The following is a 56,322-nucleotide window of genomic DNA, read 5'->3' on the forward strand; positions in this document are numbered from 1 at the left end:
TCATCGTCCTCCTACCGCGCCGGCGTACGCGCTAGGCCTGCTCGGGCAGCGCGGCCGGGTTCCGGGCGAGCAGCCCGCCGTCCACCCGATGCTCGGCCCCGGTGATGAACGACGAGCGCGGCCCGGCCAGGAACGCCACCAGCTCCGCCACCTCCTCCGGCCTGCCCACCCGGCCGAGGGGGTGCGCCCGGCCCCACTCCGCCACCTGCTCCTCCTGCGACAGTTCGCCGCGCCACAGGTCGGCGGCCCAGCGCAGCATCGGGGTGTCGACCGAGCCGGGACAGACCACGTTCGCCCGGATGCCGTCGGCCGCGTGGTCTAGCGCCATCGCCCTGGTCAGGCCGTTCAGCGCGGCCTTGCTGGCGGTGTAGGCGGCCACCTGCGCCTGCGACGCGAACGCCTGCACCGACGACATCACCACGATCGAGCCACCGCCGCGCGCCCGCATCCTGGGGATGGCGGCCTTGCACGCCAGGTAGACGCCCTTGAGGTTGATGTCGAGCACCTCGTCCCAGACGTCCTCCGGCGTGTCCTCGACCGTGCCGTAACGCTGCACGCCCGCGCACGTCACCACGATGTCGAGCCCGCCGTACCTGACCACGGCCAGGTCGACCAGGTCCCGCATGTCGCCCGCCCGCCGTACGTCCGCGACCCGACCGGTCACGTGCTCGCTGTCGAGCTCCGCTTCCTTGTCGGCCCCGCAGAACACCACGGACGCCCCGCCGTCGGCCAGCCGGTCGACCACCGCCCGCCCGATGCCCATCGAACCGCCCGTCACCAGGGCGACCTTGCCCTCGAACTCGCTCATGCCAGCACCTCCGCGCGCAACCTCAACACCTTCGTCTCGTGCGGGCCCAGGGTGAGCGCCGTGCCGTTCGCCACCGCCTCGGCCAGCCCGTTGGTGGGCATGCTGGAGAACGGTTCGAGCCCGACCGTGTAAGCCCGCCCCCACCAGGGATAGTCGGTGGTCGCACCGACCTCCTGCCACATCCACAGGTACGGCAGGAGCGTCGCATCCCACTCCACCCGCATACCTACATCCCCGGAAATTTCGTACCAGCCCTCGGTAAATCCGGTTATGTAGACGATCTCGCTCGGCGACCCGGGCTCCGGCACCACGCTCAGATCCGTCTCGCCGCCGCCGTCGGCGGGCACCACGGGCCACTTCCACGGGCCGCCCGCCTTGACCCGGCGGCCGTGGGGGTTGATGGCGCTCTCGTGCGGGATGACCGTCACGCCGGCTGGCAGCCGTACGCGGGCGCCCGGCTTCAGGAACGGCCGGCCGTACACGATGTGCTGCCCCCACATGGCGTGCAGCTCGACGCCGGACTCGTTGGTCGCGCGCCCCTCGATCTCCAGCGCGGCCGTCCCCGCCGCCAGCCGGAACGTCTTCTCGATCCGGTACGGCAGGCGCCGGGTGCGCACGCTGAGCCGTACCGCGACCTCCTGCTCGGAGTCGGCCACGACCTCGGCCTGCCACGGCAGCCCGGCGACCTCCCCGTGCTGCGCCAGCCGCGCGCCGCGGTATTCGCTGGGCGCGCCGCCGCTGGGGAAGATCTCCTGCCAGCCGCCCTCGTAGTGGTCGATGAACTGGGCGACGTCGTCGGCGGCGCCCTGGATGTGGTCGTGCGGGTCGCGCAGCCCCTGCGGCGAGAGCCAGACGAAGTCCGTGTCGGTTGGCTTGTGCAGAAATTCGATGACATCGCCGCCCTTGTCGGGCACGACGGTCACGCGGAGCCGTTCGTTCTCCAGCACGACCGCCCGCAGCCCGTCGATCACGACGTGCCGCAGGCGAGCCGCCCAGTTCCGTGTGCTCACCCGAAAGTCACGTCGATGAAGCGCGGCCGGTAGATCGAGGAGTCCCGGTAGTGGTCGGTGTTGACGAAGCTGTTGACGTTGTAGGAGACGACGAGTCCGTTGCCCGCCACGTCGGGGTGCGCGTGGGCGTTGTAGGTGAAGATGTTCCCGTTGGTCTCGGGGGTGGTGTAGACGGCCTGCTTACCGGTGAACGGGCCGAACGGCGAGCACGAGGTGTAGGCCACGATGTGCGAGCTCAGGACCTCGGTCGTGTCATGGGTGATCAGTACGTAGCCGTTACCCACCTTGGTGACGCTGTACTCGTTGGCCACACCGCTCATGATCCGGGCCGAGTCGGCCTCGTTGCTCGACCAGGTGCCGTCGGCCTTGAGGTACTGCCACTGTCCGAGCAGGCTCTGGCCCGGCACTCTCGCGATGTGCATGTACTTGGGCGAGCCGAGATCCTCCACCCCGTAAACGTAGGTGTAGCCGCCGTCCTTGAGGATCCCGGAGGCCCAGGACACGCCGGCCGACGACGGCAGGTCGGTCACGCTGATCGGCTGGTCGAGCCGGCTCTGCGCGAACCTGGCCACCACGTTCCGGTGCCAGCGCCAGTCCCACGCGCCCGTGCCGTACCGCTCGTACTCCTGGTAGGTCACCTCCACGATGCCGCCCGCCAGAGTGGCGTCGCCGGCCCAATACCAGTGGTTCTGGTCGCGCGGCGGCATCACCGCGGTCGGCTTCTCGGTGGTGCCGGCGTGGATCGTGGAGAGCCGGCCGTCGCGCTCCACGGCGAAGGAGTTGTTCAGGAAGACGGTCGTGCCGCCCTCTTCGACCACCGGCGGGCGGCTGCCGTCAGAGTTGATCTTGCCCAGGAAGGTGTCGGAGAAGACCCATACCTCTTTCCCGCTGGGCAGCTTCAGGGAGTACGTGCCGTCGGCGCCCGTCCAGTCGTCCAGGCGGCTGTTGTCGTTGCCGTACGCGGTGAACAGGCTGGTCAGCCGCGCGTCCACGGACGCGCCCCGCACCGTCGGCCCGCACGCCGCACGGGTGGTCGCCTGCTGCGTCGTGGCGGCGGAGACGGACGGCACCGGCTTGGGCGGTGCGGCCAGCGCCTGCTGGGGCACGGCCGCGAGGCTCAGCAATCCGATGGCGAGGGGGATGAGGGCGGACCGGAATCGCGTCATCACACGTCCTAAGGGAGGGGGGTTCCCTACAGTTCTAGTCATTTGATCACTTCATGTCCAGAGCCTCACAGCGAGCTGATCCAAATGTTGTGGAGAGGCGTGGTTTCCGGGGTTTCGTAGCCTTCTTGTGGCTTTTTCCTTGCATGACGCGAGGATGATCGGGTAACCCGCTCCCATGTCCTTTGCGCGCTACGAGGGATGGCTGCTGGCCGGGCGCTACCGGTTGCTGTCCGAGCTGGGCCGGGGCGGCATGGGCAGGGTCTGGCGGGCTCATGACGAGCTCCTGGATCGCCAGGTCGCGGTCAAAGAGGTCACCATCGTCGGCCCGCAGCACGAGGAGCTGATCGGCCGGACGATGCGGGAGGCCCGTATCGCCGCCCGGCTGAGCCATCCGCACATAGCGGCCATCTACGACGTGGCGCTGGTCGACGAGCGCCCGTGGATCGTCATGCAGCTCATCCCCGCCCGCAGCCTCGCCCAGGTGATCGCCGAGCAGGGCCCCCTCCCCGTGGCCACCGTCACCCGCATCGGCCTGGAACTCCTGGACGCCCTGCGCGCCGCGCACGGCGCCGGCGTCCTGCATCGCGACATCAAGCCCGCCAACATCCTGCTCACCGACGACGAGCACGCGGTCCTGACCGACTTCGGCCTGGCCACCACCGTGGACGACGAGTCCCAGGTCAGCCGGACGAGCATGGTCGTCGGCACACCCGCCTACATCGCTCCCGAACGAGCCGGCGGCGACCCGTCCACCGCGCAGGCCGACCTGTGGTCGCTGGGCGCCACCCTGTACACGGCCGTCGAGGGCCACTCACCCTTCGGCCGCAGCACCGAGACGGCCACGCTGACCGCGATACTGACCAGCACCGCCTACCCGTTCAACCTGGCCGGCCCGCTCGCTCCGGCCATCGCCGGCCTGCTGGACAAGGACCCCGACCGGCGCAGCGACGTGGCCCGCGCCCACGCCCAACTCCTGCGAGTGGCCGCTTGGAGCAAGCCGGACCCGGCGGTGTCGCCGTACTTCGCGGGCCGCGATGCGTACGCGCCGGATGAGCCCCACCACGCGGACCCGGCCCCGCACCAGCATCTGGGCCCGGCCCCGCACCCTGCCCTGGACCCGGACCGGGGGTTGCACCAGCACCTGGGCCCGGACCCACATCTGGACCTGCGCCCGGATCGGCGCTCGAACCCCCACCCCCGCCTCCATCCACGCCTGGGCCCGCGCTCGCTGAAAACGGCGCGAGGGCTGGTGCGATGGTCGGGGTCACGTTTAGGGACGATGCCACGATCAGGGACGATGTCACTGTCAGGCTCGACGCCAGGGTGGGTGGCGATGCCGCAGTCGGGCGTGATGTGGCGGTCCGGCATGGTACGGCGGTCAGGCGTGGTCCGACAGTCGGAAGCAGCGCGGCGCTCGGCGGCGCTGCGACGGTCGGAGGCGGTGCGGCGGCTGATCACCGAACGCTGGCGCGAGACGGCCTTGATCGCCGCCTTGATCGTCGCCGTGATCGCCACCGGCTCCTGGTGGAACACCGTCCCCAGCAGCCCCGCTCAAAGCACGCCAGCCGACATCGCACCCGACGTCGCACCCGCCCTGGCCCTCGACCTGACCAGCATCCCGCAGGTCCACGCCGTGTCCCGCCAGCGACTCACGGACACGTCCGACGGCCGCGAACGAGCCGACATCCGCCCCAACCCGGCCCCGGCCACCTCCTCCAGCAAGACCGCCACCGCGCTGAAGAAGGCGGAGAAGGCAGCCAAGAAAGCAGCTCAAAAGGCGGCGAAGAAGGCAGCCAAGCAGGCGGCCAAGCTCGGTAAGACCCACGGCAACAAGCATTAACCGGCCTGACTCCCGATCCACGCCGATGTCGGCATGGGCTTCCAACTGCCCTGAGGACAGCATCATGTCGATCTGGTCGCGGCCTTGCATCCATCTCATGGGCGGTCCTCTTCCTGGATCAGGGGATGAAGGGGCCTGCCCCGCAGGGATGCCATGAACGGGTCGGGCGTGTTGCTGATCCATGACGCCGATGAGAGCCGGGTGATGTTCACTTCACGACCGAGGATCCGCTCGGCTGTCCGTGCCGCGTCATAGAGCTCGTCCTCATCCGCTGACCCCACGATGAGGACATCGACGTCTTGGGGCGGTGGTCCCGGCTGGTTCGCGTGTCGAGCGGCCCAGGAGCCGTAGATGTACGCCTCGTCGATACCGGAGATGGGCCGGAGCAGTGGGGGCAGTACGGCGGCCGGACCGAAGGTCACGATCAGCAGATCGGTGAGGGGTTTCGCGATGATCGTGTCCGTGTCGGCGCGGATGAGGCGAAGGTTGCCATGCCGCCTTTCCGAGGCAATAGCAAGGGCGGGATTGGCCTCATAGATGCATAGTACTATGCATCTATAGCAATTCATCACTCTATGTGATTATCCCATCTCATAACGTCACCGCCGAAGAACCTGGACGTCCCGCGCGAAGCGCCGCCGGGCCGGGGGAGTAAAAGGAGGTGCTGTTCGGAGCTCTCGGTAGGTACCCTGCGCGGGGGAATTGCGAAGGGAATCACCGTGGCGCACGTCGAAGTAGGACATCTGACATACGTACTGCCCGACGGGCGGCCGTTGCTCAATGACGTGTCCTTCCGGATCGGCGAAGGCGTCAAGGCCGCGCTGGTCGGGCCCAACGGGGCGGGCAAGACCACGTTAATGCGGCTCGTGGCCGGGGATCTGCAGCCGGTGGCGGGGAGTGTGGCCAGTTCCGGTGGGCTGGGCGTGATGCGGCAGTTCATCGGCAGCGTGCGTGACGGGAGTACGGTGCACGACCTGCTGCTCAGCGTCGCTCCGCCGGCCGTGCGGCAGGCGGCCGAGCGGCTGGAGCGGGCCGAGCTCGTGATGATGGAGCGCGACGACGAGAAGGCGCAGATGCGCTACGCGCAGGCCATCACCGACTACACCGACGCCGGTGGCTACGACATCGAGGTGCTCTGGGACACGTGTACGGTGGCCGCGCTCGGCGTGCCGTACGACAACGTGAAATATCGGGATGTGTCGACGTTGTCGGGCGGCGAGCAGAAGCGGCTCGTGCTCGAGGCGCTGCTCCGCGGGCCGGACCAGACGCTGCTGCTCGACGAGCCCGACAACTACCTCGACGTGCCGGGCAAGGAATGGCTGGAGCAGGCGCTCAGGGAGACCCCCAAGACGGTCCTGCTGGTCAGCCACGATCGGCAGTTGCTGGCCAACGCGGCCGACCGGATCGTCACCGTCGAGTCCGGAAATATCTGGATCCATGGTGGTGGGTTCGCCACGTACGCGGAGGCCCGCAAGGCCCGCAACGAGCGCCTCGACGAGCTGCGCAGGCGCTGGGACGAGGAGCACGCCAAGCTCAAGGCCCTGGTCAACATGTTGAAGAACAAGGCCAGGTACAACGACGGCATGGCCGCTCCCTACCACGCGGCGCAGACGCGGCTGCGCAGGTTCGAGGAGGCGGGCCCGCCCGAAGAGACGCCCAGCGACCAGAACATCAGCATGCGCCTCAAAGGCGGCCGCACCGGCAAGCGCGCGGTCATCTGCGAGGGGCTGGAGCTGACCGGCCTGATGCGGCCGTTCGACCTGGAGGTCTGGTACGCCGAGCGCATCGCGGTGCTCGGCTCCAACGGCTCGGGCAAGTCCCATTTCCTGCGGCTGCTCGCGGGCGAGCAGATCGGCCACTCCGGCGTCGCCAGGCTCGGCGCCCGCGTGGTCCCCGGCCACTTCGCCCAGACGCACGCCCGGCCCGACCTGCTGGGCCGCTCGCCGGTGGAGATCGTCATGGCCGAGCACGCCAGGCTGAAGAACGAGGCCATGAAGGCCCTGGCCCGCTACGAGCTGGCCGGGCAGATCGCGGAGCAGCGGTTCGACACGCTCTCGGGCGGTCAGCAGGCGCGGCTGCAGATCCTGCTGCTGGAGCTGTCCGGGGCGACGCTGCTGCTGCTCGACGAGCCGACCGACAACCTCGACCTGGCCAGCGCCGAAGCGCTCCAAGCGGGGCTGGACGCGTTCGCGGGCACGGTGGTGGCGGTCACGCACGACCGCTGGTTCGCGGCGGATTTCGATCGCTTCGTGGTGTTCGGCGCGGATGGGACCGTTTACGAGTCTTCCGAACCGGTCTGGGATGAGGCCAGGGTCGTCCGCCCTCGCTGAAGGCGTTAAAGAGCTCCATAAAGAGTTGGTACGGCAGGCGCGTGTCCCGCCCCTGCCGTGCCCATAGACCAGCTATCACGGCAAAGTGATCCCGCGTAGCCGAACCGTCAGCCTCCTCGCACTCGGGGCGATCTGCCTAGCCGGGTGCTCCAGCGAGGCACCGTCCCAACAGCAGCTCAAGCCCCTCGTCCTCAAGGAGCAGGTGTCGAACGTCGTCAAGTCGTCCGACGGCTACGCCGTGAACTGGGCAGGAATCCTCACCAACGCCAACCCGTGGCACTTCGGCGAGCACGTGGTGGCGACGGTCGTCGGGCGTGACGCCGCCGGCACCGAGGTGGTCCGGATGGACCAGTCGCTCGACGCCGTGCCGCCGGGCGGCTCGCTGGCCTTCACCGGCCAGGTCAACGCGCCCCAGAAGCCGGCCAAGGTGACCATCGACTATCGCCCGGCCCAGTGGCGGCCCGCCGCCCGCATCGCGTCGGCGTTCAAGGAATTTCCCGTTTCGCGGGTCCAGACGCTCCGGCAAAAGGATCGTTCTTATCTCATCACCGGCTATGTCGACAATCCCTATCAGCTTCCCGCCAGCAGTCTGGTGGTGAACGTGTTGCTGCGCGACAAGGCGGGCAAACTGCTCGGCGGCGGCAGTACGTTCGTCGACGACGTGAAGGCGGGCAGCCCACCGCGTTTCATCCTGACCGTGAGCGGCCTGCCCGCGGGCAGCGTGGTGGCCAAGACCGATGTGACCGCCCGGACCTGGGGTTCGACCGGCCGGCCCTTCGAGGACCTGGCGCTGGGCGGTGCGGTGCCGCTGCACACGATCAAGCCGACCACCGAGCCGTTCGCGATAGACCGCGGCAGTCAGGCCATGACCGAGCACCAGCAGTGAATTGCTCATCAAATATCAATCAAATAAGCCGATAAATCGGGCGGAGCGGCCATTCGCTGCGAACCAGGCCAAGCGCAACAAGTTTCTCCAGCGGCGAGCTCTTCATTCCCACAGAAGCAGTGGAACTACTAGTTACTAATCCATTACCTTCTGTCATATGAATGACCACGCTCTGGTCGAGTCACTCCGCGCCCGTGACCCGGGTGCCCTCGCCGCGCTCTACGACGCCTACGCCGAGGGCATCCACAGATACTGCTGGTCCCTTCTCCTCAGCTCCGACGGCGCCCAGGTGGCGCTCCGCGACACGATGATCGCGGCGGAGGCCCACGCCGGCTCCCTGGCCGATCCCGGCCGCCTGCGCCCATGGCTGTACGCCCTGGCCCGCGCCGAATGCCTGCGACGGCGGATGGCCGAACCGCCGAACGCCGACGAGGCACTGGCCCAGGCCCCGCCCCCGGACAATCCGGCCGACGCCGACCTGCGCGTGGTGGCCTGGAACGCGATCCAGAGCCTGTCCCACGACGACCGCGAGGTGCTGGAGCTGTCGGCCAGGCACGAACTGCCCACCCCGGAGCTCGCGGCGGTGCTGGGGGTCGCGGCGCGCCACGTAGAGGCGTCCCAGGAGGAGGCGCGCGAACGACTGCGCGACGCGATCACGGCCGAGCTCCTGGCCAGGAAGAGCCCCTACGACTGCCCGGCACGGGCCGGCATCCTGACCGGCTTCTCCGGCAGGCTGACGTCCGAGACGCGCGCGCGGCTGGTCGGGCACCTCTCGGGGTGTCTGACCTGCTCGCCCCACCGCACGCGTCAGGTGTCGGCGGCCAAGGTCTTCGAGCTGCTGCCCCGGATCCCGCTGCCGGAGTCGCTCGCGGTCAGGGTGATGAGCTGCTTCGCCGACCCCGAACTCCAGCCCTACCGCCGCTACGTGGCCCGGCGCTCGGGGGCGCTGGACGCCGCCGGGTTTCCCGTTGCCTCGCGGAAGAACCCTCGAAGGTGGCCTCAGGCGCTGGCTGGCGCGATGGCGGCGGTCGCGACCGTGGTGGCGATAGTGATGATCTTCCAGCAGTTCGACCGGGTCGAGGGCGGGGTGCCGGGCATCGCCTCCGCCGCCTTCCCCGCACCGGGCGAGCCGCCCGGCATCAGGCTGCCCTGGCAGCCCGATCCCCAGGACCCGCGGATCAGCGTCGAGCCCATCCTGGACAGCACGGCCACCGTGCCCCTGGGCGCCCTGCCCCCGACGACGCCGTCAACGGCCACCGTGCTCACCGTCGGCTCCGCCACGAGCCCCGCCCCGTCCAACGCCCCCGAGACGCCCAAGCCCCAGTCCGACCAGGTCACCCCCACCCCCGACCACCAGTCCGCCGAGCCCGCGCAAGAGCCGGACGCGCACCCGGGCAGGGAGCCGGACAAACAGCCCGGCAAGCACCCGCACAAGCACCCCCGCACGCCCCACCCCGCCGACATCCCGACGCCCGCCGTGACACCGACCCAGACACCGGTCGTCCCGCCGATCGTCACACCGGCTCAGACGCCGGCCCAGACACCCGGCCAGACGCCGGTGCCGACGCCGACCGCGACGCCGCCCGCCACCGTCCCGGCCGGCTGAGGCCACTGCATGGAGGCGTACCAGCTGCGCGAGGACCCTCAACTGGGCTGCCGGGTCTGTCCCCTGCCGGTCAGCGAGGAGCGGGCCGAGCTGATGGCCAGGAGTCATCACGTCGCCTGGCCCACCTGGCTCGACCAGGGCCCCCGCATGCTCCGGGACGTCCTCGAACTGTGCCGCCTGCGCACCGCCCGCGGCCTGGCCGTCCTGTCCTGGCTCTCCGGGAGCGAGCCGCCCGGCGGCCCGCCCGCCGAACTCGGCTGGCTCTGGTCCTCGCGCCGCCTGACCGGTCAACGCCAGGAGCGCCTGTACGCGGCCGCCGCCGCGGTGCCGGAGCCCGTGCTCGGCCTCGTGCTCGCCAACTGGACCTGGGCGCTCGGCACCTGCCACGGCGGCCGGGTCGCCGCCCCCTACCTGGCGGGCACCGCCTACCCCGGCGACGGGTCGGTGGCCGCCGCCGCCACGATGACCCTCTACCAGACCTTCGACCGCCATCCGGAGTCCCGTCCGGCCATCGCGGCGGCCTGGGCCGCGGCTCGGGCGGGCGCCGACTGGTGCCGGGCGGCCGAACTGCACGCCGCCTACGGGACGCAGACCCCGGTCTTCACCTATCCCCGTGGCACCAGCCCGGTCCCGCCGGGCGTCCGGCCGTGGATAGAGCGCCTGTTCCGCCTGCGTTGACGATGTTACGAAAGTGGCCAGGATTACACAGAGTGACGGGCGGGAACTGTGTGCACTATGCACGCCATCAGAGCCGGACTCATGGCCGTCTGCCTGGTCGTCACCCTGTGCCCGCCGGCCGACGCGGCTCCCGGGCCGTCCCGCCGGAAGGTGGTGCAGGCCCGGCACGCCGTACGGGATCGCACGCGGCAACTGGGCACCGCGAGCGCGCGCCTCGCCGAGGCCCAGTCACGGCTCGACGGCCTGGCGGCCGGGGCGGAGCGGCTGGTGGAGGCGTACAACGGGGAGCTGGTCCACCTCGAACGCGCCAGGCGGGCCCGCGACCAGGCGCAGGCCCGGCTGACGCTGGCCGACGCCGAGGTGGACAAGGCCCGCGCGCCCGTCGCGCTGCTGGCGGCGCAGGGCTACAGCGGGCTCGAGATGATCACGCCGATGCTCGGCATGTTGATCGACACCGGCGACACCGACGGCTTCCTGCACCGGGCGAGCGTCCTGGAGCAGCTCGGTGGCGAGCAGGGCGCGGTGCTCCACCGGATGCGCGACGCCCAGGAGGTCGCCGCCATTCTGCGGAGCGCGGCGGCCGACGCGTACGCCGAGCACGAGGCCGTGTCCGAGCGCGCCAGACAGGCGAAGATCGCCGCGGAGGCGGCCGTCGCCGCGCAGAAGCGTGAGACCAGAGGGCTGGAGGCCGAGCGCGTCGCGTGGCAGCGGCGGGTCGACGCCGCGCGCACCCACGCGCACCTGCTGGCCAGGCGGCGGGAGGCGGCGCTGGCGCAGGCGCGCCTCAGCCAAGGACAGCTCGGATCCGGGTCGCTCATGGGCGACGTCGCGGCCAACTGGGCGCTGACCCAGCTCGGCAAGCCGTACGTGTGGGCGGCCGACGGCCCGGACAGCTTCGACTGCTCGGGCCTGACCATGCGGGCCTGGGAACAGGCGGGCGTCGGCATGGACCACTGGACCGGCACGCAGTGGACCTCGGGCCCACACGTGCCGCTCGACCAGTTGCGCCGCGGCGACCTGCTGTTCTTCGGCTACGTCACCAGCGACCCGAGCACGATCCACCACGTCGGCATGTACGTGGGCAACGGGCTGATGGTGCACGCGCCACAGACCGGCGACGTGGTGCGGGTCGCCTCCATGTGGCGAGGGGACCTGGTGGGTGCTACCCGTCCTCAGTGACCTTCGTCCTTGGCGCGCTGGAAGGAGCGCTTGATCTCGACCTCGGCCTCCATCCGGCCCACCCAGTTGGCGCCCTCGACGGACTTGCCGGGCTCCAGGTCCTTGTAGACCTCGAAGAAGTGCTGGATCTCCAGCCGGTCGAACTCCGGCACGTGATGAATGTCGCGAATGTGCTCCATCCGCGGGTCGGTGGCCGGGACGCACAGGACCTTGTCGTCGCCGCCCTTCTCGTCCGTCATCCGGAACATCCCCACCGCGCGGCAGCTGATGTAACAGCCGGGGAAGGTCGGCTCCTGGAGCAGCACCAGCGCGTCGAGCGGGTCGCCGTCCTCGCCGAGGGTGTGCTCGATGAAGCCGTAGTCGGCGGGGTACTGCGTAGAGGTGAACAGCAGCCGGTCAAGCCTGATGCGACCGGTTTCATGGTCCACTTCATACTTGTTCCGTTGTCCCTTGGGAATCTCAACGACAACGTCGAACTCCACCGCGGTTCCTCCGCTCACGCCGAGTGGGCGTTAATGTCTCGTAGGCGAACACCAGGAGAGAGGTCAGGCGACGTGGCACGGCACGAGCGGTGGGTAATGCTGACCACTCTCGCCATGCTCCAGGTGCTGACCATCGTCATCGGCCTCTATGCGATGACCAACGACTTCAGCCTGGGCGCGCTGACGAGGGGATCGTCACCGACCGAGCCGACACCGTCTCCTCAAGGGTCTCCCCCCGTCTCCGTGGTCACCGCGGGGCCGGTGCTGGCCCAACTCCAGGTGAGGGCCGGAGACGGACCTCTCACTACTAAGCGTACTTTGACCCGGCAGCTCACCCGCGCCCTGGGTGACGAAGCGCTGGGCGATCGGGTGGGCGCGGTGGTCATCGACGCCGCCACCGGCGAGCAGGTATTCGCCGCCAATCCCGACATCGGCATCACTCCCGCCTCCACCACAAAGTTGGTCACCTGCACGGCCGCGCTGGCCGCGCTCGGCCCCGACACCCGTCTGTCCACCCGAGTGACGCAGGGCCAGTCGGCCAACTCGATCGTGCTGGTGGGCGGCGGAGATCCGACGCTCGCCGGGCCGTCGGCCAAGTCCCTGGACTATCCCAAGCAGGCGTCGCTCGCCACGCTCGCCTCACGCACCGCCGCCGCGCTCAAGGCCAAGGGCATCACCAAGGTCACGCTCTCCTACGACGCCTCCCTGTTCACCGGTTCTGTGCTGGCGCCCGGATGGAAGCCGGGCTACGTGCCCGACGGCGAGGTGGCGCCGGTCTACGCGCTGGCGATCGACGAGGGGCGGCGCGACCCCGCCGCGAGGCAGCCGCGCGTGTCCAACCCGCCGCAGTACGCCGCCGCCGCGTTCGCCCGGCTCCTGACCAAGTACGGCGTGGGCGTCGCCAAGTCCATACGACCGGGCAAGGCGCCCGCGGGGGCCGCCGAGCTCGGCCGGGTCGACTCGGCACCGCTCTACGCGCTGGTCGAGCACACGCTGACGCTCAGCGACAACGACCTGGCCGAGGCGCTGGCCAGGCACGTCGCCATCAAGGAAGGGCAACCGGCGTCCTTCGAGGGTGTGAGCAAGGCCGTGGTCGGGGTGCTGCAGCGGATCGGCGCGGCCAAGGGCGTACAGGTCTTCGACGGCAGCGGCCTGTCCGCGCGCAACCGCATCAGCGCCGACGCGATGGCCCGGGTCATCGCGGTCGCCTCCGCCGCGGCCCACCCCGACCTGCACCCGATCGCCTCCGGCATGCCGATCGCCGGGTTCTCCGGCACCCTGGGCAACGGCAAGCGCTTCATCAGCGGCGACAGCAAGGGCCAGGTCGGCCTCGTACGCGCCAAGACCGGCACCCTCAACAACGTCAACACCCTGGCCGGCATGGCCACCACCAAGGAAGGGCGCCTGGTCACCTTCGCCTTCCTGGCCGACCGCGTCCCATCCACCGCCGAACCAGTACTGGACCGACTCGCCGCAATCGTCGCGAGGTCATGAGGATGCTTCTTCGCGGGTCAGACAAGAACCACGTACGGTGGACGGTATGCAGGTGATCGACTGGGATCTGGCCGTCACGACCGGCACGCGCCTGGTGCGCCCCGGTCCTCAGGTGAGCCGGGAGGAGGCCAGGCAGGCCGTCACCGAGCTCCGCGCGCTGTCACGTGAGGCCGAGGGGCACGTACGCGAGTTCACCAAGATTCACACGGAGACCGCGCCGCAGGCGGCGACCATCGTCGACCGTCCCGGCTGGATCAAGGCCAACGTCGAGGGCTTCCGCGTGGTGCTCGAACCGCTCACCGAGCGGGTCGCCGCCGGAGCCAACCCGCCGCCGGCGATCGTCACGGCCGTGGGCTCCCGCATCACCGGCGTCGAGGTGGGCGCGGTGCTCGCCTTCCTCGCCTCGCGGGTGCTCGGCCAATATGAGCTGTTCCTGCCGCCGGACCCGACGGGCCGCGAGCCGGCGGGGCGTCTGACACTCGTCGCGCCCAACATCGTGCACGCCGAGCGCGAGATGAACGTCGACCCGCACGACTTCCGCCTCTGGGTGTGCCTGCACGAGGAGACGCACCGCGTGCAGTTCACCGGGGTGCCGTGGCTGCGCGAATACATCCGCTCGCAGATGACCGAGTTCCTGCTGGCCTCCGACCTCGACCTGGGCACGCTGCTGGAGCGGCTGCGCACCGCCGCCGACACGGTGGCCGACGTGGTGCGCGGCGGCGAGGGCAACCTCATCGACGCCATCCAGTCGCCCGGCCAGAAGGAGATCCTCGACCGGCTCACGGCCGTGATGACGCTGGTCGAAGGGCACGGCGACTACGTCATGGACGCCGTCGGCCCCTCGGTGGTGCCCACGGTGGCCGACATCCGCGCCAAGTTCGCCCATCGCCGCGAGGGCGGCTCGCGTCTCGACCGCACGGTCCGGCGGCTGCTGGGCATCGAGGTCAAGATGAAGCAGTACGCCGAGGGCTCGGCCTTCGTCCGCGCGGTCGTGGACCAGGCCGGCATGGACGGCTTCAACCGCGTCTGGACCTCGCCCGAGACCCTGCCGACGACACCCGAGATCACCGACCCCAGCGCCTGGGTACGCCGCGTCATCGGCAGCAACGCCCTGCCCGCCTGACTCGTCATGGGCCCGCACCCGGCCGTCGCGGACGTCCGAAGGGCCGTCCGGGAGGCGCTGGCCGACGTCGGTGACGGCGCGCTCGTGCTGGCGGCGTGCAGCGGGGGAGCCGACTCCCTCGCGCTCGCCGCCGCGCTCGGCTTCGTCGCGCCGCGCGCGGGCCTGAAGGCCGGACTCTTGACGGTGGACCACCAGCTCCAGGAGGGCTCCGCCGCCCGCGCCGAGACGGTGGCCGCGCTGGCCCCGGCCCTGGGCCTCGACCAGGCCGAGATCCTCACCGTGGATGTCGGTACGTCCGGCGGCCCGGAGGCGGCGGCCAGAGACGCCCGCTACGCCGCGCTCGCCGAGGCGGCCGACCGGCTCCAGGCCGCGACCGTGCTGCTCGGACACACCAGGGACGACCAGGCCGAGACCGTGCTGCTCGGCCTGGCCAGGGGGAGCGGGCCCAGATCGCTGTCCGGCATGGCTCCGGTGACCGGCCGCTACCGCAGGCCGCTGCTGTCCCTCTCCCGTGCCACCACCGTCGCCGCGTGCGCGGCGCTCGGCCTCAGCCCTTGGGACGATCCGCACAACGAGGACCCCCGCTACACCCGTGTCCGGGTACGGACCAGGGTGCTCCCGGTGCTGGAGTCGGAGTTGGGGCCCGGCGTGGCCGAGGCGCTCGCCAGGACCGCCGATCTCGCCCGGGACGACGCCGACGCCCTTGACGAATGGGCCGACACGGCTTATCAGAATTGCGCTCTAAGCGATATCACCGGTTCGGTGACGCTGTCCGTACCCGAGCTGGAACGCCTCCCAGGCGCCGTCAGGCGGCGGGTCCTGCGCCGGGCGGCCATCGCGGCGGGAACGCCGTCCGGAGCCCTCTCCGCGACCCACGTGCGTGCCGTCGACCGGCTCATCACGGCCTGGCGCGGGCAGAAGGCCGTGGATCTACCCGGGGGTCTGGCCGCTGTGCGGCGGTATGACACCCTGATACTCGCCATCAGTCCCATCCCGTAAGGAACCACAGGTGGACGCTGCCGATATGGGCAAGGACCTCGAGAAAGTCCTGATTCCCCAGGACGAGCTCCAGGCCAAGGTGAAAGAGCTTGCCGGGCGGATCGACGCCGACTACGCGGGCACGGAGCTCCTGCTCGTGGGCGTGTTGAAGGGCGCGGTCATGGTGATGGCCGACCTGGCCAGGGCCTTGCACGTGCCCGTCCAGATGGACTGGATGGCCGTGTCGTCCTATGGGGCGGGCACCAAATCGTCCGGTGTCGTGCGGGTGCTGAAGGACCTCGACACCGACATCATGGGCCGCCACGTGCTGATCGTCGAGGACATCATCGACTCGGGGCTGACCCTCCACTGGCTGCTGGAGAACCTCAAGTCGCGCAACCCGGCCTCGCTGGAGATCTGCGCCGCACTGCGCAAGCCCGACGCGGTCAAGGTGCCGATCGACGTCAAGTACGTCGGCTTCGACATCCCCAACGAGTTCGTCATCGGTTACGGGCTCGACTACGCGGAGCGTTACCGCAATCTCCCCTTCATCGGCACCTTGGCTCCCCATGTTTACAAGTAGCCGCCGGGAACACCGCGCCACCTGACGTACGTTGGTAGGGCAAGACCGGTGTAGCGGGCGGTCCCTCCGCTCGCTTACCCGGTGTACCTTCTGACTCCGGGAGGGTGACCAAGCGTCCCCTTCGGGTAGTCAGAAGTCGCGGCGTCGGATGCCGCGGCCCCGGGAATTCCCGGGGTTCCAGGCCATGGTCAGGAAGGGACGGGCCCGCAAGGGGTTCCGCATCGGATGGATCTCAAGCGATTTACACGTGGGCCACTGCTGTGGATCCTGGGCATCGTCGTGCTGCTCCTGCTCGTCACCCAGCTCTGGAGCGGCGGCGGCAACTTCAAGCAGGCCGACACGTCCACAGTCCTCCAGCAGATTCGCACCGGCAATGTAAGCAACGCAAAGATTGTCGACAAGGATCAGCGCATCGAGCTGACGCTGATCAAGCCGATCACGGTCAGGCCGGGTGACACGCCGACCAACATGATCCAGTCTGACTGGGTCGCCGGCTACGGGCCGAAGCTGACCGAAGAGCTGCAGGCGCAGGTTCAGGCCAAGACGACCAAGAGCTTCACCACCGAGGTGCCCCAGGAGAACTTCCTGGTCAGCATCCTGGTGAGCTTCCTGCCGATCGTCTTCATCGTCCTCATCTTCCTGTTCATCATGAACCAGATGCAGGGCGGCGGCTCCCGGGTCATGAGCTTCGGCAAGTCCAAGGCGAAGCTGATCACCAAGGACACCCCCAAGACCACCTTCTCCGACGTCGCGGGCGCCGACGAGGCCATCGAGGAGCTCCAGGAGATCAAGGAGTTCCTTCAGGCCCCGGCCAAGTTCCAGGCGATCGGGGCGAAGATTCCCAAGGGCGTGCTGCTGTACGGCCCGCCCGGCACCGGCAAGACGCTGCTCGCCCGCGCGGTCGCGGGTGAGGCCGGCGTGCCGTTCTACTCGATCTCCGGTTCCGACTTCGTCGAGATGTTCGTCGGCGTCGGCGCCTCGCGAGTCCGCGACCTGTTCGAGCAGGCCAAGGCCAACGCACCGGCGATCATCTTCATCGACGAGATCGACGCCGTCGGCCGGCACCGCGGCGCGGGCCTGGGCGGCGGCCACGACGAGCGCGAGCAGACGCTCAACCAGCTGCTCGTCGAGATGGACGGCTTCGACGTCAAGGGCGGCGTGATCCTCATCGCCGCGACCAACCGGCCCGACATCCTCGACCCGGCGCTGCTGCGTCCGGGCCGATTCGACCGGCAGGTCACCGTCGACCGTCCCGACCTGGAGGGCCGCAAGGGCATCCTCAGGGTCCACGGTCGCGGCAAGCCGTTCGAGCCGGCGGTCGACCTCGACGTCATCGCCCGTCGCACGCCCGGCTTCACCGGCGCCGACCTGGCCAACGTGATCAACGAGGCGGCGCTGCTCACCGCGCGCGCCGACAAGAAGCTGATCTCGATGGACATCCTCGAGGAGTCGATCGACCGTGTCATGGCAGGACCCGAGCGCAAGTCGCGGGTCATGTCCGACAAGGAAAAGAAGATGATCGCCTACCACGAGGGCGGTCACGCGCTGGTGGCGCACGCGCTGCCCAACTCCGACCCGGTCCACAAGATCACGATCCTGTCCCGTGGCCGCGCCCTGGGTTACACCATGACGCTGCCGATGGAGGACAAGTTCCTGGCCACCAGGTCCGAGATGATGGACCAGCTCGCGATGCTGATCGGCGGTCGTGCGGCGGAGGAGCTCGTCTTCCACGAGCCCACCACCGGCGCCTCCAACGACATCGAGAAGGCCACGGCGGTCGCCCGCCGCATGGTGACCGAATACGGCATGAGCGAGCAGCTCGGCGCCCGTAAGTTCGGCTCCGGCCAGGCCGAGGTCTTCCTGGGCCGCGAGATGGGTCACGAGCGCGACTGCTCCGAGAAGATCGCTTCGACGATCGACGAGGAGGTCCGCCGGATGATCGAGACGGCGCACGACCAGGCGTGGGACATCCTGGTCGAATACCGCGACGTGCTCGACAACCTGGTGCTGCAGCTCATGGAGAAGGAGACGCTCTCCCGCGACCAGGTGCTGGAGGTCTTCGCCTCGGTCGTGGTCAAGGAGCACCGCCCGTCCTACGCGGGCTACGGCAAGCGGCTCCCCTCGGACCGCCCGCCGATCCTGACCCCGAAGGAGCAGTCGGCCAACGGCTCGCTCGCCGCCGCCAGCCACCAGGACGCGCTGCCCTCTGGAGACAGTGCGTGAGTTCGCAAGACGTAGACCTGGGCCGGATCGAGAAGGCCGTCCGCGAGATCCTCTACGCCATCGGCGAGGATCCCGACCGTGACGGCCTGCTCGACACACCCTCGCGGGTGGCCCGGGCCTACGCCGAGCAGTTCTCCGGCCTCGGACAGACGCCGGAGGACGTGCTCAACAAGGTCTTCGACGTCGACCACGACGAGATGGTGCTCGTCAGGGACATCGAGGTCTACTCCACCTGCGAGCACCACCTGGTGCCCTTCCACGGGGTGGCCCACGTGGGCTACATCCCCAACGAGCGCGGCCAGGTGACCGGGCTGTCCAAGCTGGCCCGCCTGGTGGACGTCTTCGCCCGCCGCCCGCAGGTGCAGGAGCGGATGACCTCGCAGATCGCCGACGCGCTGATGCGCGTGCTGGAGCCGCGCGGGGTGATCGTGGTGGTGGAGTGCGAGCACCTCTGCATGACCATGCGCGGCGTACGCAAGCCGGGCGCGAAGACGGTGACCTCCGCGGTGCGCGGAGATTTCCGTACGAGCGACAAGACCCGCGCCGAGGCGATGGCGCTGATCTTGCACCGATAAGCACCAGCCAGTGTGCCGATGGCGCTGATCCTGCACCGATAAGCACCAGTCGGCGAGCCTATGGCACTGATCGGATTGTTATTTGCGTGTGGGCACCCTCCACAGACCCCATCAACCATGACCGCCTAGGCTTGGGGCATGGTTGTCGGAGCAGAGGCGCGGTGCCTCGTCATGGGCGTGGTCAACGTCACTCCGGACTCGTTCTCCGACGGGGGCCTGTGGTTCGACGAGGCGGCCGCGATCCGGCACGGACTGGAACTGGTCGGTGAGGGGGCCGACATCGTCGACGTGGGCGGTGAGTCCACCCGCCCCGGCGCCGCCAGAGTGCCGCTCGACGAGGAGCTGGCCCGCGTCGTGCCGGTGATCAGGGCGCTCAGCGCCGAGGGAGTGGCGGTCAGCGTCGACACCATGCGGGCCGAGGTCGCCAGGGCGGCGGTGGAGGCGGGGGCGAGGCTGGTCAACGACGTGAGCGGCGGCCTGGCCGATCCCGAGATGCCGCGCGTGGTGGCCGACACCGGCGTCGACTACGTGGTGATGCACTGGCGCGGCCACAGCCATGACATGGACCGCCGGGCCGTCTACGACGACGTCGTGACCGAGGTGCGCGAGGAGCTCGCCAAGCGGGTCGGCCTGGTGCTGGCCGAAGGCGTGTCCGAGGAGCAGATCGTGCTCGACCCCGGGCTGGGCTTCGCGAAGAACCCCGCGCACAACTGGGAGCTGCTCGCCGGAATGGGGGAGCTGGCCGAGCTCGGCTATCCGCTGCTGATCGGGGCCTCGCGCAAGCGGTTCCTGGGGCGGCTGCTGGCCGACGCCGACGGCACGCCGCGCCCGTTCAGCGGCAGTGACGACGCCACGGTGGCCGTGACGGCGCTGGCCGCGCACGCCGGTGCCTGGTGCGTACGAGTGCACGAAGTAGGTCCCAATGCCGATGCCGTGCGCGTGGCCGCCGCATGGAAGAGACCCGGAGCCAACACATGAGTGTCGACACCGCCGCGATCGAGACGGTCAACCAGGACTTCTATCTCGCGATCGAGGACGCCAACCTCGACAAGATGACCGAGATCTGGGCCGAGGACTCCGCCGACGAGCAGGTCAGCTGCGTACACCCGGGCTGGACCTTGCTCTCGGGGCGCTCCGAGGTGCTGCGCTCCTGGGCGCTCATCATGGCCAACACCACCTACATCCAGTTCGTGCTGACCGACGTCAACACCACCGTGCTGGGTGACGTGGCCGTGCTCACCTGCGTCGAGAACATCCTCACCGCCGGCGAGGAGGGCGAGTCCAGCTTCGCCGCCGGCAAGGTGGTGGCCAGTAACGTCTACGTGCGCACGGCGCAGGGCTGGCGGCTGTGGATGCATCACGGTTCGCCGGTGCTCCAGGGTGACGACGACGAGGAGGAAGGCGAGCTTGAGGTCTGATCGCATCGCGCTGAAGGGCTTGCGGGCGCGGGGCCGGCACGGCGTGCTGGCGGCCGAGCGTGAGCTGGGGCAGGAGTTCGTGGTCGACGCGACGCTGTTCCTCGACACCGCCCCCGCCGCCGCCTCCGACGACCTCGGCAAGACGGTCCACTACGGCGAGCTCGCCCAGGCGCTGGTCGCCGTCGTGGAAGGCGAGCCGGTCGAGCTGATCGAGACGCTCGCGCAGCGCCTCGCCGACGTGTGCCTGGCCGCCGGCCTGGTGGAGTCGGTCGAGGTGAGTGTGCACAAGCCCGCGGCACCGATCCCGCTGCCGTTCGACGACGTGGTCGTCACCATCCAACGGAGTCGCGAATGAACGTGAGCGAGGGGAGGAGCAGGTGAACGTCGTACTGTCTCTCGGTAGCAATCTCGGGCGGCGCTTCCAGACGTTGCAGGACGCCATCGACACGCTGTTCGACGCGCCAGGGCTGGAGTTCGTCGCGAGCTCGCCCGTCTATGAGACCGACCCGGTCGGCGGTCCCGCCGGGCAGCGCCCCTACCTCAACGCGATCGTCATCGCCGAGACCACGCTCCAACCGCAGGCGCTGCTGGAGCGGGCGCAGGGCGTCGAGAACGCCTTCGGCCGGGAGCGCAAGGAACGCTGGGGTCCGCGTACGCTCGACATCGACCTGATCGTCGTGGGTGACACGGTCTCCGACGACCCCGACCTGACGCTGCCGCACCCGCTCGCGCACGAGCGGGCCTTCGTCCTGGTCCCGTGGGCGGACGTGGACCCCGACGGCGTGCTGCCCGGCCAGGGCCAGGTCGCCGACCTGCTCACGGACCTCGACCAGAGCGGTGTACGGCTGCGTGCGGACCTCAAGCTCCAGAGTCCGGATTGAGGCCTACTCGCCCCGGCCTGCTGGTCGGCATCGTTGTCATCGTGGCGTTGATCGCCTGGATGGTGGTCAGGGAGTTCTACGCCGACCTGCCCATCGTGCCGTGGACCGCCATCCCCACGGTCCTGCTGCTGGCCCTCGGGGAGGCCTACAGCGGGTGGGTGACGAAGGCCCGGATCGACCGCAAACCTGACACCAAGCCGGTCGAGCCGCTGGCGGTGGCCCGGCTGGCCGCCTTGGGCAAGGCGTCGGCTTACGTGGGTGCGGTGTTCGCGGGCATCTTCGGTGGATTCGTCCTGCACACGGTCCAGCTGTTCACCAGGGAGACGCCGCGGTTCGAGTTCTTCATCGCGGTGGGCTCGCTGCTGGCGTTCGTGGTGCTGATCTGCGCCGCCCTCTTCCTGGAGCACGCCTGCCGCATCCCGAAGGACCCGGAGGATCAGCGGCCGAGGTAGAGCGTGACCGCATGCTCAACTTCGGCCATTTCGTCGCGGCCCAGGTAGTAGAGGGGCTCGCCTTGGATGAAGGTGGTGTCGACGGTGCGGATCTGGTCGACGAGCAGCCTGGTGCGCTGCCCGCCGAACTCCACCTCAGGGCGGAAGAGGGTGGCCTGCGCGCTGGTGGAGGTGGGGATCACCGTTGCCACGCTCCAGGCCATGTCGGTGGGACTGAGCACGAGACCATAGCGGCGACCACGCTGCTCGTGCCCCCTCTTCGCCTCGCCCAGGTCCACACGGTAGATGGCGCCGCGAATCACCAGGCGTCCTCTTCCTGGGACAGGTCCTCGTCGGCCAGTCGCTTGGCGTCGGCGCGGGCCTGCTTGAGCCAGACTTCCCGTTCGAGCAAGCGGAGCGCGCGCCGGATCACGTCACTAGTCCGCTCGCCCTCCTGCATGGCGGCCTGGATGATGCGCTCATCCTCAGGGGTGGCGCGGAACCCGATGTTTGCCATCATGTTCCCAGGCTAGCGGCACGTTCAACTTCTGTCATGCATTTGTTCGGCAGAGGCTCGCTTGCGGCCGAAGAGGTAGATGACCGGGAGGGTGCAGATCAGCGGGCCCAGGATGGCGAGCGGGCGTTCCAGCCACCATCTGAGGTCCGGTGGCACCTCGCCGCCGAGCGTGCCGAAGAACCACCACAGCAGCCCCAGCGCGATCGCCATGCCGGTGGTGTGGAAGAGGAACAGCGGCAGGGCGTAGCGGTTGATGGTGCCGTTGACCCGGCGCCACCCGGGCTTCTCCAGGACGCGTTCCATCGACGGCCGCAGCACCTCCACCAGGCCGATCTGGAAGAGCAGCAGCGCCACGATGACGAAGGTGGGCGGCGCCATGTTCGACCACTTGTCGCCGGGCACCCCGACCATCGAGCCGGGGTAGATGCCTGAGTAGACCAGGCCGAACAGGGCGAACAGCCCGGTCCACAGGACTCCTATGTCATAGCGCCTGGGCAGGATGACGATCCGGTCGTAGAAGAAGCCGGCCTGGTGGGCCAGCCCCCAGACGACGATCATGTTCAGCCAGCCGACCCACTCGACGCCGTACCGGAAGCGGAGCACGTCGATCACCAGGGCGGCGCCGCCCAGCCAGATGAGCGCCAGCACGTCGTAGTGGCGGTGCAGCCACAACGCCACGGGCAGCAGCGCGATCAGCACCAGGTAGACGCCGAGGAACCAGAGCGGGCTGAGCACGAGCAGCACCACCCGCCACATCCACTCGACGTGGAACACCCAGGTCACTACCGCGCCGATGGTGACCCACACGCCCACCAGCACGAGCGCGGGGGCGGCCAGCGCGCGGATGCGCCGCCAGACGAACCGGCCGATGCCGGTGCCGCGGGCCTGGGCGCGGCTCCACGACAGCAGGTGGACGTGGCCGCCGACGTAGAAGAAGAGCGGCAGCACCTGGAGCAGCCAGGTGAGTATCCACAGCCCCGAGGTGAAGCCGAGCGGGCTGGTCGGTTCGGGACCCTCGGGCTTCCACTGCAGGATGGTGAACGCCCAGTGCCACACCACCACCACGATCAGACTGAGAGCGCGCAGCCAGTCGACATATTTGTCCCGCTGCGGAGTCGCGACGCCGGTCACTTGTCGATGTCACCCACGACGAAGAACATCGAGCCGAGGATCGCCACCATGTCGGCCACCAGGTGCCCCGGCAGCATCTCCCGGAGCACCTGGATGTTGCTGTACGACGCGGAGCGCAGCTTGAGCCGCCATGGAGTCTTGTCTCCCTTGGACACGAGGTAGTAGCCGTTGATGCCGAGCGGGTTCTCGGTCCAGGCGTACGTGTGGCCCTCCGGCACCTTGAGCACCTTGGGCAGGCGCTGGTTGATGGGGCCAGGCGGCAGCGAGCGCAGCCGGTCGACGCACGCGTCGGCCAGGTCGAGCGAGACCTTGAGCTGGTCGAGCAGGATCTCGAAGCGGGCGTGGCAGTCGCCCGCGCCACGCGTGACCACCTTCACCGGCAACTCGGGATAGGCCAGGTACGGCTGATCGCGCCGCAGGTCGAGGTCGACACCGGAGGCGCGGGCGATGGGGCCGCTCACGCCGTACTGCAGGATCTGCTCGCGGGTCAGGACGCCGACGCCCTTGGTACGGGCCAGGAAGATCTCGTTGTTCAGGATGAGATTCTCGATGTCGGGCACGCGGCGCCGGGTCTCGGCGACGGTCTCAGAAACCCGGTCCAGCCAGCCGTACGGCAGGTCCTCCTTCAGCCCGCCGACCCGGTTGAACATGTAGTGCATCCGGCCGCCGGAGATCTCCTCCATGACGGCCTGGATGCGCTCGCGCTCGTTGAAGGCGTAGAAGATGGGGGTGATCGCGCCCAGCTCCAGCGGGTACGAGCCGAGGAACATCAGGTGGCTCAGCACCCGGTTCAGCTCGGCCAGCAGCGTGCGCGCCCACACGGCCCGGACCGGCACCTCCATGCCCAGCATGCGCTCGGCGGCCAGCACCACGCCCAGCTCGTTGGCGAACCCCGCCAGCCAGTCGTGCCTGTTGGCCAGCATGATGATCTGCCGGTAGTCGCGGACCTCGAACAGCTTCTCCGCGCCCCGGTGCATGTAGCCGATGATCGGCTCGGCCGTGGCGATGCGCTCGCCGTCGAGGGTGAGCCGCAGCCTGAGCACCCCGTGCGTCGACGGGTGCTGTGGGCCGATGTTGAGGATCATGTCCTCGGTGGCCAGCTCTTTCGCCCCGACGCCGATCCCGACCACGCGTTCCGTCATATGGCAATGCTGCCACCGGCAGTCGTGGTGATCCAGCACAGGAAGAGGTCAAGGAACCCTATAACGGTGCATTCCGCCCACTGGACAGGGGAGGAACATCGGGAACGGGGGGAGAAAACCGTGCAAAGAATTCTTTTCGATCTTGCTGCCCTGATCTCACGGGTGGCGATCGGTGTGATCTTCGTGACCCACGGGTGGCAGAAGATGCAGATCGGGGTGCCGGTCACGGCTGCCGCCTTCAACCAGATGGGGATACCGCTGCCGCAGCTGTCGGCCGGGTTCGCCATCCTCGTCGAGACCATCGGAGGGGTCCTGCTCATCATCGGCCTGCTGGTGCGGCTGGCGGCCCTCGGGCTGGTGGTCGACATGCTGGGCGCGATCATCTTCGTCCACGGCGCCCATGGCGTCCTGATCCAGAACGGCGGCTGGGAGCTCGCCGGTGCGCTGGCCGTGGCCTGCCTGCTGCTCGTGGCGGTGGGCGGTGGCCGGATCGGCATCGACGGCATCCTGCACGGCGGCTACCGGCGGCGCGCCGAGCGTCGCGCGGCCGAGCAGGATCTCGCGGGCCACGCTCCGCCCACCTCCATCAGGCCGGAGGCCGCTCCGGAGGCGGACACCGCCCCCAGACCGGTGCAACCGACCGCCCGGGACGGTGACATGAGGAGCATGGATGACGTCGTAGCCGACGAGCCGTCACGCGGCCGTTCGCCGAGCGCGTGACCTCAGCGTGTCGCGCGGACGTTCGCCGCGTCCGTGACCTCAGCGGGCGGCGAGGTCGCGGAGGGCGTCGACGAGGCGGTCCACGTGCTCCTCCGTGGTGCCGATGCCGATCGAGGCGCGGACCGCGGAGGCCGTGTCGTCCTCACAGCCGCCGTCGGCGGTGCCGAGCAGGTGCCGGACGAAGGGGTGCGCGCAGAACTTGCCGTCACGCACGCCGATCCCGTACTCGCCCGACAGCACCTCGGCCACCTCGCGCGCCGAGTGCCCGTCCACGACGAACGAGACGATGCCCACGCGTGGCTGGTCCGGCCCCCAGAGCGACAGCTCGCGCACGCCCTCGATCGCCGCCAGACCGGACCGGAGGCGGGTGATGAGCCGCTCCTCCTCGCGCACCAGCGCGGTCCAGCCGGTGGCGCTGAGCGCGTCGCAGGCGGCGGCCACGGCGATGGCGCCCAGGACGTTCGGGGTGCCCGCCTCGTGACGCGGCTCGGCGTCCTCGTGCCACTCGATGTCCTCGTCGACGGAGCGCACGGCGCCGCCGCCCTTGAGGTACGGCTCGCCGGAGGAGAGCCAGTCACGGCGGCCGACCAGCACCCCGGCCCCGAAGGGCGCGTAGAGCTTGTGCCCGGAGAAGGCGACGTAGTCGAGGTCGAGCGCGGTCAGGTTGAGCCGCCGGTGCGGCACCAGCTGGGCGGCGTCCACCAGGATCCGGGCTCCGTGGCGGTGCGCGATGTGCGCCAGGGCGGCGATGGGCCAGAGCTCGCCGGTGACGTTGGAGGCGGCGGTGACCACGAGCAGCTTGGGGCCGTCGATCCCGGCCAGCGCCTCGTCGGCGGCGCGGACGGCCTCGCCGGGGAAGGCGGGCGGCGCCAGCCGTACGGACTGCTTCCAGGGCAGCAGCGAGGCGTGGTGCTCGGTGTCGAAGACGACCGCGGTCGTGCCCTCGGGCAGGCAGCGGGCCAGCAGGTTCGTCGCGTCGGTGGTGTTGCGGGTGAAGATCACCGCGTCGTCGGGGCGGGCGCCGACGAACGCCCTGACCGTGTGGCGGGCCTGCTCGTAGCGGGCGGTGGTGAGCTGGGAGGCGTAGCCCGCGCCGCGGTGGACGCTGGAGTAGGCCGGGAGCGCGGCGGTGACGGCGGCACTGACCGGCTCCAGACAGGGGGCGCTCGCCGCGTAGTCGAGGTTGGCGTACGTCACCAGCCTGCCGCCCTTGACCGGCACTTCCAGATCGGCGCCCAGCACGGCGGGGATCGGACGGGCGCGCCCGGCAGCCGGCGCCTCGGTGGCCTGAGCGGGCAGGGAGCTGAAGATCGTCAACGTGGACACGGCGAACCTCCTGGGGCCATCGGACCCCCGGAACACCCAGCGAGCCCGCGCTTGCCCGCCACCCCTCGTGACGGACCAGGTCTTCACCCGGGGCACCCCGCCGCGGACGCGAGGGTTGCCGGCCAGCAAGCCGGGGCTGTGCGCTGGCACTCATGACCTACATCCGCACTATAACCGACACCCAGCCATGAATCGCAACCGCGAACTTATGCGGCCCCTGCCTCGTTGGTAACTGAAACCCCTGCTGTGAGGAGTACTAATGCTGGACTGGGTGGCCGACCCTCAGATCTGGATCGGGTTTTTCACCCTGGTCGCACTAGAGATCGTCCTTGGTATCGACAACATCATCTTCATCTCCATCCTGGCCGGGAAGCTGCCGCCCGAGCAGCGCGACAGGGCCCGGGTCATGGGCCTGGGCGCGGCGCTGATCAGCCGGCTGCTCCTGCTGCTGGCGCTGTCGTGGGTGGTCCGGCTGACCACGCCACTGTTCGAGGTCTTCGGCCACGGGATATCAGGGCGTGACCTGATCCTGCTGCTGGGCGGTCTGTTCCTGCTGGCCAAGAGCGTCACCGAGATCGGGCACAGCATGGAGCTGAAGGAGGAGAACGGCAAGGGCCGGGCCGTCACGTCGTTCGCCTCGGTGATCGTGCAGATCATGATCCTGGACGTGGTGTTCTCGCTCGACTCGGTGATCACCGCTGTGGGCATGGTGGACGAGCTCGGCGTGATGATCGCCGCGGTGATCGTGGCGGTGCTGGTCATGCTGTTCGCGTCCGGGCCGATCAGCAGGTTCGTGGACAAGCATCCGAGCATCAAGATGCTGGCTCTGGCGTTCCTGGTGCTGATCGGGGTGGTGCTCATCGCCGAGGGGCTCGGCCAGCACATCGCCAAGGGCTACATCTACTTCGCGATGGCCTTCTCGGTGATCGTGGAGCTGCTCAACATCCGGATGCGGAGCAGGCACGCCAAGCAAGCATCCTCATAAGATGAAAAAGTGCGCTTCGATCCCTGGAATCCGGATTTTGTCGCCTACCCCTATGGCGCGTACGCGGAGCTGAGGAGTGACGCCCCCGTCAGCTACTTCGAGCCGACGGGGCAGTGGCTGATCTCCCGGCACGCGGACGTGAACGCGCTGCTCAGAGACCGCCGGCTGGGCCGCTCCTATCTCCACGTGGCCACGCACGAGGAGTTCGGCAGGCCGGACGAGCCGGCGTTCCAGGAACCGTTCTGGCGGGTGACCAGGGCCGGCATGCTCGATGTGGAGCCGCCGGTGCACACCAGGCTGCGCCGGCTGGTCTCCAAGGCGTTCACCCCGCGCATGGTCGAGTCGCTGCGCCCCCGGGTCAGGGCCATCGCCGAGGGGCTGGTCGAGGCGTTCGTCGAGAAGGGCGGCGGCGACCTGATCGCCGAGGTCGCCGAGCCGCTGCCGGTGACCGTCATCGCGGAGATGCTCGGCGTGCCCGAGGCGGACCGGCACCTGCTGCGCCCCTGGTCGGCCGACATCTGCCGGATGTACGAGCTGAACCCGAGCGTGGAATCGCAGCACGTGGCCGCCAAGGCGGCGGCGGAGTTCGCCGCCTACCTCGCGGACCTGGCCCGCGAGCGGGCCGTCCGGCCGGGCGACGACCTGATCAGCGCGCTCGCGGCGATCGAGGAGCTCACCGAGGACGAGCTGATCGGCACCTGCGTGCTGCTGCTCAACGCCGGTCACGAGGCGACCGTGAACGTGACGGGCAACGGCTGGTGGTCCCTGTTCAGGAACCCCGCCGAGCTGGTACGCCTGCGCGAGGACCGTGGCCTGCTGCCCACGGCCGTCGAGGAGCTGATGCGCTGGGACACGCCGCTGCAGATGTTCGAGCGGTGGGTGCTGGAGGACATCGAGGTGCACGGGGTCGAGATCCCGCGCGGGGCCGAGGTCGCGCTGCTGTTCGGCTCGGCCAACCGCGACGAGGCGGTGTTCGACGACCCTGACCGGCTCGACGTGGGTCGCCCGGACAACCCGCACATCTCCTTCGGGGCGGGGATCCACTTCTGCCTGGGCGCGCCGCTGGCCCGCATCGAGCTGATCGAGTCGTTCGGCGCCCTGCTGGAACGGGCGCCGAAGCTGGAGCTCACCCGCGAGCCGGAGTGGAAGCCGGGCTACGTCATCCGCGGCCTGAAGTCCCTCGACCTGACGACGGGCTGACGCGGCCACCTCGACTGCCCGCCAACCTCTGCCCTGACGGACCGTCTGCTTCCGCTCTCCCGGAGGGGTCCCCTCCTAAGGACCTCAGCCACGACGGACCGGCCACTTCCGCTCCCCCGGAGGGGGTATTCCTCCCCAGGGACCTCAGCCACGACGGACCGGCCACTTCCGCTCCCCCGGAGGGGGTATTCCTCCCCAGGGACCTCAGCCACGACGGGCCGTCACAGAGACCGAGACGGTCGTGGGACGGGCCATCGCCGATGGGTCACCGGCGGTCCTGGACGAGCCAGCCGAAGCCGCCGAGACCCCTCGGGTCGATCAGCTCGCCCTCCTCCGAGGCGCGGGCCAGGGCCCGGAGATAAGCCGTCGGATCGGCGTGCGCGAGGTCGATGGGCGGACGCGTGCCGGTGACCCCCAAAGCCCTTAGCGCATCGCGCTGTGTGGACAAGCCTGTGGATATCGCACCGGCCCGCCGACCGGCCTCGGCGCACGCGTCGAGCGCCACGTGCGCGGTGATGTCGCAGGTACCGTCGGGGATGGGCGCCACGACCGCGCCATCCCGGTAGCCGGTGAGTGTGCCATGGCACGGACGGTTATCCACAGGGTGTGCATAATCGATGGCCACCGCGCGACCCCTCCTGAGACGGGTCACCACGGCCGCCCACGCGGCGTCGCGCGGGCACCCGATCTCCCCCCGGAAGCCGATGCGGCTCAGCGACGGCCACCACCGGCCGAGCCAGGCGCGGTCGGTGTCGGGCACCGGGTCGCCCAGCCGTTCCTCACCCGTCTCGGTGTCGACCAGAACCAGCCGCGGCCCGTCGGCCGTCTGCTCGGCCACGTCGAGCGGAACGTTGTCCAGCCACTCGTTGGCGATCGCCAGCCCGGTGATGACGGAGGGGATCCGGGGGCGCCAGTCGATGCTCTTGGGCAGGTCGTCGGGTCTGGGCGAGAGGTCGACGGCGGTGATGTTGAGCCTGGCGCGCAGCCCGGGATCGGCGGCGTCGAGCACGCGGGCCACCAGGGCGCCCTCTCCCGCGCCGATGTCGACCAGGTCGATGCTCTCCGGGAAGCCGAGGTCGGCGTCGACCTGGTTGAGCAGGGCCAGAACCGCGTCGGCGAAGGCGGCCGAGGCGCTGACCGACGTACGGAAGTGGCCCGAAGGGCGCTCGCGGAGGTAGAAACCGTCCTCGCCGTACAGCGCGTGCTGCATCGCGGCGCGCCAGGTGAGCCACATGCCCTGGACTATCTCACGAAGTAAGCCCCCCCGTAGATCAACGCGGGCGTCGGGTCGACAACTCGGCGCCCGCCACCACGAGATGAACCCCTCTCCTCATCTCTTCCGACAGGGGGTGCATGTTTTGTATGCCCTTGTCCCTTTTGTGGGTAACTCAACATGCGGCAAAAGCCTGGTCACGTACGTAGTCGCGGGCGGCCGTTACGCTGGGCGGCAGTGCCATCAGGGTCGACAGAGGTGGGACGTCATGGACGCAGGGGATCGGCCGGCGCGGCTGGCCGTGGGCGTGCTGGGCGCGGGCAAGGTGGGTTCGGTGCTGGGTGCCGCACTGGCGCAGGCCGGACACTATGTGGTCGCCGCCAGCGGGGTCTCCGACGCCTCGCACCGGTGGGCGGCGGAGCGGCTCGGCGTGCAGCCGACCCGGCCCGAGGAGGTCGTCAAGACGGCTGAGCTGATCCTGCTCACCGTGCCCGACGACGCGCTGCCCGATCTGGTCAACGGTCTGGCCTCGACCGGCGCGGACCTGCGGGGCAAGCTGCTCGTGCACACCAGCGGCGCGTACGGGCTGTCGGTGCTCGAGCCGGCCGCCAAGGCGGGCGCGCTGCCGCTCGCGCTCCATCCGGTGATGACGTTCACCGGGAGGGACGACGATCTCAACCGCATCACCGGCATCTCGTTCGGCGTGACCGCGCCTGACACGCTCAGGCCCATCGCCGAGGCCCTGGTCATCGAGATGGGCGGCGAGCCGGTCTGGATCGCCGACGCCGACCGTGCCCTCTACCACGCGGCCCTGGCCGGGGCGGCCAACCACATGGTCACGCTCATCGCCGAGTCGCAGGAGCTCCTGCGGGGCATCGGCGTGGAGCATCCGGGCATCATGCTCGGGCCGCTGCTCGGCGCGGCGCTCGACAACGTGCTGCGGCTGGGCATCGCCGGACTGACCGGTCCCGTGGTGCGGGGGGACGCGGGCACCGTACGCAAGCATGTCGACGCGCTGATCCTGGCGGCCCCCGAGGCGGCCGACGCCTACATCGCCCTCGCTAGGCTCACGGCGGACCGCGCGCTCGCCGCGGGGCTGCTGAAGCCCGAAGAGGCCGAGCGCCTGCTCGACGCGCTCGGAGGCAACATATGGACCTGATCGTCGCCAAGAACCGCACCGACCTGGTCAAAGCGCGCGGCGAGGGGAGCGTCGCGCTGGTGCCCACCATGGGTGCGCTGCACGAGGGTCACCGCTCCCTGATCCGCGAGGCCCGCGTACGCGCCGACCACGTCGTGGTCAGCATCTTCGTCAATCCTCTGCAATTTTCGCCAAACGAGGATTTTTCCCGCTATCCGCGGACGTTCGACGCGGACCTGGAGGCGTGCCGGGCCGAAGGCGTGGACGTCGTCTTCGCCCCGTCGGCCGACGACATGTATCCCCCTGGCCGCCAGGTCAGCGTCCAGTCGGGCGAGATGGGCACGATCGTCGAGGGCGCCGTCCGGCCCGGTCACTTCGACGGTGTGCTCACGGTCGTGCTCAAGCTGTTCAACCTCGTCCAGCCCGACGTGGCGGTCTTCGGGCAGAAGGACGCCCAGCAGCTCGCCATGATCCGCCGGATGGTCGCCGACCTCGACCTGCCGATCGACATCGTCGGCGCGCCGACCGTCCGCGAGCCCGACGGCCTGGCGCTGTCGAGCCGCAACCGCTACCTGTCCACCGACGAGCGGCAGGTCGCCCTGACGCTCTCCAGGGCCCTACGGGCGGGCGCGGCGGAGGCCGCGGCCCTTCCGAATCGAGCGGCGGAGGCTGCGGCCCTTCCAGATCGAGCGGCGGAGGCCGCGGCCCTTACGGAGGGGGCGGCGGAGTCCGTCCCGGCCAGGATCCGGGCGGCGGCGCTGGCCGTGCTGGAGGGCGCGGCTCCACGACTCGCGCTCGACTACCTGGTGCTCGTCGATCCGGCCACGTTCGCCGAAGTGAGCGAGTCATACCGGGGCGAGGCGGTGCTCGCGGTGGCCGCCAAGGTCGGCACCACCCGGCTGATCGACAACGCCGTCCTGTCGCTCGATCCGGCCTGACAGGGCCTCGCCAGACGGTTCGCGCGCCCCACGCCGTCGTCTCACCCGACCTCCAGACGGACGCTTCCAGGCGACCCCAGCCGATGCGCTCGGCTGGGATGAGGTCTCCCCCAGCTACTCGCGTTCCCGGAGGACTGAGCACACCCCCCGGAGTCACCACCGCAGTCGGTGGGTTATCGTCATGTTGACGAAATCGCCTCAATGAGGAGAGTCCATGAGCGCACCGGCGATTCCCCTCCGACTGACGGCCCCCGACCCCGGCTGGATCGCCGAGGCCGACGTGGTCGTCGTGGGCTCCGGCATCGCCGGGCTGACCGTGGCCCTGCGCTATGCCGAGCTGGACCCCGCGGCCAAGGTCCTCGTCGTCACCAAGGACGTGCTCTCGTCCGGATCCACCCGGTGGGCCCAGGGCGGGATCGCGGCCGTGCTCGACCCGCACGACACTCCCGACGAGCATCTGAACGACACGTTGATCGCCGGAGTGGGCCTGTGCGACGTGCGGGCCGTACGGACGCTGGTGACCGAGGGGCCGGGCGCGCTGCGGCGGCTGATGGAGCGCGGCGCCCGGTTCGACCGGACCCCCGACGGCGAGCTCCAGCTCACCCGGGAAGGCGGTCACCGGCGCGACAGGATCGTGCACGCGGGCGGCGACGCCACCGGAGCCGAGGTGCAGCGGGCGCTGGCCGAGGCGGTCAGGGCGGGCGCGGTGGAGGTCATCGAGCACGCGCTGGTCCTCGACCTGCTGACGGACGCGCGCGGCCGGGCCAGGGGCGTGACGCTGCACGTCATGGGCGAGGGCGCCCGCGACGGCGTGGGCGCGGTGCACGCGCGGGCGGTCGTGCTGGCCACCGGCGGCATGGGGCAGGTGTACGCGTCCACCACCAATCCCGTCGTCTCCACCGGCGACGGCGTCGCGCTCGCGCTCAGGGCGGGAGCCGTGGTGCGCGACATCGAGTTCGTCCAGTTCCATCCCACGGTGCTGTGGCTCGGCGAGGAGTCGACCGGGCAGCAGCCGCTGATCTCCGAGGCGGTCAGGGGCGAGGGCGCCTTCCTGATCGACCACGAGGGCCGCGCGTTCATGAGGGGCGTGCACGAGCTGGCCGACCTGGCGCCGCGCGACGTCGTCGCCAAGGCCATCACGCGTACGATGCGCGAGAGCGGGCAGAGCCACGTCTTCCTCGACGGCCGACACTTCGGTGAGGAGCGGTGGAAGACCCGCTTCCCCACGATCTACGCGGTCTGCCGCGAGCACGGCATCGACCCGGCCACCGAGCCCATCCCCGTCGCCCCGGCCGCCCACTACGCCAGCGGCGGGGTCAGGACCGATCTGCACGGCCGTACCTCCATCGAGGGCCTCTACGCGTGCGGCGAGGTCGCGTGCACGGGCGTGCACGGCGCGAACAGGCTCGCGTCCAACTCGCTGCTGGAGGGCCTGGTCTTCGCCGAGCGCATCGCCGCGGACATCCACGCGGTGAGCGGGGCCGAGGAGCGGGCGCCGATACCGCCGGAAGGGGCGGCAGGGCAGGCGTCGGTATCGCCGGAAGGGGCGGCGGGGCAGGCGTCGGTACGACGCGCGCCGGGCGAGGTGGTCGCGAGCCGGGCGGCCACGGGCCTGGCCGACCCGCGCATCCGCGCCAAGGTCCAGGCCCGCATGAGCGGGGGAGCGAGCGTGCTGCGCAGCCGTGAGTCGCTCGCGGAGACGGCGCGGGCGCTCCGGGACGCCCGGTGGACCCCGGTCCAGGTGCAGCCCTGCACGGAGTCGTGGGAGGCCACGAACCTGCTGACCGTCGCCACCGTGCTGGTGGGCGCCGCCCGGGCCCGGTTGGAGACGCGCGGCTCGCACTGGCGCGAGGACTTCCCCGGCCGAGACGACAATGACTGGCTGGGTCACCTGGACGTGACCCTGACCGAGGAGGGGCCCCAGATGACGTACACGCCGCACGGCGACACCACGCCGCCGCGACTGGCGCAGGAGCTGGCCGCCGCCGGGCTGGATCCGGCGGAGATCGACGCGCTGATCGACCGGGCCCTCGCCGAGGACCTGCAAGAGGCGGGCGACGTGACGAGCCTGGCCACCATCCCGGCGGAGCAGCGCGCGGTCGCGGACGTGGTGGCCCGCAAGGACGGCATCGTCGCCGGGCTGGCCGTGGCCGAGGCGGTGTTCGTCCGGCTGGGCGCGGCCCGTACGGAGCGGCGGGCCAAGGACGGCGAGCGCGTCCGCGCGGGTGACGTACTGATGACCGTGGAGGGCCCGGTCAGGGGCCTGCTGACGGCGGAGCGCAGCGCGCTCAACCTGCTCACGCACCTGTCCGGCATCGCGACGCTGACCGGCAGGTGGGTCGAGGCGGTCAGCGGCACCCGGGCGAGGGTGCGTGACAGCCGCAAGACGCTGCCCGGCCTGCGGGCGCTGGAGAAGTACGCGGTGCGCTGCGGCGGCGGCGTCAACCACCGGATGTCCCTGTCGGACGCGGCGCTGATCAAGGACAACCACGTGGTGGCCGCCGGCGGCGTGGCCGAGGCGTTCCGCGCGGTGAGAGAGCGCTATCCGGAGCTGCCGATCGAGGTGGAGGTGGACCGGATCGACCAGCTCGGCCCGGTGCTCGAAGAAGGCGCCGAGGAGATCCTGCTCGACAACTTCACGGTCGAGGAGACCGCCCAAGCCGTCCACATCGTGAGAAATCGGGCGAAGCTTGAGGCTAGTGGAGGGTTGACCTTGGAATCGGCCCGCGCTGTGGCCGAAACTGGCGTTGACTACCTTGCGGTGGGAGCGCTCACGCACTCGGCGCCGGCCCTCGACATCGCACTGGATCTACGGGGGTAATCGATGCTGCTCACGATCGACGTCGGCAACACGCACACGGTGCTCGGCCTGTTCGAGGGCGAGGAAGTCATCGAGCACTGGCGGCTGGCCACGGACGCCCGCCGCACCGCCGACGAGATCGCGGTCGTGCTCCAAGGGCTGCTCACCCAGTCTCCATTGCTCAAGGGAGCCGATGTCAGCGGCATCGCGATCTGCTCGACCGTGCCGAGTGTGCTCAACGAGATGCGCGAGATGTGCCGCCGTTACTACGGCGACGTGACCGCGGTGATCGTGGAGCCGGGCATACGTACCGGCGTGCCCGTCCGCATGGACAACCCCAAGGAGGTCGGCAGCGACCGGATCGTCAACGCGCTGGCGGCCATCGACCAGTACGGCGGCCCCTGCGTCATCGTCGACTTCGGCACCGCGACCTCGTTCGACGCGGTGTCGGCCAAGGGCGAGTACATCGGCGCGGTCACCGCGCCCGGCATCGAGATCTCCGTCGACGCCCTGGCGGCGGCGGGCGCCCAGCTGCACAAGGTGGAGCTGGTCAGGCCGCGCTCGGTCATCGCCAAGAACACCGTCGAGGCGCTCCAGGCCGGCATCATCTACGGCTTCGCGGGCCAGGTCGACGGCATCGTCGAGCGGATGACGGCCGAACTGGCCGACGACCCCGACGAGGTGACCGTGGTGGCCACCGGCGGGCACGCGGCGCTGGTGGTGGGCGAGTCGCGCTCGATCGACGTGCACGAGCCGTGGCTGACGCTGATCGGCCTGCGGCTGATCTACAACAGGAACACGGCATGAACAAGCGGCCCCCCGCTCGGGTGAGGGGGCCGCTTGCGTTCGTGGACTGTCTCTACCTGGCCGGTTACTCGGAGTCGCCGGTGTACAGGTAGCCCCAGCTGCCGCAGTTGCGCGGGTAGGAGCCGTGGAGGTCGATCTGGCAGACCTTCACGCGGAGGCTGGAGACGTCGTCGCTGTCGAAGGAGAAGCGCTTGAAGGCCGGGTAGCCGCAGTACTTCTTGGTGTAGACCGTCGACCAGTTGTCGTCGAAGTCGCTGGCCTGGAACTTCACGTACGCGCACTTGCCGCCCTCGTCGTAGCTGCGGTTGTCCAGGTCCCAGAGCTTGCCCTTGACGGTGATCGTGTTCGACTCGTGGTCGTCGTCGTCCCAGTCCACATCGACCCAGCCGGAGGCCTTGGCCTGGTAGTGCTGCGAGTAAACCGGGCCCCAGGAGTCGGAGTCCGCGGTGCTGGCGCTGGCGGCCGAAGGCAGCGCTAAGGCCAGCGCGCTCGTGGCGGCGACGGCGGCGAGGCCGGTCGCGAGCTTCTTCATCATGATCTCTCCTTGAGCTCCCCCTGGGCCAGCGCCTTGCCGGTTCCCCCCTGAGCTCGATGTGTCATTGGTACGGGAGAGTTCTTGCAGCCACCCTGCAGAGAGGTGACGAGCCCTTGCAGTTCGCCATATCCCCTACTCTTTGATGCTGTGAGCGACGAACTTCCCGAGCAGATGCGCATCCGGAGGGAGAAGCTCGACCGCCTTCGCAGTGAAGGCGTCGATCCTTACCCGGTGACCTTTCCCCGCACGGCGACCAACGCCGAGGTCAGGGAGAAATACCAGGCCCTCGACCCGGACACCGCGACCGGCGACAAGGTCGGCGTCGCGGGCCGCGTCATGCTCAACCGCGTGGGCGGCAAGCTCTGCTTCGCCACACTCCGCGACGGCAGCGGCGACCTGCAAGTGATGATCTCGCTCGACAAGGTCGGCGAGGAGTCGCTGGCGGCCTGGAAGCGCGACGTCGACCTGGGCGACCACGTGGGTGTGGAGGGCGAGGTCATCACCTCCCGCCGCGGCGAGCTGTCGATCCTGGCCGACCGCTGGCAGATCACCGCCAAGTGCCTGCGCCCGCTGCCGGAGAAGCATGTCGGCCTCACCGACCCAGAGGCCCGCGTACGCCAGCGCTACGTCGACCTCATCGTCAACGACGAGGCCCGGGAGATGGCCCGCATCCGCAGCGCCACGGTGCGCGCGGTGCGTGACTTCTGGCACGAGGAGGGCTACCTCGAGGTCGAGACGCCCATGCTGCAGCCGATCCACGGCGGCGCGACGGCCCGGCCGTTCAAGACCCACATCAACGCCTACAACATGGAGCTCTACCTTCGCATCGCGATCGAGCTCTACCTGAAGCGGCTCGTGGTCGGCGGCATCGAGAAGGTCTTCGAGATCAACCGCAACTTCCGCAACGAGGGCGCGGACTCCACGCACAACCCCGAGTTCACGATGATCGAGGCGTACGGCACCTACCTCGACTACAACGACATGGCCGACCTGACCCAGCGGATGTACCAGAAGGCCGTCGTGGCCGCGCTGGGCACCTCGGTGGTCGTCCACGACGGTGTCGAGGTGGACCTGGGCATCCCGGAGTGGCCGCGCATCACGCTGTACGGCGCGGTGTCCGAGGCGCTCGGCGAGGAGGTCACCACCGACACCCCGCTCGAGCAGGTCCGGAAGTTCGCCGACGGGCGCGACATCCACTGGGACCCGAAGTGGGGCCAGGGCAAGCTCGTCCAGGAGATCTTCGAGGCCCTCGTCGAGCACACGCTCATCCAGCCGACGTTCGTCATGGACTACCCGCTGGAGACCTCCCCGCTGACCCGCCAGCACCGCGACAACCCGCTGCTGACCGAGAAGTGGGACCTCATCGGGTTCGGCACCGAGCTGGGCACCGCCTACTCCGAGCTCGTCGACCCGGTCGAGCAGCGCCGGCGCCTGGTGGAGCAGTCACTGCTGGCCGCCGGGGGCGACCCGGAGGCCATGCAGCTCGACGAGGACTTCCTGCAGGCGCTGGAGTACGCCATGCCGCCCACGGGTGGCATGGGGGCCGGGATCGACCGGATGATCATGGCCTTCACGGGCAAGAGCATCCGGGAAACGATCTTGTTCCCGCTGGTCAAGCCGACCAACTGAGTATGTCGGCCCGGCTCCCACGCCGGGCCGAACCGGTCCGGTTCGCCGGTTCGCGGCGCCCGCGTACGGACGCTGCCGGGCCGATGGGGTTGACAGCGGTCCGGTCTCCTGCGGCGAGTAGGAGAACGCGGGCGGCGACCTTCGCCGGTTCGTTGACGCGGGCCGGCGCGCCGGGCAAGCCATCTCCCGGCCGCCCGCGCCGGGCCGCGATGGGCGGCGCCTCCCTCCGGCGCCTGAACCGTTCATACTCCTTGACGCGCATCGCCGACCCGGCCGCAAGCAGCCATATTTCCGATGATGCACATATGAAGTGCGAATAATATTCGCGTTCACCGGATCGAAGCCCGGCAGGTCCACAGGGCTCGCGCTGGAGCCGTTGTAAGGACGGCTGTGATCCCTCATCTGGCCCCGAAGTGTGCCGACATATGGCGAGTACTTCACATACCGCCGATCATGTCAATGGCGATGGTCAGAGGGCAGTATTCGCTGGCTTGACGACCTTTCCAGAATGCGCTTACCGTCTGCGAGACGAGCAGCAGCACTGCTCGGACATAGACGTCTCGAGTTCTGCTGTTGGGGGGAGGGCTCCCGATGTATGTGCTCACTGAGAGCGTCGAGCTTAGCCACGCGGATATCGCGTTGCTGGCGGAGCTTGCCAAGGGGGTCACGGTTGATCGGGTTGGCAGACGACTGGATATCAGCGGGCGCACGGTACGCCGGAGACTACGGGGTATCTGCGACCGCATCGGAGTCGCCACCGCGATCGAGGCCGTGGCCTGGGCCGCCCGCCGCCAGCTCATCTGACCGCTCGACCGGCCCAGCCGCCAGGGCCCCAGCGGTCAGAGTGCCTGTGGTGCCCGGAGGTCAGTCGGCGATGCGTACGGCGCCCGCGAACGGACGGCGGGCGATGGAGGCGATCCGTACGACGTCACCGGTCTGCGGCGCGTGGACCATCATGCCGCCGCCGATGTAGATGCCGACGTGGTGCAGGTCGCCATAGAAGAAGACCAGGTCGCCGGCGCGCAGCTCCTCCTTGGAGATGTGCCGTCCGGCCGTCCACTGGTCGCCCGTGTAGTGCGGCAGTGAGATGCCCACCCGCTGGTAGGCCGCCATCACGAGGCCGGAGCAGTCGTATGAGGTCGGCCCCTCGGCGCCCCAGACGTACGGCTTGAGCTGCTGCGTGAGCGCCCACCTGGCGGCCGTGGCGGCCTTGCCGGCGCCGATGACCGGCAGGTCGACCCGCGTGGCCCGGGTGCCGGGACGGCCGGCCTCACCGATCGCGCGCTTGAACAGGCTGCTCTCGACCTTGGAGACGAGCGTGGTGATCTTGTCGCGCTTGGTGCCGAGGTTCTCGACGATCTTCTCGACCTCGTCGATGCGCGTCTTGGCGCTGGCTCTGGCCTGCTCGGCGGCCTGCCTGGCCGTGGTCACCTGGTTGACCTCGAAGCCCTGCTGCTGCTCTATCGCGTAGGTGGTGGCCGCCTGGTCGAGGAAGCTCTCGGGGTCGTCGGAGGTGGTGAATGCCAGCGCCTGGCCGAAGCCGCCGTTGATGTAGGCGTTCTGGGCCAGCAGCGCGGCCTTGGCGCGCTTGGCGGCCAGATCGGCCTCACTGGTGGACAGCGTCTTCCGGGCCGCCTCAGCCGACTTCTTGGCGGTCTTGAGCTTCTCCCGCTGGCCGTTGAACTCCTCGCTCAGCGTCTCGATCTGGGTGTGGAGCTCTTCGGCCTGCTTGGCCAGATCCTTCAGCGAGGGCTTGGGATCGGCGACGGCGGAGCCGACGGGGGCGGCGAAGAGGAGGGTGGCGATGGTCGCCGCGATGACACCCAGCCGGGTAGGGATCTTCCGGAGCTCCGGACGGCGGGCGTGAGCGCCCGTCGGCTTCCCCTCGCGATCGCGGGTCTGCTTCACCAACCAGCTCCTCTCATCGGCGCCTACCGGGTTAGCTGACGGGTTCGGGCCGGAGCAGCCCTACCGAACGACTCGCTCGGATTCACCCCATGGGTGGTGGCGTCGGGATGAGGTCGCCACCGGCGGGTCCCCGGCTCCCCTTACGGGGATTGGGCGCGTCTCCACGCTGGCTCGCGTGGGTGACATCGTCGCTGGACACTAGTGCACTCCGGGTTCGTGCTCAACCAGAACTGCCAAGTCTGTAGAGGTTTCGCAACCGAAGGGTCACGGGGTGATCTCGTGCTTGCCGGTGCTGAACAAACTTTATGTCCTTTTTGCACCAAGTTCGTCAAGGCATGGAAGCCTATGGGCCAAGGGATCCCTCATCGTGCTCGATCAACCACGAGATGTCATGAGATGGGAGAGACGTCAGAGTTAGGGGGAGGCCGTAATCGGATCTGTACGCTGGAGACCCATGGAGCAGGTCGCCGAAGTGACAGTCCCGGACACGGAAGTCGTCGTCCGGCGTGCCCGCACGCCGGATGTCAGGACCATCCGTCTCCTGGTCGACACCTACGCGGGCGCCGGTCCCCGGCTTCTGGAGAAGGCCACCGTCACGCTGTACGAGGACGTGCAGGAGTTCTGGATCGCCGAGCGTGGCGGCCAAGTGGTCGGCTGTGGCGCGCTGCATGTGCTTTGGGAGGATCTCGCGGAGATTCGCACGGTGGCCGTCGATCCGGAGTTCCGTGGCTTCGGAATCGGGCACCGGATCGTCTCTTCCTTGATCAAAACGGCCCGGGAACTCGGCCTGCGCCGGGTTTTCTGTCTGACTTTTGAGGTGGATTTTTTCGCGAGGCATGGATTCCGCCCCGTACAGGGCACCCCGGTCTCACCCGAGGTCTATGCGGAGCTGCTGGCCTCGTACGACGAGGGTGTCGCCGAGTTCCTCGACCTCGAACACGTCAAGCCCAACACCCTGGGGAACACCCGCATGCTTCTCCACCTGACATCGGGTGACGCGGACCTTGACTAATGGGAAAGGTGATTGTTGATACCTATGTCGATACGTTGGGCAGCACAGGCATGTGTCCTGACACGTGCCACATGCGCACTCGAAGCGAGGTGACACGGTGAGCACCGGACAGCCGCCGTATCCACAGGACGAATCCGGCGAGAACTCTGCGCCTGGCGGATCTGAATACGGACATCACAACGCGGGCCGTCCCTATGGCGAGCCCGACCCGGATGCGACGGTCGTTGGCTACCGGGCGGACGACGCCTACGGTCAGCAACCCAACTACGGGCAGCAGCAGCAGGGCTACGGCCAGCAGCAGCAGTACGGGCAGCAGCCCGGCTACGGCCAGCAGCCGCAGCAACCGCAGCAACCGCAGTACGGACAACAGCCGCAGTACGGGCAGCAGCAGCCGGGCTACGGCCAGCAACCTGAATACGGTCAGCAGCCCGGATACGGTCAGCAACCCGGATACGGTCAGCAGCAGGCTTCGGGTCAGCAACCCGAGTACGGCCAGCCCAACTACGGTCAGCAGCCGCAATCGCAACCCGGTTACGGCCAGCAGCCACAATCCCAGCCTGGTTACGGCCAGCAGCCCGGTTACGGGCAGCAGCAGCCGTCCCAGCCCGGCTATGGTCAGCAGCCGCAATCGCAACCCGGTTACGGTCAGCAGCAGTACGGCCAGCAGCCCCCGTCGGGCCAGCAGCCCGGCTATGGCCAGCAGCCCAATTACGGGCAGCAGCAGCAGTCCCAGCCTGGTTACGGCCAGCAGCCCGGTTACGGGCAGCAGCAGCCGTCGCAACCCGGCTACGGCCAGCAGCAGTACGGCCAGCCGGACTACGGTCAGCAGCAACAGCAGTACGGCCAGCAGCCCGCCTACGGGCAGCAGCCGTATGGTCAGCAGCCCGGTTACGGGCAGCAGCAGCCACACGGGGTTCAGCCTCCCGGCGCCCCGGCCCCGCTCGCCGAGTGGTGGCAGCGGCTCGTGGCGAGGATCATCGACGGTGTCATCTTCGGCATCGCGAACTGGGTGATCGGTCTCGTCTTCGGGGCCATCCTGCTGGCCGGCTACAACTCCGCGACCGGCACGACGACCGGCTGGCTGGGCTACACCGCCTACAACGCCATCATCGCCGTCGTGATGACGGCGGTGTACGTCGCCTACGAGTTCTTCATGACCAAGATGAGCGGCCAGACGGTCGGCAAGATGGTCATGGGGATCAAGATCGTGCCCGCGGGCAACATGCTGCCTCCGGGCGGCCTGCCGAACGACGTGGCGCTCAAGCGGGCCGGTGGCACCTGGGGTGGATACCTCCTCGGCATCATCCCGGCTGTCGGGACGTTGCTCGGCGGGATCGTCGTCGCGCTGAACGGCGCCTCCCAGCTCTGGGACAAGCCGCTGCAGCAGACGTTCGCCGACAAGTTCAGCAACACGGTGGTAGTGAAGATCAAGTAGTCTTCGCGGACGCGAAACAGAGGCTGGCCACCGGTCGGCCTCTGTTTTGTATGTGCGGCCGGCCGCAAAATGGGTAGCGGTCGGTTCGCCGAAGGGGCGAGGTGGGTTATGACCGGGTTGCCGCCGTGGAGTGACGCCGCCCCCGCGGAATGGTGGGAACGCCTGGCCGCCCGGCTCATTGAAGCCCTCGTCTTCGGTGTCTTCTATTACATTCTGTTCATGGCGCTGTGGGGCGCCTTCCGAACTGTCGGGTTGCTGGAGGTGTTCGACGGCCGGTTGCCCGGCGTGTTCGCCTGGCTGCTCGGCGGGCTGGGATATACGGTCTATGACTGGGCCGCGCATTCCATGAGCGGCCGTACGTTCGGCAAGGCGATCATGAGGATTCGCCTGGAGCCGGGCGGCCTTCGGCGCGGTGCTCTGCTGAAACGAGCCCTGGTCTATCCGGGAGCGGCGATGGTCATGGGCATTCCGGTGCTCAATGTGCTGGCCGGAATCTTCGTCTTCGGCGTCGGGATCCTCATCTTGATCGACAAGCCGCTGCAGCGTGGACCGCACGACAGGCTCGCCGGAACGCGGGTGACCAAAGATCTTCGCTGAGCCTTGTGAGCCTGGACGGAAGTCTTTCCGCAAAATTTTCGCTTGATCCGGTAAGGAGCCTGGAGAGACTGGCATTAGGCTATGGGACGTCCGGGTTGCCGGATGTTGGCGCACATGGCACATGGACGGCATCCATGTACCACTATGGTCAGGTGCGGGCGGTTGTCCACCTCGTGAGGCATGAGGGGCGCTCATGCCCAGGCCGCTTGTGGATAAAGCGCCCATCGAAACCCCCGTCCGCTGTGGAGGCGAGGACGAATGCAGGCCCTTACCGACGTATTGTCAGCGCTGATCCCGCCGGTGGTGGTGGGCGCCGCCTTCATCTTTGGCGTAGTGAAGTTGGTCCGATCCGAGGCCGCTGGACGCCGTCCAAACCGCCAGGATCAGGCCGAGAACCACAACTGAGCCGCCGCTCAGCAGAATCTCTGTAGCGCTGAATTGTCTCCGCGCCTTTCCGGGTATATGTTTGCCCTGGCGAATGAAACAATGCTCCGCGAAAGGATTGCGTAGATGGCCAAGCAGATCCAGGAGATTCTCATCGATGACCTCGATGGGGGCGAGGCCAATGAGACGGTCAGCTTCGCTATTGACGGCTCCTCCTATGAGATTGACCTGAGCGACCTTAACGCCAAGAAGCTGAGGGACGCGCTCACGCCTTTCGTACAGCACGCTCGTCGGTCCGGTGCCGTGACCACGCGTCGGCGCGGTCGCGGCGGGCAGCGTGCGATGAGCCGCGAGAAGAGCTCGGAGATCCGGCAGTGGGCCAAGGCTCACGGTCTGCCGGTGAGCGAGCGTGGCCGAATCGCCTCTACCGTGGTGGAGAAGTACGAACAAGCTCACTAGAGAGCCATCTCCTGACCATGCGCTTATGCCGCTCGCCTAAGAACCCCGGCGAACGCCATAAGCGCATGATCATTTATAGGGTGCTTCCCAAATGCTGGACGGTTCGTGACGGTGATCTTCTAATCGCCCATATGTGATCATTTTGGGCTGCCCGCTCGGTCGATTCCGGGCGGTTTTCTGTCATGGTGCGGTCCGGCCCCGGTGTGGGCTCCCCGGTGCCGTGACTGCCCGGATCGGTAACCGCGACGGCCCGGATCGGTAACCTCGCTGACCGGACCGGCGATTTCGCGCCCTGCGTGCCGTGCCGGGATCGGGATTTCGCGGCCTGCCGGGTGCCCTGGCGCGATCGGGATTCCGCGACCCGCGGGTGCCGTACCACGATCGATTGGCGGCAGGCGCGCTTCCTTACATAGGATGTTTGCGTATGGCTCAAGGATGAGGCATCGGCGATGCGCGGGCGGGCTCTCTCCCCGGCACCGGCCGCGAGCCGATCCATGTTGATCTGCCGGTGCCGTGGCGACCAATTCCAGGCGCTTCACGGAAGCGCCCTAAACATCGTTCGCTTGCGGCGTATCGGGAACACGTAACCCCCGATCGGTAGTTGGATAGAGGGTGAACGCCCTGCTCCCGGGGAACGTCTCTGCTATAGAGCGTGTCAGTGGCAGTGGGCACGGTTCGCCGAGCCAGGGCTAGCATGCGGGATGACGGGACCGGATTTACCGGCCTGACTGACCGCTCTGTGAGGAGCGACGAGATGTTCGAGAGGTTCACCGACCGAGCAAGGCGGGTTGTCGTCTTGGCCCAAGAAGAGGCCAGGATGCTCAACCACAACTACATCGGCACTGAGCACATTCTTCTTGGTTTGATCCATGAAGGTGAGGGCGTAGCCGCCAAGGCTCTGGAGAGCCTGGGCATCAGCCTTGAAGGAGTGCGTCAGCAGGTCGAGGAGATCATCGGCCAGGGCCAGTCGGCTCCGTCGGGGCACATTCCGTTCACCCCGCGGGCCAAGAAGGTTCTTGAGCTGTCGCTCCGTGAGGCTTTGCAGCTGGGTCACAACTACATCGGCACCGAGCACATCCTGCTCGGGCTCATCCGTGAGGGTGAGGGTGTGGCCGCCCAGGTGCTGGTCAAGCTTGGAGCCGATCTCAACCGTGTCAGGCAGCAGGTCATCCAGTTGCTCCACGGTTACCAGGGCAAGGAGCCGGCCGCCGCGGGCGGTCCGCAGGAGTCGGCCCCGTCGACCTCCCTGGTGCTCGACCAGTTCGGCCGCAACCTGACCCAGGCCGCCCGCGAGGGCAAGCTGGATCCGGTCATCGGCCGTGAGAAGGAGATCGAGCGGGTCATGCAGGTCCTCTCCCGGAGGACCAAGAACAACCCGGTTCTGATCGGCGAGCCCGGCGTCGGCAAGACCGCCGTCGTCGAGGGCCTGTCGCAGAAGATCGTCAGGGGCGAGGTGCCCGAGACGCTGAAGGACAAGCAGCTCTACACCCTTGACCTCGGCGCTCTGGTGGCGGGCTCGCGCTACCGCGGCGACTTCGAAGAGCGCCTGAAGAAGGTGCTCAAGGAGATCCGCACGCGCGGCGACATCATCCTGTTCATCGACGAGCTGCACACGCTCGTCGGCGCGGGCGCGGCCGAGGGCGCGATCGACGCGGCCAGCATCCTCAAGCCGATGCTGGCGCGTGGCGAGCTGCAGACCATCGGCGCCACGACCCTCGACGAATACCGCAAATACCTGGAGAAGGACGCCGCTCTGGAGCGGCGCTTCCAGCCGATCCAGGTGGCCGAGCCCTCGCTCAGCCACACGATCGAGATCCTCAAGGGTCTGCGCGACCGCTACGAGGCCCACCACCGGGTGTCCATCACCGATGGCGCGCTGGTGGCCGCCGCGCAGCTGGCCGACCGCTACATCAGCGACCGCTACCTGCCCGACAAGGCGATCGACCTCATCGACGAGGCCGGTTCGCGGATGCGCATCCGCCGGATGACCGCTCCGCCGGACCTGCGCGAATACGACGAGAAGATCGCCAACGTCCGCAGGGACAAGGAGTCCGCGATCGACGCGCAGGACTTCGAGAAGGCGGCCGCGCTCCGTGACCAGGAGAAGCAGCTCCAGCTCAAGCGCGAGCGGCGCGAGAAGGAGTGGAAGGCCGGCGACATGGACGTCGTGGCCGAGGTCACCGAGGAGCTCATCGCCGAGGTCCTGGCCACGGCCACCGGCATCCCGGTCTTCAAGCTGACCGAGGAGGAGTCGCAGCGCCTGCTCCGCATGGAGGACGAGCTGCACAAGCGGATCATCGGTCAGGACGACGCCATCAAGGGCCTGTCCAGGTCGATCCGGCGCACCCGCGCCGGGCTGAAGGACCCGCGCCGTCCCGGTGGCTCGTTCATCTTCGCCGGCCCGTCCGGTGTCGGTAAGACCGAGCTGTCCAAGGCGCTGGCGGAGTTCCTCTTCGGTGACGAAGACGCTTTGATCAGCCTGGACATGTCGGAGTTCATGGAGAAGCACACCGTCTCCCGGCTGTTCGGCTCGCCTCCCGGCTACGTCGGCTACGAGGAGGGCGGCCAGCTCACCGAGAAGGTGCGGCGCAAGCCGTTCTCCGTGGTCCTGTTCGACGAGATCGAGAAGGCCCACCCCGACATCTTCAACTCGCTGCTGCAGATCCTGGAAGACGGTCGCCTGACCGACGCCCAGGGCCGGGTGGTCGACTTCAAGAACACGGTCATCATCATGACCACCAACCTCGGCACCCGCGACATCTCCAAGGGCATCGGGGTCGGGTTCGCCAAGTCCAACGACGCCGACTCCAACTACGAGCGGATGAAGTCCAAGGTCCAGGAGGAGCTCAAGCAGCACTTCCGGCCTGAGTTCCTCAACCGTGTCGACGACATCGTGGTCTTCCACCAGCTGACGCCGGCGGAGATCATCCTGATCGTGGACCTGATGCTCGCTCAGGTCGACGCCCGGATGAAGGACCGCGACATGGGGCTCGACGTCTCGCCCGAGGCCAAGCAGCTGCTCGCCGACCGTGGTTACGACCCGGTCATGGGTGCCCGGCCGCTGCGCCGGACCATCCAGCGCGAGCTGGAGGACTCGCTGTCGGAGAAGATCCTGTACGGCGAGCTCCGTCCGGGGCAGATCGTCAAGGTCACCATCGAGGGCGAAGGCGACGACGCGAAGTTCATCTTCGTCGGTGAGGACGCGGCGTCCAGCCAGGTCCCCGACTCGGCCGCGGCGATCGCGGCGCCGATCAAGAACTGACGGCGCCCGAGTTCGACCTAGGAACCCCCCTGTGATCTCTCACAGGGGGGTTCCGTCGTTTTCTGCGTCGTTGCCTAATTTTTGGAAACCTGGGTACACCGCCACCGCGAGTAGTACTACACTGCGTAGAGCAATGCCAAGTCTCAGCCAAGTCGTCCCCAAGGCGGCGTTTTCAGGGTGAGGGCTGCTCCCTGGGGAGTACTAGGGAATCAACTCAGGGCGGACGCGTGCGCCCCCCGGCAGCAGGCATGCTCGACAGGTCCGCATGATCCCTAAGGCGGGCGACGGGAACGACCATGCAAGCCGTGGAGGATTCAATGCGTCTGCGTCACGATGACGGAACGCTGGTTCACCTCGCCTACAACGCAGGCGTACACCCGGCGGAGGACCTGGAGAATCTGATCGCGCACCTGACCCGCTACGCGGTGCCGGTGCGCAAGCGGCTCGGGGTCGAGCGCATGGGTGTGGGGCTGTGGCTCTCGCCCGGCGTGGCCGACCACCTCACGGCCGACCGCATCGAGCTCGTACGGCTGCGCAGGTCGCTGGAGGAGCGCGGCCTGGAGGTGGTGAGCCTCAACGGCACCGGCGGGCGCAACCTGGAGGTGCCCGGCCCCGACTGGGCCAAGCCGGAGCGCTACCGCTACACGATGGCGCTGGCCAAGATCCTCGCGTTCCTGCTGCCCGACGACGTACGCTTCGGCAGCATCTCCACCATCCCGATCGGCTGGCGCCACGACTGGCCCGCCGACCTGCACGCCATCGCCACCCGGCGGCTCGAACGGCTGGCCAGGGAGCTGCGCGGCATCTACAGCGTCACCGGCAAGACCATCCGCGTCGGCTTCGAGCCGTGGCCCGGCTGCGTGCTGGAGACGACCGAGCAGGCGCTGGAGCGGGTGTGCGGGATCGACTCCGAGCACCTGGGCGTCTGCCTCGACGCCTGCCATCTGGCCTGCGGCGACGAGGAGCCGGGCGCGGCACTGCGCGGGCTGGCCGCCGCGGGCGCACCGGTGGTCAAGCTGGGGCACGTGCACAACCACGCGGGCGATACGCCCAGCACGGGCGCGGTGCTGTACGACACGATGGCGGCGATGCTGTCGGGTGCGGTCAGCGGCAGCGCGCACATCGAGGTCGAGACGCACAACCTGGCGGTCCCAGGGCGCGCCAAGGGGCCGGGGGCCCTGGTGTCCCTGCTGGCCGAACAGCTCGACTGGGCCCGCAACAGCCTGACCGGCCTGGGCCTGCAACTCGCCGCGTAGCCCCGGCCACGGGTTCGCCGACCTCGTAGCTCGGCGGTCCGATCCCCCCGGGCGGTCCGATCCCCCCCGGGCGGCCAGGGCCGGATGAGCCGGTCAGGAGTGGGGCAGGCGGTAGGTGCCGTCGTCGAGGTGCTCGGCCAGGCCGTCCGTGATCAGGCCGTCCAGGGCGCGCTCGCGTTGCACCGGGTCGTCCCACACCACGTCGAGCGCCGCCTTGGGTACGGGGCCGTGGGCGGCTCGCAGCACGGCCAGCAGGCGGCCCCGGCACTGCCGATCGGTCCCCGCGTACGTCTGGCCCTTGCGGGCGGGCCCGTCGTGCGGCGGTTTGCCGGCCAGGCGCCACGCGCACACCTGGGCGATCGGGCAGTCGGCGCAGCGCGGCGTACGAGCCGTGCAGACCAGGGCGCCCAGCTCCATGACGGCCACGCCCCAGCGGGCGGCGCCGAGTTCGGGCAGGAGCGTCTCGGCCAGGCGGCGTTCGACGGCGGAGGTGGCCGTCGGCGGATACTCCTCGGCCCGTACCGCCCTGGCGAACACCCGCCGGACGTTGGTGTCGAGGATCGCGTGCCGCCCGCCGTACGCGAAGCTGGCGACCGCGGCGGCGGTGTACTCGCCGATGCCGGGCAGCGCCAGCAGGGTCGCGTGATCTGACGGCACCTCGCCGCCGTGCTCCTCGGTGATGGCCTTGGCGCACGCGTGCAGCCGCAAGGCCCGGCGCGGGTAGCCGAGCCTGCCCCAGTGGCGTACGGCCTCGCCGGGGAGCTCTGCGGCCAGGGCCTTCGGGGTGGGCCAGCGGTCCATCCACTCGTGCCAGATGGGCAGGACGCGGACGACCGGGGTCTGCTGCAGCATGATCTCGCTGACGAGCACACCCCAGGGTGTCGCGTCGGGGGTACGCCACGGGAGGTCTCGGGCGTTGTCCTCGTACCACTCCAGAACGGGGACGTGTAGGAGGTTCGGCTCAACCACGCGCCCTAGGCTATGCCGAGATGGCGACCAGCGGCGTGTCGTCACCCTCCGTGGCCAATGGATTACCATGCTGTGAGTATGGATCCGGATACGATGGGTGACGGCAGCGGAGACGTCTACTGGCGACGGCGCATGAGCGTGCTGGTAGCGGTTCTCGTCGTGGTGGCGGTTGTCGCTTGGGCGTGTTCCAGCGGGGGGAGTGGGCCGCAGCGTTCCTCCAGCGCGCAGACCTCCACGAGCGCGTCGCCCTCGACGGATCCGCTGCTCGATGGCCTGCGCACCCTCACCATGGGCACGGCCACCCCCACGGCGTCGGTGTCGGTGTCGCCCGCACCGAGCCCCAGCAAGGTCACGCTCACGCCCATGACCCGGCCCAAGCGGCCGGGCGAGCCCTGCACCGAGGCCGACCTGGTGCTCAGCATGCAGGGCAAGCAGGACGTCTACGCGGCGGGCGCCCAGCCCAACTTCCTCATCTCGTTGGTCAACACCGGCCCCGTCATGTGCTTGGCCGATGTGGGTCCGCGCTCCTTGGAGGTGCGCATCACCTCCGGGGAGGACCGGATCTGGTCGACCTCCGACTGCGTCAGCGGCGAGGCGACCGAGATCAAGCAGTTGCAGCGCGGGGTTCCGTGGGTGCGCTCGCTCGACTGGAATCGGCGCCGCTCCAGCGGCGACTGCCGTACCGACCCGCCGGCCGCCCTGCCGGGGACCTACGTGGCCGTGGTGCGCATGGGCAAGCTCAAAAGCCCGATGGGCGTCTTCCACCTCCGCTGAGCAGGCCCGCCGAGCATGGTGAGCCTGTCAGACGTAGCGCTCCAGGATGGAGGACTCCGCGAGGCGGGAGAGCCCCTCGCGGACGCTGCGCGCCCGGGACTCGCCGACGCCGCCCACCGCCTGGAGGTCGTCGATGCTGGCCGCCAGCAGCTTCTGCAGGCCGCCGAAGTGGTTGACCAGCCGATCGACCACGGTGGCGGGCAGGCGGGGCACCTTGGCCAGGAGGCGGAACCCACGCGGGCTGACCGGGCTGTCGAGCGTTTCGTCGCCGCTGTGTCCCAGCACGTGGGCGACCGTCGAGAGGTCGAGCAGCTCCTCGCCCGAGAGCTGGTCGAGGTCGTGCATGGCCTCCGCGAGGCGCCGGTGCCGGCGGCCGGCGGGGGCCGGGAGGTAGTCGCGGACGACCAGTTCGCGCTCCGAGTCGACGCCCGCCACCAGCTCGTCCAGCTGCAGCGACAGGAGCCGGCCGTCGGTGCCGAGCTCGACCACGTAGCCCTTGATCTCGTCGGAGATGCGCCTGACCATCTCCAGGCGCTGGGCGACGGCGGCCACGTCGCGGACCGTCACCAGGTCCTCGATCTCCAGGGCCGACAGCGTGCCGGAGACCTCGTCGAGGCGGTGCTTGTAGCGTTCGAGCGTGGCGAGGGCCTGGTTGGCCTTGGACAGGATGGCCGCCGACTCCTCCAGCACGTAGCGGATGCCGTCGAGGTAGAGGGCGATGATCCGCATCGACTTGCTGATCGCGATGATCGGCAGGCCGGTCTGGCGGGCGACCCGCTGCGCGGTGCGGTGGCGGGTGCCCGACTCGTCGGTCGGGATGCCCGGGTCGGGCACCAGGTGCACGGCGGCGCGGACGATCCGCTGGCCGTTGCCCACCACGATCGCGCCGTCCATCTTGGCCAGCTCGCGCAGCCGCGTGGCGGAGAACTCGACGTCGAGCTCGAATCCGCCGCTGGACACCTCTTCGACGACCTTGTTGTAGCCGAGCACGATCAGGCCGCCGGTCTGACCGCGCAGGATCCGCTCCAAGCCGTCGCGCAGTGGTGTGCCCGGGGCCACGGAGGCCAGGGCTTCGCGACGGCGGTCGTCGAGACTCCTGTCGTTTGGCACGTGACCCCCGTGTCGAATAGTCAAGCCAAGCTTAGCCGCGCTATGTGACGTGCGTGAGTGCGTCCCAGACGTTCTCCACCTCGACCACCTCGAAGCCCGCCGCGAACGCCACCGGCCCGACGGGCACCAGCGAACGCTGCCCATCCCGTTGCCCGTCGCGCCGGCGAGTGCCTTGATCGAGGGAGCCGGCGGGCACCAGCCCGCGCTTGAACCCCAGCCTGGCGGCCTCGCTCAGCCGCCGCCGGACGTCCTTCACCGGGCGCAGCTCGCCGGACAGCCCCACCTCGCCCATGGCCACCAGACCGGCCGGCAGTGGCTTGTCGCCGGCCGCGCTGGCCACCGCCAGCATCACCGACAGGTCGATGGCCGGGTCGGACAGCTTGATGCCGCCGACGGTCGCGGTGAACACGTCGCAGCCCCCCAGCTTGGCGTTGAGCCGGCGTTCGAGCACGGCCAGGATCATCTGCACCCGATAGGTGTCGAGCCCCGAGGAGCTGCGTCTGGGCTGCTGTGCCTCGGTGCGGGCGACCAGGGCCTGCACCTCGGCCGGCAGCGGCCGGGTGCCCTCGACCGTGACGGTCACGCAGGTGCCCGGCACCGGCTGGCTGCGCCGCGAGACGAACAGCCCGCTCGGGTCGGTGATGCCCTCGATGCCGCGCTCGTGCAGGTCGAAGCAGCCGACCTCCTCGGTGGGGCCGAACCGGTTCTTGATCGCGCGGACCATCCGCAGCCGGGAGTGGCGGTCGCCCTCGAAGTTGAGCACGACGTCGACCAGGTGCTCGAGGGTGCGCGGACCGGCGATCGAGCCTTCCTTGGTGACGTGGCCGACGAGCACGGTGGCCATGTTGCGCTCCTTGGCCAGCCGTACGAGATTGGCGGCCACCTCCCGCACCTGCGTCACCCCGCCCGGCACGCCGGTGGTCTGCGCGGAGCCGACCGTCTGCACCGAGTCGACGACGAGCAGCTTGGGCTGGACCTTGTCGACGTGCGCGACCAGCGCCGACAGCTCGGTCTCCGCCGCGAGGTAGAGCTGGTCGCGGATGGCGCCGATGCGGTCGGCCCGCAGGCGCACCTGGGCCGCCGACTCCTCGCCGGTCACGTACAGGACGGTGTCGCGCTCGGCGATGCGGGCGGCCGCCTCGAGCAGCAGCGTCGACTTGCCGATGCCGGGCTCGCCGGCCAGCAGCACCACCGCGCCGGGCACCAGCCCGCCGCCGAGAACCCGGTCGAGCTCGCTCACCCCGGTCGTGCGCGCGGCCGCCATCTCGGCCTTGACCTGGCCGATCGGTATCGCCGGCGCGGTCGTCGCGCCGGCCTGGACGACGTGCACCCCGGCGCGCGCGCCCTCCTCGTCGACCGTGCCCCACGCCTGGCACTCGCCGCACCGGCCCACCCACTTCGTGGTGCGCCACCCGCACTCGGCGCAGCGGTATCCGGGCTTCTGCGCAGACTTGACCATGCGGAGCAGGCTAGCGGGCCGCGCCGACAATCTTCACCAGGTACGGGCGGTCAGGCCAGGCCGAGTTCGGCCTCGATCATGCGCTTCGGCTTGGCCCCGACGACCTGCTTGACCGGCTGCCCGTTCTCGAACAGCAGCATCGTGGGCAGCCCCATGACGCCGTAGCGGGCCGAGATCTCAGGGTTCTCGTCGCTGTTGAGCTTGCCGATGGTCAGACCGTGCTCGGCCTCGATCTCCGCGAGCACGGGGGCGACCATGCGGCATGGTCCGCACCATTCGGCCCAGAAGTCGACGAGCACCGGCTGGTCGCTCTTGAGCACCTTCTCCTCGAAGTTCGCGGTGGTCAGCTCGATCATTTCTCTCCTCTAAGAACGCAGCCAGGGCACGCCGCGCCCAGCTGGGCGGCGACCTCGGCGCGGCGGGCGAGCAGGACGCGGATCTCGTCGTCGATCTGGGCCAGCTTGCGCTGGTAGACGGCGACCGACTCGCTGCAGGAGCCGCCCGTGCTGTGGCCGGAGCGCAGGCAGTCGACGAAGGGCCGCGTGTCCTCCAGCGTGAATCCCACGGACAGCAGCGCCCGGATCTCGGACACCAGCTTGATGTCGTCCTCCGCGTAGTCGCGGTAGCCGTTGGACCCGCGTCTGGCCGTGAGCAGCCCGTGCTCCTCGTAGTAGCGGAGTGATCGGGTGCTCACCCCGGTCCGTTCGGCCAGCTCTCCGATGCGCATGGGTCCACGGTAGACGTTGACACTGACGTCAATGTCAAGCCGCCTTGGTGATGGTCTGTGATGGTTGGTGTCCTTCTGGGGGGATACCCCCTCCAGGGGGCGGAAGAAGGGGGCTGGGGTTCCTTTGGGGGACGTCTCCTTCGGGGAGCGGAGGGACGGAGACCCGGCGGATGTTCGTGGGCGTCGCGCCAACTAGTACGAGCGCCAGCGCAGCACGTTCGGGTAGGGCAGGTCGAGGCCGGGGGTCTCGGCGATCGCCTGGGCGGCCACCTCGGGGGTGAACTCGATGCGCAGCACCGACTCCAGGTCGGCGCGGCGGGAGAAGGCCATTCGCAGGTCGAGCGGCTGTCGCTGCCACCCGTGGAGGTCCCAGAAGGACTCCACCGCTCTGGCGGAGTAGGTGGGCACCGTGCGCTGGAACCATCTGCCGAAGGCCCCGCGGGTGGCGTCCAGGTCGATGACGAAGGCCGTGCCGCCCCGCCGTACGACGCGGGAGAGCTCCCGTAAGCCGGGCTCGCAGCCGGGGCCGAAGAAGTAGGCCCATCGCGCCACCGCCACGTCCACGGACGCGTCCGGCAGGGGCAGGGCCTGTGCGGTGGCGGCGTGGATCTCGACGGAGGGGAGCGCGGCGCAGCGGCGGCGGGCGAGCGCGACCAGGTCGCCGTGCGGCTCGACGCCGATCACCTTCGCCGCCTCGGCCGCGAAGGCCGGCAGGTGGTAGCCGGTGCCGCAGCCGATGTCGAGCACCGTGGCGCCGTCCCAGGAGCGCAGCGCGCGCATCGCCGCGTTGGCGGCGCCGTCAGGGTCGACGGCGCGATTCTCCAGCTCGTAGACCTGGGGAGAGTTCCAGATGTTGGGGCTGGGGATGGCGCCCTTGGCGATCCGTGGCATGGTCCAACCGTAGGGCTCGCGCGCCAGATCGGCGTCACCGGCTTAGGCTGGCAACGTGGCTGACGTCATCCGAGTGCCCAGTGCGAAGATCGCATTGTCCACCGCTTCGGTATATCCAGAACGCACCCCCGACGCGTTCGAGCTGGCCGCGCGCCTGGGTTACGACGGGGTCGAGATCATGGTCGGCGCCGATCCCGTGAGCCAGGACATCGACGTGATCGAGCGGCTCTCGGAGCATTACGAACTCCCCGTGCTGGCCATCCACGCGCCCTGCCTGCTCGTCACGCAGCGCGTCTGGGGCCGCGACCCCTGGGCCAAGCTGGTCAAGGCGCAGAAGGCGGCCGAACGATTGGGCGCCTCGACGGTCGTGGTGCACCCACCGTTCCGCTGGCAACGCGAATACGCGCGCGACTTCGAGGCCGGGCTGGCCCGCATGCGTGAGGAGACCGGAGTCACGTTCGCGGTGGAGAACATGTTCCCGCTCAAGGCCAGGGGCAACGACGTGGTTCCCTACTCACCCGACTGGAACCCGACCGACTACGACTTCCCGCACGTCACGCTCGACCTGTCGCACACGGCCGTCTCGGGCACCGACGCCATGGAGATGGCCACCAAGCTCGGCGACCGTCTCGCGCACCTGCACCTGGCCGACGGCCTCGGTGTGACGAACAAGGACGAGCACCTCGTGCCCGGCAGAGGCAACCAGCCGTGCGCGCCCATGCTGGAACGGCTGGCCAAGTCCGGCTACGGCGGCCTGGTCGTGCTGGAGATCAACACTCGCAAGGCCGCCAGCCGTACGGAGCGGATCGACGACCTCGCCGAGGCCTTGGCCTTCGCCCGCCTCTACCTGGCGGCCGCCCGATGAGCGTCGGACCGATGAGGAAACTGGGCAAGGTGTTCGACAGCGTCGCCGACGCCTACGACGCGGCCCGGCCGACGTACCCCGACGAGATGTACCACGCGCTGTCGGAGGTGTCCGGCGTCGAGTTCGCCGGTGCGACGGCGGTCGACGTGGGCGCCGGCACCGGCATCCTGACGCGCGCGCTGCGCGCCCGCGGCTCACGGGTGGTCGCGGTGGACGCGGGCGCGGAGATGCTGGCCCGCCTGCACTCGAAGGTCGAGGACGACGGCACGGCGGCGGTGCTGGCCGACGGCAACGCGCTGCCGCTGGCGGACGGGTTCGCCGATCTGGTGACCTACGCCCAGTCCTGGCACTGGCTGGACCCGGTGGTCTCGATCGCCGAGGCCAGGCGGGTGCTGCGGCCCGAGGGGGCCATCGTGGGCTGCTGGAACTTCGCCCACGCCGCTCAGGCCGATTGGCTGGCCGCCTATGAGGTGCGGCTGGCGGAGGCGTGCCCGACCTACTGGGGCCAGGCGCTGGAGGAGTGGTCCGTGCCGCCCATCGCCGCCGCCCTGGACGTGGTCGGGGAGCGCTGGATCGCCTGGACGCGGCTGATCGGCATCGAGGACTTCCTGCTGGATCTCCGCTCGCATTCCTACATGGCGGCGCTGTCCCCGGAGGCCGCCGACGAGCTCGTCGCGCGACAGCGGACGGAACTGCGCAAGGTCTTCCCCGAGGGCGTCATGCACGTGCCGATGCGCGTCTACCTGGTGGTTGGCAGGTGACTACCGAACCTACAAAGCGTCGACCGGGGCGGCGGCCGGGGGCGGCGGATACGCGGGGGGAGATTCTCGCCGCGGCCCGGCGGGTCTTCGCCGAGAAGGGGTTCGACAAGGCGACCGTGCGCGGCATCGCCAGGGAGGCCAAGGTCGATCCCGCCCTGGTGCACCACTACTTCGACACCAAGGAAGGCATGTTCGCGGCGGCGATGCAGTTGCCGGTCAGCCCCGAACAGGTCGTGCCGGTGCTGCTCGACGGGCCGCGCGAGGAGATCGGGGAGCGGCTCGTCCGGCTGCTCCTGACGGTGACGGCTCAGCCCGAGACGCGTGAGCCGATGATCGCGCTGATCCGGTCGGCCATGACGAACCAGCAGGCCGAGATGATGTTCCGGGAATTCATCACAAACGCCCTGCTCTTCCGGGTCGCCGACCGGCTCGAGGTGCCGCCGCTGCGGATCGAGGCCGCTTTCGGGCAGATCTTCGGCATCGTCATGGGTCGTTACGTGCTCAAGCTGGAGCCGCTGGCGAGCGCCGATCCCGAGGAACTGGTCGAGTTGCTGGCCCCGACGATACAGCGCTACTTGACGGGATAGAGCATTGTTCTGGGCGCGCCACCGGCCATAAGGTTACTAGTCGGTAGGATTCCGGAAGTGCCTGGCCGGTGACGTCACCGTACGCTGGCAGCCA

Annotated in this window: 56 protein-coding genes, 1 pseudogene and 2 riboswitches (1 of these 59 running past the window's edge); of the genes and pseudogenes, 37 read left to right on the forward strand and 20 right to left on the reverse strand. The window is 69.2% G+C overall.

Going from position 1 to position 56,322, the window contains the following annotated elements; all coding sequences use genetic code 11:
• Positions 1-35, forward strand: the 3' end of a protein-coding gene (locus tag AB0B61_RS11925; RefSeq protein WP_358431098.1) for a DUF6069 family protein. The gene continues 349 nt to the left of window position 1, outside the view; 35 of the gene's 384 nt are visible here — the last part of the coding sequence; its start codon lies off the left edge, out of view; the stop codon is at positions 33-35.
• On the opposite strand, the gene AB0B61_RS11930 is transcribed toward AB0B61_RS11925, so the two are convergent.
• The 3 genes from AB0B61_RS11930 to AB0B61_RS11940 are packed head-to-tail and all read right to left on the reverse strand — an operon-like array spanning position 32 to position 2,984.
• Positions 32-808 carry an SDR family oxidoreductase gene (locus AB0B61_RS11930; RefSeq protein ID WP_358431100.1) on the reverse strand — a complete coding sequence of 259 codons (777 nt, stop codon included), beginning with the start codon at positions 806-808 and terminating at the stop codon, positions 32-34. The two genes, AB0B61_RS11925 and AB0B61_RS11930, sit on opposite strands and share 4 nt — an antisense overlap.
• Entirely contained in the window at positions 805-1,818 is a 1,014-nt protein-coding gene (locus AB0B61_RS11935) for a DUF4432 family protein (RefSeq protein ID WP_358431102.1), read from the reverse strand. Before AB0B61_RS11935 ends, AB0B61_RS11930 begins: the two co-directional genes overlap by 4 nt.
• On the reverse strand, positions 1,815-2,984 hold the full coding sequence (locus AB0B61_RS11940; protein ID WP_358431103.1) for a DUF4185 domain-containing protein: 1,170 nt from the start codon (positions 2,982-2,984) through the stop codon (positions 1,815-1,817). The genes AB0B61_RS11935 and AB0B61_RS11940 overlap by 4 nt, the downstream gene beginning before the upstream one ends.
• A 175-nt stretch (positions 2,985-3,159) precedes the next feature.
• Between AB0B61_RS11940 and AB0B61_RS11945 the strand changes: the two genes are divergently transcribed.
• Positions 3,160-4,824 (forward strand): protein kinase, encoded by a 1,665-nt coding sequence (locus AB0B61_RS11945; protein WP_358431105.1) that lies wholly within the window; start codon positions 3,160-3,162, stop codon positions 4,822-4,824.
• Between the two features lie 95 nt (positions 4,825-4,919).
• Here AB0B61_RS11945 and AB0B61_RS11950 read toward each other — a convergent pair whose 3' ends face one another.
• The gene (locus tag AB0B61_RS11950; protein WP_358431107.1) at positions 4,920-5,396 is read right to left on the reverse strand and encodes a nucleotidyltransferase domain-containing protein; all 477 of its coding nucleotides are present in this window, start codon (positions 5,394-5,396) and stop codon (positions 4,920-4,922) included.
• Between the two features lie 147 nt (positions 5,397-5,543).
• Here AB0B61_RS11950 and AB0B61_RS11955 point away from each other — a divergent pair, with 147 nt between their 5' ends.
• From AB0B61_RS11955 to AB0B61_RS11975, 5 genes are all read left to right on the forward strand, one after another.
• Positions 5,544-7,154, forward strand: a complete 1,611-nt coding sequence (locus tag AB0B61_RS11955; RefSeq protein WP_358431109.1) for an ATP-binding cassette domain-containing protein — start codon at positions 5,544-5,546, stop codon at positions 7,152-7,154.
• Positions 7,155-7,239: 85 nt separating this feature from the next.
• Entirely contained in the window at positions 7,240-8,040 is an 801-nt protein-coding gene (locus AB0B61_RS11960) for a hypothetical protein (protein WP_358431111.1), read from the forward strand.
• 157 nt (positions 8,041-8,197) lie between these two features.
• Positions 8,198-9,646: a hypothetical protein gene (locus AB0B61_RS11965; RefSeq protein WP_358431113.1), complete on the forward strand. Its 1,449-nt coding sequence runs from the start codon at positions 8,198-8,200 to the stop codon at positions 9,644-9,646.
• A gap of 9 nt (positions 9,647-9,655) precedes the next feature.
• Positions 9,656-10,324 (forward strand): hypothetical protein, encoded by a 669-nt coding sequence (locus tag AB0B61_RS11970; RefSeq protein WP_358431115.1) that lies wholly within the window; start codon positions 9,656-9,658, stop codon positions 10,322-10,324.
• A gap of 57 nt (positions 10,325-10,381) precedes the next feature.
• Positions 10,382-11,503: an NlpC/P60 family protein gene (locus tag AB0B61_RS11975; protein ID WP_358431118.1), complete on the forward strand. Its 1,122-nt coding sequence runs from the start codon at positions 10,382-10,384 to the stop codon at positions 11,501-11,503.
• Here the strand turns inward: AB0B61_RS11975 and AB0B61_RS11980 are convergent.
• Positions 11,497-11,985 (reverse strand): inorganic diphosphatase, encoded by a 489-nt coding sequence (locus AB0B61_RS11980; protein WP_357653916.1) that lies wholly within the window; start codon positions 11,983-11,985, stop codon positions 11,497-11,499. The two genes, AB0B61_RS11975 and AB0B61_RS11980, sit on opposite strands and share 7 nt — an antisense overlap.
• Before the next feature lie 96 nt (positions 11,986-12,081).
• On the opposite strand from AB0B61_RS11980, the gene dacB reads away from it, so the two are divergent.
• The 11 genes from dacB to AB0B61_RS12035 all read left to right on the forward strand — a co-directional run bounded on the left by dacB (position 12,082) and on the right by AB0B61_RS12035 (position 21,712).
• Positions 12,082-13,479, forward strand: coding sequence for a D-alanyl-D-alanine carboxypeptidase/D-alanyl-D-alanine-endopeptidase (gene dacB / locus AB0B61_RS11985; protein WP_358431119.1), 1,398 nt, complete (start codon positions 12,082-12,084; stop codon positions 13,477-13,479).
• Between the two features lie 46 nt (positions 13,480-13,525).
• Positions 13,526-14,602, forward strand: coding sequence for a zinc-dependent metalloprotease (locus tag AB0B61_RS11990; RefSeq protein ID WP_358431122.1), 1,077 nt, complete (start codon positions 13,526-13,528; stop codon positions 14,600-14,602).
• Between the two features lie 6 nt (positions 14,603-14,608).
• On the forward strand, positions 14,609-15,601 hold the full coding sequence (gene tilS / locus AB0B61_RS11995) for a tRNA lysidine(34) synthetase TilS (protein WP_358431124.1): 993 nt from the start codon (positions 14,609-14,611) through the stop codon (positions 15,599-15,601).
• Positions 15,602-15,611: 10 nt separating this feature from the next.
• Positions 15,612-16,163, forward strand: a complete 552-nt coding sequence (hpt, locus tag AB0B61_RS12000; protein ID WP_225293318.1) for a hypoxanthine phosphoribosyltransferase — start codon at positions 15,612-15,614, stop codon at positions 16,161-16,163.
• Positions 16,164-16,388: 225 nt separating this feature from the next.
• Complete coding sequence (ftsH, locus tag AB0B61_RS12005; protein WP_358431126.1) at positions 16,389-18,386, forward strand: ATP-dependent zinc metalloprotease FtsH; 1,998 nt, start codon at positions 16,389-16,391, stop codon at positions 18,384-18,386.
• Entirely contained in the window at positions 18,383-18,961 is a 579-nt protein-coding gene (folE, locus tag AB0B61_RS12010; protein WP_225293315.1) for a GTP cyclohydrolase I FolE, read from the forward strand. The genes ftsH and folE overlap by 4 nt, the downstream gene beginning before the upstream one ends.
• A gap of 171 nt (positions 18,962-19,132) precedes the next feature.
• A complete protein-coding gene (gene folP, locus AB0B61_RS12015) occupies positions 19,133-19,939 on the forward strand; it encodes a dihydropteroate synthase (RefSeq protein ID WP_358431385.1) in 807 nt (268 codons plus the stop codon).
• Complete coding sequence (locus AB0B61_RS12020) at positions 19,936-20,379, forward strand: nuclear transport factor 2 family protein (protein WP_214641971.1); 444 nt, start codon at positions 19,936-19,938, stop codon at positions 20,377-20,379. Before folP ends, AB0B61_RS12020 begins: the two co-directional genes overlap by 4 nt.
• Entirely contained in the window at positions 20,369-20,734 is a 366-nt protein-coding gene (gene folB / locus AB0B61_RS12025) for a dihydroneopterin aldolase (RefSeq protein WP_357653924.1), read from the forward strand. The genes AB0B61_RS12020 and folB overlap by 11 nt, the downstream gene beginning before the upstream one ends.
• Positions 20,735-20,756: 22 nt before the next feature.
• On the forward strand, positions 20,757-21,260 hold the full coding sequence (folK, locus tag AB0B61_RS12030) for a 2-amino-4-hydroxy-6-hydroxymethyldihydropteridine diphosphokinase (RefSeq protein ID WP_358431129.1): 504 nt from the start codon (positions 20,757-20,759) through the stop codon (positions 21,258-21,260).
• Positions 21,257-21,712 carry a DUF3180 domain-containing protein gene (locus AB0B61_RS12035; protein ID WP_358431132.1) on the forward strand — a complete coding sequence of 152 codons (456 nt, stop codon included), beginning with the start codon at positions 21,257-21,259 and terminating at the stop codon, positions 21,710-21,712. Before folK ends, AB0B61_RS12035 begins: the two co-directional genes overlap by 4 nt.
• Here the strand turns inward: AB0B61_RS12035 and AB0B61_RS12040 are convergent.
• Genes AB0B61_RS12040 through AB0B61_RS12055 form a run of 4 tightly spaced genes read right to left on the reverse strand, consistent with a single transcriptional unit; the run spans position 21,697 to position 24,481 of the window.
• A complete protein-coding gene (locus tag AB0B61_RS12040) occupies positions 21,697-22,014 on the reverse strand; it encodes a type II toxin-antitoxin system PemK/MazF family toxin (protein ID WP_358431134.1) in 318 nt (105 codons plus the stop codon). The genes AB0B61_RS12035 and AB0B61_RS12040 overlap by 16 nt on opposite strands.
• Positions 22,011-22,211 carry a hypothetical protein gene (locus tag AB0B61_RS12045; protein WP_358431137.1) on the reverse strand — a complete coding sequence of 67 codons (201 nt, stop codon included), beginning with the start codon at positions 22,209-22,211 and terminating at the stop codon, positions 22,011-22,013. Before AB0B61_RS12045 ends, AB0B61_RS12040 begins: the two co-directional genes overlap by 4 nt.
• A 21-nt stretch (positions 22,212-22,232) precedes the next feature.
• The gene (locus AB0B61_RS12050; protein ID WP_358431139.1) at positions 22,233-23,339 is read right to left on the reverse strand and encodes an acyltransferase; all 1,107 of its coding nucleotides are present in this window, start codon (positions 23,337-23,339) and stop codon (positions 22,233-22,235) included.
• Complete coding sequence (locus AB0B61_RS12055; protein WP_358431142.1) at positions 23,336-24,481, reverse strand: NADH-quinone oxidoreductase subunit D; 1,146 nt, start codon at positions 24,479-24,481, stop codon at positions 23,336-23,338. The genes AB0B61_RS12050 and AB0B61_RS12055 overlap by 4 nt, the downstream gene beginning before the upstream one ends.
• Before the next feature lie 120 nt (positions 24,482-24,601).
• Between AB0B61_RS12055 and AB0B61_RS12060 the strand changes: the two genes are divergently transcribed.
• A complete protein-coding gene (locus tag AB0B61_RS12060) occupies positions 24,602-25,201 on the forward strand; it encodes a DoxX family protein (RefSeq protein WP_358431144.1) in 600 nt (199 codons plus the stop codon).
• Positions 25,202-25,240: 39 nt separating this feature from the next.
• On the opposite strand, the gene AB0B61_RS12065 is transcribed toward AB0B61_RS12060, so the two are convergent.
• The gene (locus AB0B61_RS12065; protein WP_358431386.1) at positions 25,241-26,500 is read right to left on the reverse strand and encodes an aminotransferase class V-fold PLP-dependent enzyme; all 1,260 of its coding nucleotides are present in this window, start codon (positions 26,498-26,500) and stop codon (positions 25,241-25,243) included.
• Positions 26,501-26,569: 69 nt separating this feature from the next.
• Positions 26,570-26,685: riboswitch (SAM riboswitch) on the reverse strand.
• Positions 26,686-26,786: 101 nt separating this feature from the next.
• Here AB0B61_RS12065 and AB0B61_RS12070 point away from each other — a divergent pair.
• Both AB0B61_RS12070 and AB0B61_RS12075 read left to right on the forward strand, forming a co-directional pair.
• Positions 26,787-27,512, forward strand: a complete 726-nt coding sequence (locus tag AB0B61_RS12070) for a TerC family protein (RefSeq protein ID WP_358431146.1) — start codon at positions 26,787-26,789, stop codon at positions 27,510-27,512.
• A gap of 9 nt (positions 27,513-27,521) precedes the next feature.
• Positions 27,522-28,712, forward strand: coding sequence for a cytochrome P450 (locus AB0B61_RS12075; protein WP_358431149.1), 1,191 nt, complete (start codon positions 27,522-27,524; stop codon positions 28,710-28,712).
• 265 nt (positions 28,713-28,977) lie between these two features.
• Here the strand turns inward: AB0B61_RS12075 and AB0B61_RS12080 are convergent, their stop codons facing one another.
• The gene (locus AB0B61_RS12080; RefSeq protein ID WP_358431150.1) at positions 28,978-29,946 is read right to left on the reverse strand and encodes an SAM-dependent methyltransferase; all 969 of its coding nucleotides are present in this window, start codon (positions 29,944-29,946) and stop codon (positions 28,978-28,980) included.
• Between the two features lie 247 nt (positions 29,947-30,193).
• On the opposite strand from AB0B61_RS12080, the gene AB0B61_RS12085 reads away from it, so the two are divergent.
• From AB0B61_RS12085 to AB0B61_RS12100, 4 genes are all read left to right on the forward strand, one after another.
• On the forward strand, positions 30,194-31,084 hold the full coding sequence (locus AB0B61_RS12085) for a DUF2520 domain-containing protein (RefSeq protein ID WP_358431152.1): 891 nt from the start codon (positions 30,194-30,196) through the stop codon (positions 31,082-31,084).
• Positions 31,075-32,001, forward strand: a complete 927-nt coding sequence (gene panC / locus AB0B61_RS12090) for a pantoate--beta-alanine ligase (RefSeq protein ID WP_358431154.1) — start codon at positions 31,075-31,077, stop codon at positions 31,999-32,001. The genes AB0B61_RS12085 and panC overlap by 10 nt, the downstream gene beginning before the upstream one ends.
• 214 nt (positions 32,002-32,215) lie before the next feature.
• Complete coding sequence (locus AB0B61_RS12095; protein ID WP_358431156.1) at positions 32,216-34,822, forward strand: L-aspartate oxidase; 2,607 nt, start codon at positions 32,216-32,218, stop codon at positions 34,820-34,822.
• 3 nt (positions 34,823-34,825) lie between these two features.
• Entirely contained in the window at positions 34,826-35,608 is a 783-nt protein-coding gene (locus tag AB0B61_RS12100) for a type III pantothenate kinase (protein ID WP_358431158.1), read from the forward strand.
• A 64-nt stretch (positions 35,609-35,672) separates the two neighbouring features.
• On the opposite strand, the gene AB0B61_RS12105 is transcribed toward AB0B61_RS12100, so the two are convergent.
• Positions 35,673-36,143 (reverse strand): hypothetical protein, encoded by a 471-nt coding sequence (locus AB0B61_RS12105; RefSeq protein WP_358431160.1) that lies wholly within the window; start codon positions 36,141-36,143, stop codon positions 35,673-35,675.
• 147 nt (positions 36,144-36,290) lie between these two features.
• Between AB0B61_RS12105 and lysX the strand changes: the two genes are divergently transcribed.
• Positions 36,291-37,772, forward strand: coding sequence for a bifunctional lysylphosphatidylglycerol synthetase/lysine--tRNA ligase LysX (gene lysX, locus AB0B61_RS12110; protein WP_358431162.1), 1,482 nt, complete (start codon positions 36,291-36,293; stop codon positions 37,770-37,772).
• Between the two features lie 591 nt (positions 37,773-38,363).
• A complete protein-coding gene (locus AB0B61_RS12115) occupies positions 38,364-38,576 on the forward strand; it encodes a LuxR C-terminal-related transcriptional regulator (RefSeq protein ID WP_358431164.1) in 213 nt (70 codons plus the stop codon).
• Between the two features lie 60 nt (positions 38,577-38,636).
• On the opposite strand, the gene AB0B61_RS12120 is transcribed toward AB0B61_RS12115, so the two are convergent.
• Complete coding sequence (locus AB0B61_RS12120) at positions 38,637-39,680, reverse strand: C40 family peptidase (protein ID WP_358431166.1); 1,044 nt, start codon at positions 39,678-39,680, stop codon at positions 38,637-38,639.
• A 5-nt stretch (positions 39,681-39,685) separates the two neighbouring features.
• Positions 39,686-39,846: riboswitch (cyclic di-AMP (ydaO/yuaA leader) on the reverse strand.
• Between the two features lie 288 nt (positions 39,847-40,134).
• Between AB0B61_RS12120 and AB0B61_RS12125 the strand changes: the two genes are divergently transcribed.
• Positions 40,135-40,692 carry an amino-acid N-acetyltransferase gene (locus AB0B61_RS12125; RefSeq protein ID WP_357653942.1) on the forward strand — a complete coding sequence of 186 codons (558 nt, stop codon included), beginning with the start codon at positions 40,135-40,137 and terminating at the stop codon, positions 40,690-40,692.
• A gap of 22 nt (positions 40,693-40,714) precedes the next feature.
• On the opposite strand, the gene AB0B61_RS12130 is transcribed toward AB0B61_RS12125, so the two are convergent.
• Complete coding sequence (locus tag AB0B61_RS12130; protein WP_358431395.1) at positions 40,715-41,602, reverse strand: hypothetical protein; 888 nt, start codon at positions 41,600-41,602, stop codon at positions 40,715-40,717.
• A gap of 45 nt (positions 41,603-41,647) precedes the next feature.
• Between AB0B61_RS12130 and AB0B61_RS12135 the strand changes: the two are divergent.
• The 5 genes and pseudogenes from AB0B61_RS12135 to AB0B61_RS12155 all read left to right on the forward strand — a co-directional run.
• A pseudogene (locus AB0B61_RS12135) lies at positions 41,648-42,127 on the forward strand (RDD family protein); the annotation flags it as partial.
• A 108-nt stretch (positions 42,128-42,235) separates the two neighbouring features.
• Positions 42,236-42,724 (forward strand): RDD family protein, encoded by a 489-nt coding sequence (locus tag AB0B61_RS12140; protein WP_358431169.1) that lies wholly within the window; start codon positions 42,236-42,238, stop codon positions 42,722-42,724.
• A gap of 510 nt (positions 42,725-43,234) precedes the next feature.
• Entirely contained in the window at positions 43,235-43,567 is a 333-nt protein-coding gene (locus AB0B61_RS12145) for an Lsr2 family protein (protein WP_357653944.1), read from the forward strand.
• Between the two features lie 754 nt (positions 43,568-44,321).
• Positions 44,322-46,829 (forward strand): ATP-dependent Clp protease ATP-binding subunit, encoded by a 2,508-nt coding sequence (locus AB0B61_RS12150; RefSeq protein ID WP_358431172.1) that lies wholly within the window; start codon positions 44,322-44,324, stop codon positions 46,827-46,829.
• Positions 46,830-47,146: 317 nt separating this feature from the next.
• Complete coding sequence (locus AB0B61_RS12155; RefSeq protein ID WP_358431174.1) at positions 47,147-48,085, forward strand: TIM barrel protein; 939 nt, start codon at positions 47,147-47,149, stop codon at positions 48,083-48,085.
• A 93-nt stretch (positions 48,086-48,178) separates the two neighbouring features.
• Here the strand turns inward: AB0B61_RS12155 and AB0B61_RS12160 are convergent, their stop codons facing one another.
• The gene (locus tag AB0B61_RS12160) at positions 48,179-49,054 is read right to left on the reverse strand and encodes an A/G-specific adenine glycosylase (RefSeq protein WP_358431177.1); all 876 of its coding nucleotides are present in this window, start codon (positions 49,052-49,054) and stop codon (positions 48,179-48,181) included.
• Positions 49,055-49,132: 78 nt separating this feature from the next.
• On the opposite strand from AB0B61_RS12160, the gene AB0B61_RS12165 reads away from it, so the two are divergent.
• A complete protein-coding gene (locus AB0B61_RS12165) occupies positions 49,133-49,828 on the forward strand; it encodes a hypothetical protein (RefSeq protein ID WP_358431180.1) in 696 nt (231 codons plus the stop codon).
• 27 nt (positions 49,829-49,855) lie between these two features.
• On the opposite strand, the gene disA is transcribed toward AB0B61_RS12165, so the two are convergent.
• From disA to AB0B61_RS12190, 5 genes are all read right to left on the reverse strand, one after another.
• Entirely contained in the window at positions 49,856-50,938 is a 1,083-nt protein-coding gene (gene disA / locus AB0B61_RS12170; protein WP_357938822.1) for a DNA integrity scanning diadenylate cyclase DisA, read from the reverse strand.
• Between the two features lie 40 nt (positions 50,939-50,978).
• Positions 50,979-52,397: a DNA repair protein RadA gene (radA, locus tag AB0B61_RS12175; RefSeq protein WP_358431182.1), complete on the reverse strand. Its 1,419-nt coding sequence runs from the start codon at positions 52,395-52,397 to the stop codon at positions 50,979-50,981.
• A 50-nt stretch (positions 52,398-52,447) separates the two neighbouring features.
• A complete protein-coding gene (gene trxA / locus AB0B61_RS12180; RefSeq protein ID WP_358431185.1) occupies positions 52,448-52,753 on the reverse strand; it encodes a thioredoxin in 306 nt (101 codons plus the stop codon).
• The gene (locus tag AB0B61_RS12185; RefSeq protein ID WP_358431187.1) at positions 52,750-53,124 is read right to left on the reverse strand and encodes a MerR family transcriptional regulator; all 375 of its coding nucleotides are present in this window, start codon (positions 53,122-53,124) and stop codon (positions 52,750-52,752) included. Before AB0B61_RS12185 ends, trxA begins: the two co-directional genes overlap by 4 nt.
• 192 nt (positions 53,125-53,316) lie before the next feature.
• The gene (locus AB0B61_RS12190; RefSeq protein ID WP_358431190.1) at positions 53,317-54,015 is read right to left on the reverse strand and encodes a class I SAM-dependent methyltransferase; all 699 of its coding nucleotides are present in this window, start codon (positions 54,013-54,015) and stop codon (positions 53,317-53,319) included.
• Positions 54,016-54,070: 55 nt separating this feature from the next.
• Here AB0B61_RS12190 and AB0B61_RS12195 point away from each other — a divergent pair, with 55 nt between their 5' ends.
• The 3 genes from AB0B61_RS12195 to AB0B61_RS12205 are packed head-to-tail and all read left to right on the forward strand — an operon-like array spanning position 54,071 to position 56,228.
• Positions 54,071-54,880 (forward strand): sugar phosphate isomerase/epimerase, encoded by an 810-nt coding sequence (locus tag AB0B61_RS12195; RefSeq protein WP_357938832.1) that lies wholly within the window; start codon positions 54,071-54,073, stop codon positions 54,878-54,880.
• An 11-nt stretch (positions 54,881-54,891) separates the two neighbouring features.
• Positions 54,892-55,641: a class I SAM-dependent methyltransferase gene (locus AB0B61_RS12200; protein ID WP_358431192.1), complete on the forward strand. Its 750-nt coding sequence runs from the start codon at positions 54,892-54,894 to the stop codon at positions 55,639-55,641.
• A complete protein-coding gene (locus AB0B61_RS12205) occupies positions 55,638-56,228 on the forward strand; it encodes a TetR family transcriptional regulator (protein WP_358431195.1) in 591 nt (196 codons plus the stop codon). Before AB0B61_RS12200 ends, AB0B61_RS12205 begins: the two co-directional genes overlap by 4 nt.
• Positions 56,229-56,322 lie beyond the last annotated feature (94 nt).

The sequence above is a fragment of the Nonomuraea sp. NPDC049158 genome (genome assembly GCF_040648335.1).
Classification (GTDB): Bacteria; Actinomycetota; Actinomycetes; order Streptosporangiales; family Streptosporangiaceae; genus Nonomuraea.

Coding starts and splice junctions, on each gene's coding strand:
- AB0B61_RS11930 (WP_358431100.1), bottom strand. CDS start 808: ATGAGCGAGTTCGAGGGCAAGGTCGCCCTGGTGACGGGCGGTTCGATG.
- AB0B61_RS11940 (WP_358431103.1), bottom strand. CDS start 2,984: ATGACGCGATTCCGGTCCGCCCTCATCCCCCTCGCCATCGGATTGCTG.
- AB0B61_RS11945 (WP_358431105.1), top strand. CDS start 3,160: ATGTCCTTTGCGCGCTACGAGGGATGGCTGCTGGCCGGGCGCTACCGG.
- AB0B61_RS11965 (WP_358431113.1), top strand. CDS start 8,198: ATGAATGACCACGCTCTGGTCGAGTCACTCCGCGCCCGTGACCCGGGT.
- AB0B61_RS11970 (WP_358431115.1), top strand. CDS start 9,656: ATGGAGGCGTACCAGCTGCGCGAGGACCCTCAACTGGGCTGCCGGGTC.
- AB0B61_RS11975 (WP_358431118.1), top strand. CDS start 10,382: ATGCACGCCATCAGAGCCGGACTCATGGCCGTCTGCCTGGTCGTCACC.
- dacB (WP_358431119.1), top strand. CDS start 12,082: ATGCTGACCACTCTCGCCATGCTCCAGGTGCTGACCATCGTCATCGGC.
- AB0B61_RS11990 (WP_358431122.1), top strand. CDS start 13,526: ATGCAGGTGATCGACTGGGATCTGGCCGTCACGACCGGCACGCGCCTG.
- tilS (WP_358431124.1), top strand. CDS start 14,609: ATGGGCCCGCACCCGGCCGTCGCGGACGTCCGAAGGGCCGTCCGGGAG.
- ftsH (WP_358431126.1), top strand. CDS start 16,389: ATGGATCTCAAGCGATTTACACGTGGGCCACTGCTGTGGATCCTGGGC.
- folP (WP_358431385.1), top strand. CDS start 19,133: ATGGGCGTGGTCAACGTCACTCCGGACTCGTTCTCCGACGGGGGCCTG.
- AB0B61_RS12020 (WP_214641971.1), top strand. CDS start 19,936: ATGAGTGTCGACACCGCCGCGATCGAGACGGTCAACCAGGACTTCTAT.
- AB0B61_RS12045 (WP_358431137.1), bottom strand. CDS start 22,211: ATGATGGCAAACATCGGGTTCCGCGCCACCCCTGAGGATGAGCGCATC.
- AB0B61_RS12055 (WP_358431142.1), bottom strand. CDS start 24,481: ATGACGGAACGCGTGGTCGGGATCGGCGTCGGGGCGAAAGAGCTGGCC.
- AB0B61_RS12070 (WP_358431146.1), top strand. CDS start 26,787: ATGCTGGACTGGGTGGCCGACCCTCAGATCTGGATCGGGTTTTTCACC.
- AB0B61_RS12080 (WP_358431150.1), bottom strand. CDS start 29,946: ATGTGGCTCACCTGGCGCGCCGCGATGCAGCACGCGCTGTACGGCGAG.
- AB0B61_RS12085 (WP_358431152.1), top strand. CDS start 30,194: ATGGACGCAGGGGATCGGCCGGCGCGGCTGGCCGTGGGCGTGCTGGGC.
- panC (WP_358431154.1), top strand. CDS start 31,075: ATGGACCTGATCGTCGCCAAGAACCGCACCGACCTGGTCAAAGCGCGC.
- AB0B61_RS12095 (WP_358431156.1), top strand. CDS start 32,216: ATGAGCGCACCGGCGATTCCCCTCCGACTGACGGCCCCCGACCCCGGC.
- AB0B61_RS12100 (WP_358431158.1), top strand. CDS start 34,826: ATGCTGCTCACGATCGACGTCGGCAACACGCACACGGTGCTCGGCCTG.
- AB0B61_RS12105 (WP_358431160.1), bottom strand. CDS start 36,143: ATGATGAAGAAGCTCGCGACCGGCCTCGCCGCCGTCGCCGCCACGAGC.
- AB0B61_RS12115 (WP_358431164.1), top strand. CDS start 38,364: ATGTATGTGCTCACTGAGAGCGTCGAGCTTAGCCACGCGGATATCGCG.
- AB0B61_RS12125 (WP_357653942.1), top strand. CDS start 40,135: ATGGAGCAGGTCGCCGAAGTGACAGTCCCGGACACGGAAGTCGTCGTC.
- AB0B61_RS12140 (WP_358431169.1), top strand. CDS start 42,236: ATGACCGGGTTGCCGCCGTGGAGTGACGCCGCCCCCGCGGAATGGTGG.
- AB0B61_RS12145 (WP_357653944.1), top strand. CDS start 43,235: ATGGCCAAGCAGATCCAGGAGATTCTCATCGATGACCTCGATGGGGGC.
- AB0B61_RS12150 (WP_358431172.1), top strand. CDS start 44,322: ATGTTCGAGAGGTTCACCGACCGAGCAAGGCGGGTTGTCGTCTTGGCC.
- AB0B61_RS12155 (WP_358431174.1), top strand. CDS start 47,147: ATGCGTCTGCGTCACGATGACGGAACGCTGGTTCACCTCGCCTACAAC.
- AB0B61_RS12165 (WP_358431180.1), top strand. CDS start 49,133: ATGGATCCGGATACGATGGGTGACGGCAGCGGAGACGTCTACTGGCGA.
- radA (WP_358431182.1), bottom strand. CDS start 52,397: ATGGTCAAGTCTGCGCAGAAGCCCGGATACCGCTGCGCCGAGTGCGGG.
- trxA (WP_358431185.1), bottom strand. CDS start 52,753: ATGATCGAGCTGACCACCGCGAACTTCGAGGAGAAGGTGCTCAAGAGC.
- AB0B61_RS12185 (WP_358431187.1), bottom strand. CDS start 53,124: ATGCGCATCGGAGAGCTGGCCGAACGGACCGGGGTGAGCACCCGATCA.
- AB0B61_RS12190 (WP_358431190.1), bottom strand. CDS start 54,015: ATGCCACGGATCGCCAAGGGCGCCATCCCCAGCCCCAACATCTGGAAC.
- AB0B61_RS12200 (WP_358431192.1), top strand. CDS start 54,892: ATGAGGAAACTGGGCAAGGTGTTCGACAGCGTCGCCGACGCCTACGAC.